This window comes from Acidaminobacter sp. QWL-03, from assembly GCF_058683855.1.
Genome location: NZ_CM178752.1, coordinates 173,014 through 230,684 on the forward strand (window position 1 = coordinate 173,014; position 57,671 = coordinate 230,684).

The 57,671-nt window shown below is 48.4% G+C and carries 52 protein-coding genes, 1 other RNA gene and 1 pseudogene (2 of these 54 only partly in view); 51 read left to right on the forward strand and 3 right to left on the reverse strand.

The features are described 5' to 3' along the window. The 37 genes and pseudogenes from trxB to AC4PHM_RS00910 all read left to right on the forward strand — a co-directional run. Positions 1–879, forward strand: the 3' portion of a protein-coding gene (gene trxB, locus AC4PHM_RS00730; RefSeq protein ID WP_492018991.1) for a thioredoxin-disulfide reductase. Its footprint begins 72 nt before the window's first position; only the last 879 of its 951 coding nucleotides appear in the window; its start codon lies off the left edge, out of view; the stop codon is at positions 877–879. A gap of 33 nt (positions 880–912) precedes the next feature. Further along, the gene (gene trxA / locus AC4PHM_RS00735; RefSeq protein WP_291402606.1) at positions 913–1,230 is read left to right on the forward strand and encodes a thioredoxin TrxA; all 318 of its coding nucleotides are present in this window, start codon (positions 913–915) and stop codon (positions 1,228–1,230) included. Positions 1,231–1,288: 58 nt separating this feature from the next. After that, positions 1,289–2,575, forward strand: coding sequence for a glycine/sarcosine/betaine reductase component B subunit (locus tag AC4PHM_RS00740; RefSeq protein ID WP_492018992.1), 1,287 nt, complete (start codon positions 1,289–1,291; stop codon positions 2,573–2,575). A gap of 49 nt (positions 2,576–2,624) precedes the next feature. After that, positions 2,625–3,101 carry a glycine/sarcosine/betaine reductase complex selenoprotein A gene (gene grdA / locus AC4PHM_RS00745; RefSeq protein ID WP_492018993.1) on the forward strand — a complete coding sequence of 159 codons (477 nt, stop codon included), beginning with the start codon at positions 2,625–2,627 and terminating at the stop codon, positions 3,099–3,101. Positions 3,102–3,353: 252 nt separating this feature from the next. After that, positions 3,354–4,673: a glycine reductase complex selenoprotein B gene (gene grdB, locus AC4PHM_RS00750; RefSeq protein ID WP_492018994.1), complete on the forward strand. Its 1,320-nt coding sequence runs from the start codon at positions 3,354–3,356 to the stop codon at positions 4,671–4,673. Between the two features lie 90 nt (positions 4,674–4,763). Further along, complete coding sequence (gene grdC / locus AC4PHM_RS00755) at positions 4,764–6,305, forward strand: glycine/sarcosine/betaine reductase complex component C subunit beta (protein WP_492018995.1); 1,542 nt, start codon at positions 4,764–4,766, stop codon at positions 6,303–6,305. A gap of 12 nt (positions 6,306–6,317) precedes the next feature. Beyond that, positions 6,318–7,508 (forward strand): glycine/sarcosine/betaine reductase complex component C subunit alpha, encoded by a 1,191-nt coding sequence (gene grdD, locus AC4PHM_RS00760; protein ID WP_492018996.1) that lies wholly within the window; start codon positions 6,318–6,320, stop codon positions 7,506–7,508. Between the two features lie 329 nt (positions 7,509–7,837). Beyond that, positions 7,838–8,839 carry a BMP family lipoprotein gene (locus AC4PHM_RS00765; RefSeq protein ID WP_492018997.1) on the forward strand — a complete coding sequence of 334 codons (1,002 nt, stop codon included), beginning with the start codon at positions 7,838–7,840 and terminating at the stop codon, positions 8,837–8,839. An 80-nt stretch (positions 8,840–8,919) separates the two neighbouring features. After that, on the forward strand, positions 8,920–10,473 hold the full coding sequence (locus AC4PHM_RS00770; protein WP_492018998.1) for an ABC transporter ATP-binding protein: 1,554 nt from the start codon (positions 8,920–8,922) through the stop codon (positions 10,471–10,473). Next, positions 10,457–11,578, forward strand: a complete 1,122-nt coding sequence (locus tag AC4PHM_RS00775; protein ID WP_492018999.1) for an ABC transporter permease — start codon at positions 10,457–10,459, stop codon at positions 11,576–11,578. Before AC4PHM_RS00770 ends, AC4PHM_RS00775 begins: the two co-directional genes overlap by 17 nt. Then, complete coding sequence (locus AC4PHM_RS00780) at positions 11,575–12,513, forward strand: ABC transporter permease (protein ID WP_492019000.1); 939 nt, start codon at positions 11,575–11,577, stop codon at positions 12,511–12,513. The genes AC4PHM_RS00775 and AC4PHM_RS00780 overlap by 4 nt, the downstream gene beginning before the upstream one ends. Positions 12,514–12,760: 247 nt before the next feature. Further along, the gene (locus AC4PHM_RS00785; RefSeq protein WP_492019001.1) at positions 12,761–13,561 is read left to right on the forward strand and encodes an XdhC family protein; all 801 of its coding nucleotides are present in this window, start codon (positions 12,761–12,763) and stop codon (positions 13,559–13,561) included. Further along, on the forward strand, positions 13,558–14,364 hold the full coding sequence (gene yqeB / locus AC4PHM_RS00790) for a selenium-dependent molybdenum cofactor biosynthesis protein YqeB (RefSeq protein WP_492019002.1): 807 nt from the start codon (positions 13,558–13,560) through the stop codon (positions 14,362–14,364). Before AC4PHM_RS00785 ends, yqeB begins: the two co-directional genes overlap by 4 nt. Positions 14,365–14,387: 23 nt before the next feature. Further along, positions 14,388–15,815 carry an RNA polymerase factor sigma-54 gene (gene rpoN, locus AC4PHM_RS00795; RefSeq protein ID WP_492019003.1) on the forward strand — a complete coding sequence of 476 codons (1,428 nt, stop codon included), beginning with the start codon at positions 14,388–14,390 and terminating at the stop codon, positions 15,813–15,815. A gap of 175 nt (positions 15,816–15,990) precedes the next feature. Then, a complete protein-coding gene (locus tag AC4PHM_RS00800; RefSeq protein WP_492019004.1) occupies positions 15,991–17,061 on the forward strand; it encodes a sugar-binding transcriptional regulator in 1,071 nt (356 codons plus the stop codon). Positions 17,062–17,083: 22 nt separating this feature from the next. Then, positions 17,084–18,100 carry a type I glyceraldehyde-3-phosphate dehydrogenase gene (gene gap / locus AC4PHM_RS00805; RefSeq protein ID WP_492019005.1) on the forward strand — a complete coding sequence of 339 codons (1,017 nt, stop codon included), beginning with the start codon at positions 17,084–17,086 and terminating at the stop codon, positions 18,098–18,100. A 192-nt stretch (positions 18,101–18,292) separates the two neighbouring features. Beyond that, positions 18,293–19,495, forward strand: a complete 1,203-nt coding sequence (locus AC4PHM_RS00810) for a phosphoglycerate kinase (protein ID WP_492019006.1) — start codon at positions 18,293–18,295, stop codon at positions 19,493–19,495. A 17-nt stretch (positions 19,496–19,512) separates the two neighbouring features. Continuing rightward, on the forward strand, positions 19,513–20,259 hold the full coding sequence (tpiA, locus tag AC4PHM_RS00815; RefSeq protein WP_492019007.1) for a triose-phosphate isomerase: 747 nt from the start codon (positions 19,513–19,515) through the stop codon (positions 20,257–20,259). Between the two features lie 11 nt (positions 20,260–20,270). Continuing rightward, positions 20,271–21,818, forward strand: a complete 1,548-nt coding sequence (gpmI, locus tag AC4PHM_RS00820; RefSeq protein ID WP_492019008.1) for a 2,3-bisphosphoglycerate-independent phosphoglycerate mutase — start codon at positions 20,271–20,273, stop codon at positions 21,816–21,818. A 16-nt stretch (positions 21,819–21,834) separates the two neighbouring features. Continuing rightward, a complete protein-coding gene (gene eno / locus AC4PHM_RS00825) occupies positions 21,835–23,124 on the forward strand; it encodes a phosphopyruvate hydratase (RefSeq protein ID WP_492019009.1) in 1,290 nt (429 codons plus the stop codon). Between the two features lie 266 nt (positions 23,125–23,390). After that, entirely contained in the window at positions 23,391–23,627 is a 237-nt protein-coding gene (gene secG, locus AC4PHM_RS00830) for a preprotein translocase subunit SecG (protein ID WP_291404894.1), read from the forward strand. 47 nt (positions 23,628–23,674) lie between these two features. Continuing rightward, positions 23,675–25,648: a sodium-translocating pyrophosphatase gene (locus AC4PHM_RS00835; protein WP_492020437.1), complete on the forward strand. Its 1,974-nt coding sequence runs from the start codon at positions 23,675–23,677 to the stop codon at positions 25,646–25,648. A gap of 169 nt (positions 25,649–25,817) precedes the next feature. After that, positions 25,818–27,956, forward strand: a complete 2,139-nt coding sequence (rnr, locus tag AC4PHM_RS00840; RefSeq protein ID WP_492019010.1) for a ribonuclease R — start codon at positions 25,818–25,820, stop codon at positions 27,954–27,956. 3 nt (positions 27,957–27,959) lie between these two features. Continuing rightward, positions 27,960–28,778: a Cof-type HAD-IIB family hydrolase gene (locus tag AC4PHM_RS00845; RefSeq protein ID WP_492019011.1), complete on the forward strand. Its 819-nt coding sequence runs from the start codon at positions 27,960–27,962 to the stop codon at positions 28,776–28,778. 187 nt (positions 28,779–28,965) lie between these two features. Then, positions 28,966–29,469 (forward strand): SsrA-binding protein SmpB, encoded by a 504-nt coding sequence (gene smpB / locus AC4PHM_RS00850; RefSeq protein ID WP_492019012.1) that lies wholly within the window; start codon positions 28,966–28,968, stop codon positions 29,467–29,469. A gap of 150 nt (positions 29,470–29,619) precedes the next feature. Next, positions 29,620–29,976, forward strand: a transfer-messenger RNA (tmRNA) gene (gene ssrA, locus AC4PHM_RS00855). A 1,059-nt stretch (positions 29,977–31,035) separates the two neighbouring features. After that, on the forward strand, positions 31,036–32,358 hold the full coding sequence (locus AC4PHM_RS00860; RefSeq protein ID WP_492019013.1) for a trypsin-like serine protease: 1,323 nt from the start codon (positions 31,036–31,038) through the stop codon (positions 32,356–32,358). A gap of 116 nt (positions 32,359–32,474) precedes the next feature. Continuing rightward, the gene (locus AC4PHM_RS00865; protein ID WP_492019014.1) at positions 32,475–32,975 is read left to right on the forward strand and encodes an immunoglobulin-like domain-containing protein; all 501 of its coding nucleotides are present in this window, start codon (positions 32,475–32,477) and stop codon (positions 32,973–32,975) included. Between the two features lie 422 nt (positions 32,976–33,397). Continuing rightward, positions 33,398–33,919, forward strand: coding sequence for a DUF805 domain-containing protein (locus AC4PHM_RS00870; RefSeq protein ID WP_492019015.1), 522 nt, complete (start codon positions 33,398–33,400; stop codon positions 33,917–33,919). Positions 33,920–34,442: 523 nt separating this feature from the next. Further along, positions 34,443–35,171: a 4Fe-4S binding protein gene (locus tag AC4PHM_RS00875; protein WP_492019016.1), complete on the forward strand. Its 729-nt coding sequence runs from the start codon at positions 34,443–34,445 to the stop codon at positions 35,169–35,171. A 405-nt stretch (positions 35,172–35,576) separates the two neighbouring features. Then, positions 35,577–37,592 (forward strand): FAD-dependent oxidoreductase, encoded by a 2,016-nt coding sequence (locus tag AC4PHM_RS00880; protein WP_492019017.1) that lies wholly within the window; start codon positions 35,577–35,579, stop codon positions 37,590–37,592. Positions 37,593–37,808: 216 nt separating this feature from the next. Continuing rightward, positions 37,809–38,474 (forward strand): hypothetical protein, encoded by a 666-nt coding sequence (locus tag AC4PHM_RS00885; protein WP_492019018.1) that lies wholly within the window; start codon positions 37,809–37,811, stop codon positions 38,472–38,474. 277 nt (positions 38,475–38,751) lie between these two features. Further along, entirely contained in the window at positions 38,752–39,819 is a 1,068-nt protein-coding gene (locus AC4PHM_RS00890) for a 4Fe-4S binding protein (RefSeq protein ID WP_492019019.1), read from the forward strand. A gap of 20 nt (positions 39,820–39,839) precedes the next feature. Continuing rightward, complete coding sequence (locus tag AC4PHM_RS00895; RefSeq protein ID WP_492019020.1) at positions 39,840–39,971, forward strand: hypothetical protein; 132 nt, start codon at positions 39,840–39,842, stop codon at positions 39,969–39,971. Positions 39,972–39,986: 15 nt separating this feature from the next. Beyond that, a pseudogene (locus AC4PHM_RS00900) lies at positions 39,987–40,307 on the forward strand (peroxiredoxin family protein); the annotation flags it as partial. A 9-nt stretch (positions 40,308–40,316) separates the two neighbouring features. Beyond that, on the forward strand, positions 40,317–40,667 hold the full coding sequence (locus AC4PHM_RS00905; RefSeq protein WP_492019021.1) for an antibiotic biosynthesis monooxygenase family protein: 351 nt from the start codon (positions 40,317–40,319) through the stop codon (positions 40,665–40,667). Between the two features lie 235 nt (positions 40,668–40,902). Beyond that, positions 40,903–41,523 (forward strand): hypothetical protein, encoded by a 621-nt coding sequence (locus AC4PHM_RS00910; RefSeq protein WP_492019022.1) that lies wholly within the window; start codon positions 40,903–40,905, stop codon positions 41,521–41,523. Positions 41,524–41,640: 117 nt separating this feature from the next. Here the strand turns inward: AC4PHM_RS00910 and AC4PHM_RS00915 are convergent, their stop codons facing one another. Then, complete coding sequence (locus tag AC4PHM_RS00915; RefSeq protein WP_492019023.1) at positions 41,641–42,204, reverse strand: carboxymuconolactone decarboxylase family protein; 564 nt, start codon at positions 42,202–42,204, stop codon at positions 41,641–41,643. A gap of 172 nt (positions 42,205–42,376) precedes the next feature. On the opposite strand from AC4PHM_RS00915, the gene AC4PHM_RS00920 reads away from it, so the two are divergent. Next, positions 42,377–43,159 (forward strand): PhzF family phenazine biosynthesis protein, encoded by a 783-nt coding sequence (locus AC4PHM_RS00920; RefSeq protein ID WP_492019024.1) that lies wholly within the window; start codon positions 42,377–42,379, stop codon positions 43,157–43,159. A 65-nt stretch (positions 43,160–43,224) separates the two neighbouring features. Here the strand turns inward: AC4PHM_RS00920 and AC4PHM_RS00925 are convergent, their stop codons facing one another. Further along, a complete protein-coding gene (locus tag AC4PHM_RS00925; RefSeq protein WP_492019025.1) occupies positions 43,225–43,815 on the reverse strand; it encodes a glycerol-3-phosphate acyltransferase in 591 nt (196 codons plus the stop codon). 201 nt (positions 43,816–44,016) lie between these two features. Between AC4PHM_RS00925 and AC4PHM_RS00930 the strand changes: the two genes are divergently transcribed. The 3 genes from AC4PHM_RS00930 (at position 44,017) to AC4PHM_RS00940 (ending at position 45,981) form a co-directional block, all read left to right on the forward strand. Then, complete coding sequence (locus AC4PHM_RS00930) at positions 44,017–44,739, forward strand: SDR family NAD(P)-dependent oxidoreductase (RefSeq protein ID WP_492019026.1); 723 nt, start codon at positions 44,017–44,019, stop codon at positions 44,737–44,739. A gap of 210 nt (positions 44,740–44,949) precedes the next feature. Further along, a complete protein-coding gene (locus tag AC4PHM_RS00935; RefSeq protein ID WP_492019027.1) occupies positions 44,950–45,522 on the forward strand; it encodes a TetR/AcrR family transcriptional regulator in 573 nt (190 codons plus the stop codon). Positions 45,523–45,615: 93 nt separating this feature from the next. Continuing rightward, positions 45,616–45,981 carry an HsmA family protein gene (locus tag AC4PHM_RS00940; protein ID WP_492019028.1) on the forward strand — a complete coding sequence of 122 codons (366 nt, stop codon included), beginning with the start codon at positions 45,616–45,618 and terminating at the stop codon, positions 45,979–45,981. Positions 45,982–46,192: 211 nt separating this feature from the next. Here AC4PHM_RS00940 and nhaC read toward each other — a convergent pair whose 3' ends face one another. Next, a complete protein-coding gene (gene nhaC / locus AC4PHM_RS00945) occupies positions 46,193–47,602 on the reverse strand; it encodes a Na+/H+ antiporter NhaC (RefSeq protein WP_492019029.1) in 1,410 nt (469 codons plus the stop codon). Positions 47,603–48,026: 424 nt separating this feature from the next. On the opposite strand from nhaC, the gene AC4PHM_RS00950 reads away from it, so the two are divergent. From AC4PHM_RS00950 to AC4PHM_RS00995, 10 genes are all read left to right on the forward strand, one after another. Further along, complete coding sequence (locus AC4PHM_RS00950; RefSeq protein ID WP_492019030.1) at positions 48,027–49,244, forward strand: L-lactate MFS transporter; 1,218 nt, start codon at positions 48,027–48,029, stop codon at positions 49,242–49,244. 110 nt (positions 49,245–49,354) lie between these two features. Beyond that, positions 49,355–50,122, forward strand: coding sequence for an IclR family transcriptional regulator (locus AC4PHM_RS00955; RefSeq protein ID WP_492019031.1), 768 nt, complete (start codon positions 49,355–49,357; stop codon positions 50,120–50,122). Positions 50,123–50,344: 222 nt separating this feature from the next. Further along, positions 50,345–51,406: a butyrate kinase gene (gene buk, locus AC4PHM_RS00960; RefSeq protein WP_492019032.1), complete on the forward strand. Its 1,062-nt coding sequence runs from the start codon at positions 50,345–50,347 to the stop codon at positions 51,404–51,406. A gap of 16 nt (positions 51,407–51,422) precedes the next feature. Continuing rightward, complete coding sequence (locus tag AC4PHM_RS00965; protein ID WP_492019033.1) at positions 51,423–52,337, forward strand: phosphate acyltransferase; 915 nt, start codon at positions 51,423–51,425, stop codon at positions 52,335–52,337. Positions 52,338–52,366: 29 nt separating this feature from the next. After that, on the forward strand, positions 52,367–53,545 hold the full coding sequence (locus AC4PHM_RS00970; protein ID WP_492019034.1) for an aminotransferase-like domain-containing protein: 1,179 nt from the start codon (positions 52,367–52,369) through the stop codon (positions 53,543–53,545). Positions 53,546–53,634: 89 nt separating this feature from the next. Beyond that, positions 53,635–53,841: a 4Fe-4S binding protein gene (locus AC4PHM_RS00975; RefSeq protein ID WP_492019035.1), complete on the forward strand. Its 207-nt coding sequence runs from the start codon at positions 53,635–53,637 to the stop codon at positions 53,839–53,841. Positions 53,842–53,887: 46 nt separating this feature from the next. Then, a complete protein-coding gene (locus tag AC4PHM_RS00980; protein ID WP_492019036.1) occupies positions 53,888–55,000 on the forward strand; it encodes a 3-methyl-2-oxobutanoate dehydrogenase subunit beta in 1,113 nt (370 codons plus the stop codon). Further along, a complete protein-coding gene (locus AC4PHM_RS00985) occupies positions 55,000–55,791 on the forward strand; it encodes a thiamine pyrophosphate-dependent enzyme (RefSeq protein WP_492019037.1) in 792 nt (263 codons plus the stop codon). The genes AC4PHM_RS00980 and AC4PHM_RS00985 overlap by 1 nt, the downstream gene beginning before the upstream one ends. Beyond that, positions 55,792–56,337 (forward strand): 2-oxoacid:ferredoxin oxidoreductase subunit gamma family protein, encoded by a 546-nt coding sequence (locus tag AC4PHM_RS00990; protein ID WP_492019038.1) that lies wholly within the window; start codon positions 55,792–55,794, stop codon positions 56,335–56,337. A gap of 497 nt (positions 56,338–56,834) precedes the next feature. Further along, positions 56,835–57,671: the 5' end (the start) of a sigma-54 interaction domain-containing protein gene (locus AC4PHM_RS00995; protein ID WP_492019039.1), read on the forward strand. The gene runs 1,221 nt beyond the window's last position; 837 of the gene's 2,058 nt are visible here — the first part of the coding sequence; it begins with the start codon at positions 56,835–56,837; its stop codon lies off the right edge, out of view.

A 57,671-nucleotide genomic window follows, 5' to 3' on the forward strand; every position in this document is an offset into this window, starting at 1 on the left:
CGCGCAAAGATGAAAACCGTGATTTTGGAAAAGGAAAAGCCAGGCGGCCAAATCGCTACTACGGACGAAGTCGCCAACTACCCGGGTTCAGTGGAGCACGCTACCGGCCCAAGTCTGGTAGAGCGCATGGTTGCTCAATGTGACGAGTTTGGCGCGGAGCGTGTGAAAGATGGCGTTAAGTCCATTGATTTTACCGGTGATCTTAAAGTAATTGAGACTGAGAGCGGCGATGTTTATAAAGCCAAAGCAGTCATCGTTGCCACCGGCGCATCCCCTAAAAAGATCGGATGCCCAGGTGAAGCGGAGCTCACGGGTAAAGGCGTCTCTTACTGCGCAACCTGCGACGCTGACTTTTTCACTGACCTTGAAGTTTTCTGCGTCGGCGGTGGTGACACTGCGGTCGAGGAAGCCATGTACTTGACCAAGTTCGCGCGAAAGGTCACGCTGGTCCACAGACGCGACGAGTTCAGAGCGGCGAAGTCCATCATCGAAAAAGTCAAGAAGAATGAAAAAGTCGAGTACCTCATGGATTCTGTCGTCGAAGAGATTTACGGTGATGGCATTCTCGAAGGCATCAAGGTTAAAAACGTCAAGACCGGCGAAGTGGTGGACATTCCTGCATCAGAAGATGACGGCACTATGGGCGTCTTCGTCTTCATAGGCTACGATCCGCTTACCGCTCTCTTCAAAGGCGTTCTCGACATGGATCAGACAGGCTACCTGATCACAGATGAGAATATGAACACCAATATCCCGGGCGTCTTTGCCGCAGGCGACGTTCGCCAGAAGGTGCTTCGCCAGGTGGTGACCGCAACTGCAGACGGCGCGATTGCAGCAGTTATGGCAGAGAAATATATAGAGGATAAATTCCACGCATAGTGGGTATTTATATAGAGGTTAGGGAGGAAAAACATGTTTATACTGGACAAAGATAATTTTGAACAGGAAGTGCTTGGTGCCGATGGTTTTGTACTCGTCGACTACTGGAGCGACGGCTGTGAGCCATGCAAGGCCCTCATGCCTGACGTGGAAGAACTCGCGGCGGAATATGAAGGCAAAGTCAAATTCTGCAAACTCAACACAACGAATGCCAGAAGACTGGCGATCTCTCAAAAAGTACTTGGCCTTCCAACAATCACCCTTTACAAGGGCGGTCAAAAAGTTGGCGAAGTCACTAAGGAAAAAGCTTCAAAAGCCGGCATCAAAGAAATGCTGGACGCTAATCTCTAAAGAAGAGCATTGTCTGTAACCGGAGGGTCCGGTTCAAATATACAAGGAGGTGAACCTTTTGCGTTTAGAACTTGGTGAAATTCTAATCAAAGACGTTCAGTTTGGCGACGTCAGTAAGGTCGAAAACGGTACACTGTTCATTAATCGTGATGAGATCGTTTCTCTTGTCATGGAAAATGAATATATCAAAAGCTGTAAGGTCGATCTTGCTAAGCCGGGTGAAGAAACCCGCATAACACCTGTAAAGGATGTTATTGAGCCTCGAGTTAAGGTCGAGGGTCCTGGCGGCATCTTCCCAGGTGTCATTAATAAGGTTGCTACAGTTGGTTCCGGCAGAACCCATGTACTTAAGGGCGCTGCAGTTGTCACTTGTGGTAAAATCGTAGGCTTCCAGGAGGGCATTATTGATATGTCCGGCCCGGGCGCTGACTTTACACCGTTCTCCAAAACAAACAACATCTGTCTCGTCATTGAGCCTGCTGACGGCATCAACCAGTACGACTACGAAGCAGCTGCACGTATGGCTGGTCTCAGAGTCGCAACTTTAATCGGTGAACTCGGCAGAACGGTTACTCCGGATGTCGTCCACACTTATGAGACTAAACCGATCTTTGAACAAGCAGCTCAGTACCCAGAGCTTCCTAAAGTCGGCTATGTCTACATGCTTCAAACTCAAGGTCTTCTCCACGACACTTATGTCTATGGCGTTGACGCGAAGAAGATTGTGCCTACAATCCTCTACCCGACTGAAGTCATGGATGGCGCAATCCTGAGCGGCAACTGCGTTTCAGCTTGCGACAAGAATACTTCTTACCACCACCTCAACAACCCAATCATCAAGCATCTCTACGCTGAGCATGGCAAGTCCATCAACTTCATGGGCGTCATTATCACGAACGAGAACGTTTACCTCGCTGACAAAGAGAGATCTTCCAACTGGACTGCGAAGTTCACGAAGTTCCTCGGCCTTGACGGCGCTATTGTTTCACAGGAAGGTTTCGGCAACCCGGATACTGACCTGATCATGAACTGCAAGAAAATCGAAGCGGAAGGCGTCAAGACTGTTATCGTTACAGACGAGTACGCTGGCCGTGACGGTTCCTCCCAGTCCCTCGCAGATGCGGATCCATCTGCAAACGCAGTGGTCACAGGCGGCAACGCAAATGAGACCATCGAACTCCCTCCAATGAAGAAAATCATTGGCATGCTGGATTACACGGATAAAATCGCTGGCGGATTTGACGGCTCCCTCAGACCGGATGGCAGCATTGTTGCTGAGATTCAGGTCATTACGGGCGCTACCAACGAGCTTGGCTTCAACAAGCTCACTGCAAGAATGTTCTAATACAAAGCAAGCTGATATAAAAGAATTTAAAATTGAAAGGATGTCGAGAATGAGCATTTTAGCTAATAAAAAAGTGATCATCATTGGCGACCGCGACGGTGTTCCGGGCCAAGCGATCGAAGAATGCGTCAAGACGAATAGCGCGGCAACAGTCGTCTATTCCGCAACAGAGTGTTTTGTCTGAACGGCTGCAGGGGCCATGGATTTGGAGAATCAGAACAGGGTTAAATCTTTAGCGGATGAGTACGGACATGAGAATGTCGTAGTGATCTTCGGCGCAGCAGAAGCAGAATCAGCTGGTCTTGCAGCTGAGACCGTCACCAACGGTGACCCAACGTTTGCAGGAAGCCTTGCAGGCGTAGCACTTGGACTTTCTGTCTACCACGCGGTAGAGCCTGAGTTCAAGGCTGACGTAGACGCAGACGTCTACGAAGATCAGATCGGCATGATGGAAATGGTCCTCAACGTGGACGACATCATTGCTGAGATGAGCAACATGAGAACTTCTTACTGCAAATATCTCTAAAATCGCGCCGATAATTTAGAGATAAAAAGTACCAAAACGCAACACCAAAACCCTGATTATCAACCCTGATAAAAACCCTGATTAACAACCAAATCCATGCAATGACACAGTTCGGTCGAACTGTACAAAACCTGATGGCAATACCGTTTTAAAGTAATATACCAGCGATCCTTTAAACCAGAAAAATGTGAAGGGAGGGATCCTCAATCTATTCCACCGCGTTAGTATTTGCGGAGGAGTGTGAGGCGGCTTATGAGCAAGATTAGAATTGTGCACTACATTAACCAATTCTTCGCGGGCATTGGCGGTGAAGAAAAAGCAGACGTGAAACCTGAGCTGAGAGAAGGCGTTGTCGGTCCCGGCATGGCACTGAACGCTGAATTCAAAAAGCTTGGAAAAGATATGGAAATCGTTGCTACAGTGATCTGCGGCGACTCTTATTTCAACGAAAATCTTGAGGAAGCAAAAGCGACAATCCTCGAGATGATCAAATCCCAAAACGCAGGCATGCTGATTGCAGGCCCGGCGTTCAACGCAGGCCGTTATGGCGCTGCATGCGGCACGATCTCCAAGTTCGTACAAGATGAGCTCGGTATTCCTGTTGTAACAGCAATGTATATTGAGAACCCAGGCGTCGATATGTACCGCAAGGACCTCTACATTATCGAGACTGGCAACTCAGCAGCTGCAATGCGTACGGCAGTTCCTGCAGTCGCTAACTTCGCTGTCAAGCTTGCTGAAGGTGCGACCATCGGCAGACCAGCTGAAGAAGGCTACATTGAGCGCGGCATTCGCAGAAACGTCTTCGTTGACAAGATTGGCGCACAACGTGCGGTTGAGATGCTTGTCAGCAAGCTGAATGACCAGCCTTTCGAGACAGAGTACCCTATGCCGGTATTTGATCACGTTGTCCCAGGCAACGCGATCAAGGATCTTTCCAAAGCGAAAATCGCTCTGGTTACTTCCGGCGGCGTTGTGCCTAAAGGCAACCCTGACCGCATCGAGTCATCTTCTGCTTCCAAGTATGGCAAATATGACATCGACAGCATTTCCGACCTGACGTTCGACACTTATGAGACTGCTCACGGCGGTTATGACCCGGTCTACTGCAATGACGACTCCGACCGCGTACTTCCTGTAGACGTCCTTCGTGACCTCGAGAAGGAAGGCAAGATTGGCGAACTCTACCGTTACTTCTACACAACGACAGGAAATGGTACTTCCGTTAAGAACTCCAACGAGTTTGCTGAGGAATTTACTAAAGACCTTATCGCTGATGGCGTTGACGCGGTTATCCTCACTTCGACGTGAGGCACCTGTACTCGTTGCGGTGCAACGATGGTTAAAGCTATTGAAAGATCCGGTATTCCTGTTGTCCACATTGCGACAGTAGTTCCAATTTCCCTGACTGTTGGCGCGAACAGAATCGTACCGGCAATCGCAATTCCGCATCCGCTCGGCAACCCGGCGCTCGATCCGGCTGAAGAGAAGAAGCTTCGCCGCCGTATCGTCGAAAAAGCGCTCCATGCTTTGACTGTAGAAGTCACTGAGCAGACGGTCTTTGATAAATAATATAATTTGACCTGAATAGGTTGAGGTGAAGGGTATGTTCAGTGCAGGCCTCTATCCTCAACCTATTTAAACATTATTCGGAGGTGTAAAATGTCCTACGCAGTATTGAAAGCGGCCGGCTATGTGCTCGTGCACACGCCGGACATGATTATGCATAATGGAACAACTCAAACCGTTGAGAAAGCTATGAACCCTGATTCAGAATACCTCAAGAAAGTGCCTGAGCATCTTCGTACATTCGAAGAAGTGGTCAACTACGCGCCTAACCAGACGTATGTTGGCAACCTGACGCCTGAAGCCCTTGGCGAACTCGAAAAGCCATGGGTCGGCGTTGACGTTCCGGGCAGCAGCCGCTTCGGCAAATTCGGCGAGATCATGCCGCAGGTCGAATTCATTGCCATGCTGAAGTTTTCTGACGTCTTTGACCTTGTCAAACTCGAGAAGTCCTTTACGGATCTTGCAAAAGCGGAATACGGAAAACATCCTCTGGCGACTCAGGAAGAGCTTGCCAAGCTTGGCGAAGGCGATTCCCTTGCCATGATCGAAGAGCTCGTGAACGTCCACCATGCGGAAGCGATTTACCATGACGGCAAGCTCGTCGGCTGCGTCAAGAAAGCCCACGATGTCGACGTCAACCTCAATGCCCACGTCATGTTCGAAAACCTCGTGGTTAAGGCGTCCGGCATCCTCGCGTTCAAACACCTGGTCGCGAAAAACAACATTGATCCGCTTTCCATTGATTATGTCATCGAGTGCTCTGAAGAAGCGTGCGGCGACATGAACCAGCGCGGCGGCGGCAACTTCGCAAAATCCATTGCTGAGATGGGCGGCGCGGTCAACGCGACGGGTTCCGACCTCAGAGGCTTCTGCGCGGCACCTACCCATGCTCTGATTACAGCGGCTTCCCTCGTTAAGGCCGGCACTTATAAGAATGTCGTCATCGTCGCAGGCGGCGCTACTGCCAAGCTTGGCATGAACGGCAAAGACCATGTCAAGAAAGGCCTCCCTATTCTTGAGGACGTGCTCGGCGGCTTCGCCCTTCTGATTTCTGAAAATGACGGTGTCAGCCCGGTTCTCAGAACGGATCTTGTCGGCAAGCACAACGTCGGCACAGGCTCTTCTCCGCAGGCGGTTATCACAGCGCTGATCTCCATGCCCCTTGACAAAGGCAACCTCAAAGTCACGGATATCGATAAGTACTCCGTAGAAATGCAGAACCCAGACATCACGAAGCCAGCCGGCGCCGGCGACGTTCCTGAAGCCAACTACAAAATGATCGCTGCCATTGGCGTCAAACGTGGTGAGCTCGATCGCACGCAGCTTGGCGAATTCGTTGAGAAGCACGGCATGAACGGCTGGGCGCCGACACAGGGTCACATTCCATCCGGCGTGCCGTATGCCGGCTTTGCCATTGATGATTTGACGACGGGCAGCCTCAACCGCGCGATGATCGTTGGCAAAGGCTCCCTGTTCCTCGGCCGTATGACAAACCTGTTTGACGGTGTCTCCATTGTCGTCGAGAGAAACAGTGGTGAGACTGCTTCAGAGGGTGCTTCCGTTTCCAGGGAAGAAATCAACAACATGATCGCAGAAGCCATGAGAGGTTTTGCCGCTCACTTGCTAAACGCGTAAGGAGGGGCTAATATGTCTGAGAACCTCGAAGTAAAAAAGATTCTGGGAAATGCGTTCCTCGAGATCGCGGATGCCATTCAAACGGGTAAGTTCGGGAGCCGCGTTCGCGTGGGCCTGACTACCCTTGGCAGCGAGCACGGCGTGGACAACCTCGTCAAAGGCGCGGAACTCGCGGCGCGCGACGCGGACTATGATATTGTCCTGATTGGACCAAAATGCGACACTTCCCTTGAAGTGATCGAAATCAATTCCGAAGACGAAATGCATGGGAAGATGGAAGAGCTTCTGGACAGCGGCTATATCCAGTCTTGTGTCACCATGCACTATACGTTCCCAATCGGCGTTTCAACGGTTGGCCGTGTGGTGACGCCGGGAATTGGCAAGGAAATGTTCATAGCGACGACGACGGGCACCTCTGCGACCAACCGAACGGAAGCGATGCTGAAAAACGCCATTTATGGCGTGATTGCGGCAAAAGCCATGGGCATCCAAAAACCTTCCGTGGGTATTTTGAATGTGGACAACGCGCGTACGGTTGAGCGCGGCCTCAAAGAGCTGATCGCTGCAGGCTATGACCTCAGCTTCGGCGAGTCCGGCCGTTCAGACGGCGGCAATGTCATGCGCGGCAACGACCTGCTCATGGGTTCTGTCGATGTCATGGTCACGGATACCCTGACGGGCAACATTCTGATGAAGATGTTCTCTTCCTTTACAACGGGCGGAAGCTATGAAGCCACTGGCTTTGGCTATGGTCCTGGCATAGGCTTTGACTATGAGCGCGCCATCCTGATCCTCTCCAGAGCCTCCGGCGTACCGGTTGTCGCGAACGCGATCCGTTATGGCGCTATGCTCGCCAAGGGCAATCTGAAAGAGGTCGCGAAAGCGGAATTCGACAAAGTTCGCGCAGCGGGCTTTGACGCCATTGTCAAGGGACTGACCAAGGATACAAAAAAATCAGCTGCAGCGGAAGAAGAGACAGAAGTGGCAGCGCCTGCGAAAGAAGTCGTCACCGGCTCCGTTTCAGGCATTGACATTATGGACCTAGAAGACGCGGTCAAAGCGCTTTGGAAGCAGGGCGTCTATGCGGAAAGCGGCATGGGCTGCACCGGACCTATTGTCATGGTGGCTGAAGAGAAGCTTGAGCTTGCAATCAAGCTGCTGGCGGAAGCGGGCTTCCTTGCTAAAGAAGCGGTGCCTTGCTAGACCTAAAAGAACTATAATCGAATGAAGAACTGAATTGCTGACCGGCATGTCACGGGTTCGAGTGACGTGCCGGTCTTTTTTTTTGTTCTTTGCTTGATACTTTAGGTCATTTTTGGATATAATTAGAGTGTGTTCAACAACATGAGGTGTAGCCTGTCCATTAGAGAGTGCAGGGAGAATCGCCAGTCAAGATTTTTAACAACATCGGAAAGTTTGAGGTGTGGGCTAAGCCCGCAGTACGAGGTGCTCTGAGTTGTAAGTCTTCTGGTGAATTTTTTTGCGATAGAAAAAGGACATTTGGCACAACCTTAAAAATGAGGAGGAACGGGATGATGAAGAAGTTATTTGCATTACTGCTCATCGTGGTACTTGCAGCCGGTGCGCTCGCAGGCTGCGGAGAGACAAAAGAAAGCGTTGTCGTAGGCATGATCACAGATACAGGCGGACTTGGAGACCAATCTTTCAACGATTCTGCATGGTATGGCCTTGAGCGTGCTGAAAAGGATTTTGGCATAGAGCGCAAGGTACTTGAATCTACAACTGCTGACGACTATCTGCCAAACCTGACTTCATTCTCTGAAGAAAATGTCCAGCTTATTATCGGCGTCGGCTTCCTCTTTAACGAAGCTATGATGCAGGCCGCTGAAAAATTCCCTGAGCAGAAGTTCGCGCTTGTCGACTCTGTAGTAGAAATGCCAAACGTTGCATCTATCACTTTTGCGGAGCATGAAGGGTCATTCCTCGTAGGTGTCATTGCCGGTCTCAAAACTGAAACGGATAAAATTGGTTTCATTGGCGGCATGAAATTCCCTCTGATCGAAAAATTTGAATACGGCTTCCGTGCCGGCGTCAAAGCAGTCAACCCTGATGCAGAAGTCTTCGTAAACTATGCGGATTCCTTTGATGACGCAGCAAAAGGCAAGGAAATCGCGATCGTTCAGCACCAAGCAGGCGCTGACGTCATCTTCCATGCCGCTGGAGGCGTAGGCGTTGGTCTGATTCAGGCTGCTGAAGAGCAAGGCTTCTGGGCAATTGGCGTTGACCAGGACCAATCAGCACTGTCTCCAACAAACGTCCTTTGCTCCATGATCAAACGTGTTGACGAGAGCGTTTACGCTGTCACCAAAGAAGTTGTGGATGGCACTTTCACAGGCACAATCCATACTTTTGATATCTCCAACAACGGTATTGGTTACTCTGACAATGCCGGCAACTTGACTGACGATCTTAAAGCTGAAGCAGACAAGTACATGGAAGCCATCAAAAATGGCGAATTCACAGTACCTCAAACCGAAGCTGAATTCACTGCCTTTACTGCACCTACACTCTAATAACCTGACAAGCAATCTTTCTGAGTCGGATGTTACGACATCCGACTCAATTTTTATCGAGCAGACTGGAGGGATCAATAGTGCCTCATGTTGTAGAAATGAAGAAAATCACAAAGAAATTCCCAAACGTCATAGCGAATGATGAAGTCGATTTCACTTTGGAACAGGGAGAAATCCATGTTCTGCTGGGAGAAAACGGCGCAGGGAAAACGACTTTGATGAACCAGCTCTACGGACTTTATACGCCAACTTCAGGCGAAATTTATATTCATGGCAAAAAAGTTGATATTAAAGATCCAAATGTCGCCATCAGCTACGGAATAGGCATGGTGCATCAGCACTTCATGCTGGTGGAGCCATTTACTGTTGCGGAAAATATCATCCTCGGCTCTGAACCCAAAAAAGGCATCAGACTTGATATTGAAAAGGCCAGAGCGGATGTTAGGGAAATATCCAATTTATATGGGTTGCAGGTGGATCCGGATGCTGTGATTCATGATATCACTGTAGGCATGCAGCAACGCGTCGAAATCCTGAAAGCGCTTTACAGAGGCGCTGAAATTCTGATTCTCGACGAGCCAACGGCAGTTTTGACACCTCAAGAGATCGAAGAGCTCGGTGTCATTATGCACAGACTGACGGATCAGGGAAAATCAATAATTCTGATTACCCACAAACTGAAGGAAGTTTTAGCGTTGAGCGACCGGGTCACTGTGATCAGGCGAGGAAAGAACATCGAGACTTTGGTCAATGAGAATACTTCCGTGGATCAATTGGCTGAGCTGATGGTTGGACGCAAAGTTCAGCTTGAAGTCGAAAAATCACCTCGCGAGCCGGGGGAGGTCCTTCTTCAGGTTGAGAATTTGCGTTGCCTGAACAATCGGAAAGTTCCTGTTCTTAAGGGCTGCAGCTTTGACGTTCGCGCAGGTGAGATCCTCGCCATTGCTGGCGTGGATGGCAATGGACAGACGGAACTGGTCGAGGTGTTAACCGGACTCCGAAAACCAGAATCAGGGAGTATCCGCTTTTCGGATAAGGACATTTATAAAGCCCATACCAAAGATATCATTGAAAAAGGCATCTCGCATATTCCGGAAGACCGGCAAAAGCGAGGGCTTGTCATGTCTCATACTCTGGCGGAAAACTCAATTCTGGGCAGCCACAAAAAAGAGCCTTTCAGTAAAAATGGCATCATGAATTATCCCAAAATTCACGACTACAGCCGTGGGCTGATCGCTGAATTTGACGTCAGAACGCCTAGTGAGAACGTTGCTGCAAGCGCTTTATCCGGCGGCAACCAGCAAAAACTGATCGTCGCCAGAGAGCTCATGCGTGATCCCGTGATGCTGATCGCGTCACAGCCGACTCGCGGCGTGGACGTTGGCGCCATTGAGTTCATTCATAAGCGGCTCGTCGAACAAAGGGACCATGGCAAAGCTGTTCTGCTCGTTTCTTTGGAACTGGATGAAGTTATGGCGCTTGCGGACAGGATCGCTGTCATCTATGACGGCGCAATTGTAGGTCTCGTTGAAGGCAGCAAAGCGACTGAGCGTGAACTTGGCATACTCATGGCAGGCGGTTCCCTGAATAAAACTGATAAAGATAAGGAGGGGGATCATGGAAAAAACAACTGAAAGCCGTTGGGCTCAGCTATGGGACAATTTTAAATTCCCATTGCTGTCCATTTTTCTCGCCTTTTTGATTGGCTCCATCTTTATAATTATGACCGGAAACAATCCTTTCGTGGCCTATTATGCACTGATCAGCGGCAGCATGTTCGGTATGAGTCGTATTGGTGAGACTTTATTGAAAACAACACCACTGATCTTTACAGGATTGTCCATTGCGTTTGCGTTTCGATGCGGACTCTTCAATATTGGCGCGGAAGGTCAGTTTGTCATGGGCACGCTATTTACTATAACCGCCGGTTATCTTTTTAGAGACCTACCAGCGCCAATACTGATCCCGGTAATCCTGACTGCGGGGGCTCTTGGCGGTGGCCTATGGGCAGCGATTCCGGGAGTTTTAAAGGCAAAGCTGGGTGTACATGAAGTCATTGTCACAATAATGCTCAATTACACTGCGCTCTTTTTAACGAACTTTTTTATTCGGACCTCTTTAAATCCATCCACCCTGCAAGGGGATGTCCAAAAGGCGCATTCGGTGATTCTTGGTGAGAACGCCCGGTTGTCGAATATGTCTGATTTGATGCCGATATTTGGAAACTCCAGTCTTCACACGGGCATTTTTATTGCCATAGCCGCGGCATTTGTAATGTGGTTTTTGCTTTACAAAACGACTATGGGCTACGAAATTCGTTCAGTCGGCTCTAATCCATTTGCCTCTGAATACGGCGGCATCTCAATTTCGAAAAACATCATCAAAGCTATGTTTATTTCAGGTATGCTTTCAGGTTTGGCCGGTGCGACACTGGTCTCCGGGTTGACTTTCAAGATCGACCAGGCGCCTGCTTCGGCAGGTTATGGCTTTACTGGCATTGCAGTCGCCCTGGTGGGTAAGAATCACCCGCTGGGTGTGCTTGCCAGCGCGCTTCTGTTCGGCATCCTGGCTAATGGCGAACGGAAAATGCAGATCGCAGGGATTCCAAAAGAAGTCGTTGGTATTATTCAAGGCATCATCATCATCTTCATCGCTGGTGAAGCGATTCTGCAGTACTTCCCGGATCTGAAGAAAAAATTCAGGCGGAAAGGTCCTAAAACGGAGGTGGCTGAGAAATGATGATTATTATTATGGCCATTCTCGCGTCGACTCTGCGTCTGGCGACACCGTTGATTTTCGCGTCCATCGGCGGGGTTTTCACTGAACGCTCCGGTGTGGTTAACATTGCACTGGAAGGGATCATGATCATGGGTGCGTTTTTTGCGATTTTGACATTCAGATACGTGCCTAATCCATGGGTCGCAATTCTAGTGGCCATGACTATGGGCATGCTGACATCGCTGATCCTCGGTGTTCTCGCGATTCATCTCAGGGCGAATCAGGTCGTCGCAGGTGTTGCCATCAACCTGTTGGCAGGAAGTCTTGCGGCATACCTTCTTGAGGTCATTTATGGCCGTTCGGGACAGACGGATCCAATTCGCGGCGGACTGTCCAGAAGTCCTGAAACGCTGCAATTTCTTAATGACATACCGGTTTTAGGCAGTTTTTTCAGCGGTCTCAATCCATTCGTCTATTTGGCGTTCATAGTGGTCATCATTGCCTACTTCGTGCTGTTTAAGACGCCGTTCGGATTACGGGTCAGAGCAGTAGGGGAGCATCCAAAAGCAGCGGATACTGTGGGCATCAACGTCTATAAAATTCGCTACATCTGCGTATTGATTTCCGGTGCGCTTGCTGGTCTGGCTGGTGCATCGCTGTCGATAGGTGCAGTCAACATGTTCCGTGAGGGCATGACCTCGGGCAAAGGCTTTATTGCCCTTGCCGCTATGATCTTTGGCAAGTGGCACCCAGTTGGAGCGTTGATGGCCTGCCTGTTCTTCGGATTCGCTGAAGCTATTGAAATTCAGGCGTCCACACTGGGAATCGGTTGGATTCCTTCAGAATTTCTTAGAATGCTTCCTTACGTCGCGACCATACTGGTTCTCGTCGGTGCTGTTGGAAAAGCCGTGGCGCCAAAAGCCAGCGGCCAGCCCTACGATAAAGCGCATCACTGATTTCCTGTTAAGAAGTGTCAAAATGGAGGTGGGGACCTTGGGGTCCTCGCCTCCATTTTTTTACATTGGCGTTTGAAACTTAACTTTGAAACGATAGTAAGATCGTCAATGTTAGACCATGGCTTCTTTTTACCTTCAATTTGAAGCAAAATAAGAGTATAATAAGAGTACTGCTGAAAATCATGCGGTGCCTGGATTAGAATCTGAATGGCACTTTATACGTGGTATTGAAGATAGGAGTGAGCGCATGCTTGATCTATACGAACGTGCATCAGAATTGGTGAAAGCCAATGTGCCGTTTGCCATGGCCACAATAATTGAATCCAAGGGTTCTACGCCACGCCACAGCGGAAAGATGATAGTTCTGGAAGAGGGCGGAATTATTGGTACCATAGGCGGCGGATTAGCTGAAAAAACAGTGATTGACCGCGCTCTGGAGGCTATTAAGTGCGGCAAGTCAGAAATGGTAGAGATGGTTCTGAATAGTGATGCGCCGGATGGACTGCCTATGCACTGCGGCGGCGGACTGAAGGTTTTTGTTGAAGTCCATGTGACACGCCCAAGCCTGGTATTGGCCGGTGGAGGTCATGTGAACATGAGTTTGTATAAATTTGCCCTTGAACTGGGCTATGACGTGGTCATAGTTGAGGACCGCGCATCATTTGGAAATCCTGTGCGCTTTCCTGAAGCCAGAGAGATTCATGTCCGTGATAACATGGCTGAAGCCATGAAGCTGGCACGAGTCGATTCGAACACGTATATAATCATTGCGACAAAAGATAGTGATGAAATGGCACTTAGAGAAGTCATCCGTTCAGATGCCGCCTATATTGGCGTCATAGGCAGCCGGCGCAAAGTTTCAATAATTCTTGACCATTTAAGACAGGAAAATGTGGATGAGGCACTTCTGGAGCGGGTTCACGCACCAATTGGACTTGACATAGGAGCTGAAACGCCGCCTGAAATTGCCATAAGTATTTTGGCCGAAGTGCTCATGGTTATGAAAGAGGCTTCAGGAAAATCCATGAAGGAGCTGAGACCCAGGTGAGACTTGGCGTTGAGGAATTGCGCATATTGGTAAGAGGCGCCGGAGACCTGGCGACCGGCGTCATTGCAAAGCTTCATGAATCTGGCTTCAAGGTCGTCGCAGTTGAAATTGCCCAGCCTACGGTGATCAGAAGAACGGTTTCCTTTGCTCAGGCGGTTTTTGACGGGGAAACCTTTGTAGAAGGTATACGCGCTGTGAGAGTTGAATGGCCGGATGTAGAATCCGTTTGGGCTGAGAATGCGGTGCCTGTTGTAGTAGACCCCAGATTGGAGGGCCTCAACCGAATGAGGTTTGATGTGGTTGTCGACGCGATCATTGCGAAGCGCAATCTTGGGACGACTATAGATATGGCACCAATTGTCATTGGACTGGGACCCGGTTTTGAAGCCGGAAAAGATGTCCATGCAGTTATAGAGACCATGCGCGGTCATTATCTGGGCCGCGTCTTATACAATGGCATACCTGAACCGGATACAGCTGTTCCCGGCTTGATTGGCGGCTTCGCTGGTGAGCGCGTCATTCGTGCGCCTAAGGATGGCATCTACAAACCTCTTGCCAAAATTGGCGAGCGTATTGAAGAAGGCCAGGCCGTTGCGGAAGTGGACGGAGAGCCGGCTATAGCAACAATATCCGGCGTATTACGGGGTCAGCTCAGCGATGGGCTTCGCGTGACGAAGGGCTTTAAAGTGGCTGACGTCGACCCTCGCGCCGAAGAAGATCATTGCCTGACAATCTCAGACAAAGCCAGAAGCATTGGCGGAGGCGTACTGGAAGCTATTCTGCACCTCGCCCGTGCTATCTGAATGAGGACTGGAGTTGCTTTAAAATGAAGATGAACATGAATCTCAATATGATCCAGACCCAAAAATTGATTATGACTGCCGAGCTGAAGCAAGCTATTGAAATTCTTCAGTATAATTCGGTTGAGCTTAAAGAGTTCATTCAGGAGGAGCTGATGACCAATCCGGTGCTTCAGCTGCAGTCCCAGGATGAGGCGCCTACGCCTGCCGTGAATGAAGTGCCGGCGCCGCTGAACGAGCCGGTTCAGGAACAAGCTCAAATCAATGGTCTGGACAACATAAACTGGAAAGAAGTTTCTCAGAGCATGAACCGAGAACGGGGTTCTAGTGTGTCATCCGAGGCCAGAGACGACGAGTTTTCCTATGAAAGTTTTCTGCCTGCCAAAGAAAGTCTTTACGACCATCTGGCCTTTCAGCTTTGTATGAGTGATCTGAAAGGGATGGATTATGACGTCGCGCAGTTTCTCCTTGAAAATATTGATAAGAACGGTTATCTCGATCTGCAGCTTAATGAAGTACTTGATAGGTTTCCAATTACAGTGGAGGACTATGAGCGAATTCTGGCAGTGATCCAAACCTTTGATCCCCCGGGCGTCGGCGCCAGAAATCTTGCTGAATGTCTTAAGATTCAATTGCTGGCGAATGGCAGCGATCTTCACCTTCTCGCCGCAGAAATCATTGAATTTCATCTTCAGGATCTCGCCAACAATAGGATTCAAAATATAGCGAAAGCTTTAAGTGCCACGCTTGAAAAGGTTCAGGATGCCTGTGACCTGGTAAGGGGGCTTGAGCCAAAACCAGGCCGTGCATTTTCCTCAGAAGACGAGACCAGATATGTGGTGCCGGATGTCGTGATTACTAAAAATGAGGGTGACTACGTGATCCTGGTCAGTGATTCAACGGCACCTAAGCTTTACATCAATGATTTTTACAGACGCATTTTGGAAAGTGATCAGCAAAATGCAGCCTCTGATTATATCAGTAAAAAACTCAGTTCGGCTATGAAACTGATCAAGAGCATCGAGCAGCGCCGCAACACCATTTATAGAGTGGTTGAATCCATATTGGAGGTTCAATCGGATTTTTTTGAGAAAGGCCCTATGTATTTGAAGACTTTGACGCTAAAAGACATAGCCGAGCGAATAGGCGTTCATGAATCCACGGTCAGTCGGGCAGTCAGTGGAAAGTACCTTCAGTGCCCTCATGGTCTTTTCGAGATCAAGTATTTCTTTCAGAGCGGCGTTTCCAGCGAAATGGGGGAGAGCGTGTCTTCGGAATCCATCAAAAAAATCATGAAAGAACTGGTAGATCGGGAAGATCCCAAAAAGCCCCTCAGTGACCAGCAACTCATGGAAGAACTGAACCAGATCGGCATCATAATTTCCAGGCGTACTGTTGCAAAATATAGGGATGAACTTCTGATTCCATCCTCTTCAAAGCGCAAGCGGTTTTAAATTTCATGTCACTTTGTTAAAAGTACATGAACTGAACATAATCACCAGAATATGGGTTGCATCATCCACTCAATGTGTTAAAATAAGTTGGGTGGATATTTTTTTTGCAACACAGGGACAAAAATGGGACATGAGGACTTTTTAAGTCCCGCGAAAATTGGAGCTGGAGGTGTCTATGTTTTCAAATCATGCTTCCGAAGATGAAATGATGCATTTATCAGAAGTCGCGGTCATGCTGAGAAGCGCTGCACCGGAACTGGTAGAAGCTTTAGCGTCACGTTACAGGATTCTGAGTCTCCTCCAAGATCATCAGCCTATCGGAAGGCGAAACTTGTCAACCCAGCTGGGGTTGACAGAACGTGTTGCCCGCAAAGAAGCCCTGATCTTGAAGGAACAAGGCTTGGTTGATTTTTCGCTTGAAGGTATGTATCTGACGAAAAAAGGCTATGAAGTCTATGAACTTCTGAAGAGGTACTTTCAGAATCGCTCTGGGCTTATTGAACTGGCACAGCTGCTGGAAAAGAAACTTGGCATTCGAAAAGTTATACTGGCGCCGGCACAGGATTCGCAAAATGAGGCAGCTGCACAAAAAGAGCTGGGAAAGGTGGCAGCGCACTATCTTAAAAAAGTGATTCAAAGCGACAGTGTCATTGGCATTACAGGAGGAACAACGGTTCAAAGCGTCATTGACAGCTTCCGTCATGACAAAGAGGTTTTTCCAAACGCCATGATTCTGCCAGCACGTGGCGGCGTCGGCAATCGCGCAGAGTATCAGGCGAATACACTCGTCGAGCGCTTCGCAAACAGCTTGGGCTGTCAGTACAAGCTTCTCTTCACACCGGATATATTGTCAAGAGATACGATCAGCAGCCTCAAGAATGAACCTGAGATCAGAGAACTGATGTTATTGATCGAAAAGATCACTGTCCTTCTTTTTGGCATTGGCGATGCTTTAACAATGGCAAATCGTCGTGGTTTAAATCAGGAGGAAATTGGTATCATTAAGAGTAGGGGCGCAGTTGCAGAAGCCTTTGGACACTATTTTAACCGCGAGGGCGAGATCGTGTATGAAATCAGCACCATCGGCATCACCCTTGAGCGGTTCAGAGCCATACAGAGCCCGGTGGCCGTAGCAGGCGGGCTGGGAAAAAAGGATGCCATTGTTTCAGTTTGCAAACTGCACTCGGGGCTAATTTTGGTCACGGATGAGGCAGTCGCAAGAGCGATACTAAATGACACAAATTAACTTACACTCAAGGAGGATAATCATGAGAAAAACAAGAGTAGCCATTAATGGATTTGGAAGAATTGGAAGAAATACATTTAGAATTTATGCAGGAATGAAAGATCCGAATTTTGAAATCGTTCTGATCAATGGACCAAAGGATGCGGCATCTCAGGCGCATCTGCTGAAGTACGACTCCCTGTTTGGAAAATTTGACGGTGAAGTTTATGCAGAGGGCAGCAGCCTATTCGTCAATGGCAAGGAAGTTAAAATTACATCCGAAAGAAAGCTGGAGAATATGCCTTGGGCGGAGCATGACATTGATGTTGTCATCGAAGCCTCAGGCGCTTTCAGAACTGGGGAAGAGCTTGCCAAGCACATTGAACGCGGCGCAAAGAAAGTCCTCCTGACAGCCCCAGGGAAAAAAGAGGACATCACTATTGTCATGGGTGTCAATGAAGGTCTGTATGATCCATCAAAGCATCACATTGTATCCAACGCTTCCTGCACGACGAACTGCCTCGCGCCGTTTGCCAAAGTGCTCCTTGAGAACTTCGGCATAGTCAAGGGTCTGATGACGACTATTCACTCTTACACAAATGATCAGCGCATCCTGGATGGTTCTCACAGTGATTTGCGACGTGCCCGCGCCGCGGCCGAAAACATTATTCCTACCTCTACAGGCGCCGCTCAGGCTGTTGCACTGGTCATTCCGGAACTCAAAGGAAAGTTCAATGGATTCTCACTTCGCGTACCTACACCTACGGTTTCAATTGTAGATATGGTCGTCGAGACCGAGAAGAAAGTTACAGCTGAAGAAGTGAACGCAGTATTGAAAGCGGCTTCTGAAGGCCCGCTCAAAGGGATTCTCGGATTTTCTGATGAACCGCTTGTCTCAATGGACTATAAAATGGATGAGAGATCTTCAATTATTGACGGTCTTTCAACAATGGTCATTGGCGACAACATGCTGAAAGTCGTTTCGTGGTATGACAATGAATGGGGCTATTCTGCACGCGTCGTCGACCTTGTTGCCTATATGGTTGGTAAAGGGATCTAAGCTTAAACGATTTGAATCGAACTCCGGACCGGAGAAGTGGTATTCGTGCGATGGCGCATTGGATCCTCAGCCGGTCCGGGTTTTTCATAATGTTCGGAGTTGTGGCAGATCATGTCACATTGAGCAAAATATGCCTTCGGTGACGGCATCAGGCTGATGGTGACAACATTTTTTTGAGAGGGAGGATGCTTAATGGTGTACAATAAGAAGAGTGTTGAGGATCTCGTTGTGAAAGACAAGCGTGTTCTGGTGCGGGTGGATTTTAACGTACCGTTAAAAGATGGCGTTATTACGGACGAAAGCAGAATCACCGGCGCTTTGCCAACGATTCGCTATTTAATGGAGAATGGCGCAAAAGTAATCCTGTGTTCACATCTTGGAAAGCCCAAAGGTGACAATCTGGCTGCCTTTTCACTGGCTCCTGTTGCTAAGCGTTTGTCAGAGATCTTAGGTATTCCGGTGGGATTCCCTGAGGAAATGGAAGTTGTCGGTCCTAAAGCTCGCGCAGCGGTTGAGCGCATGAAAGCAGGAGAAGTCATACTGCTCGAAAATACACGCTTCAGAAGTGAAGAGACCAAGAATGGCGAAGCCTTTTCCAAAGACTTGGCCTCAATTGCAGATTGTTATGTCAACGACGCCTTTGGATCTGCACACCGAGCGCATTCTTCCACAGTCGGTGTCACCGAATTTGTGGAAGCATCTGTTTGTGGTTATTTGATTGAAAAAGAGCTGAAGTACCTGGGCGCTGCGGTGACACAGCCTGAGAGACCGCTTGTCGCTATTTTAGGCGGCGCGAAGGTCTCAGATAAGATCGACGTCATCCGCAATCTTCTGGAAAAAGTCGACGCGCTGGTTATTGGCGGCGGTATGGCATTCACATTCTTGAAAGCACAAGGATATAATATCGGGACATCTTTGCTTGAAACTGATAAAATGGAGTATGCCCTCGAAATGATCGAGAAAGCAAAGGAAAAAGGCGTTGAGCTTCTCCTTCCTGTCGACCATGTCTACGCGGATGCATTTTCCGCTGACGCCGTACCTCAGGTTTCGAGCGACGCTGAAATTCCAGAGGGCTTTATGGGGCTTGATATTGGGCCTAAGACTGTCGAGAATTTCAAGCGCGTTATTAAAGGCGCGAAAACTGTGGTCTGGAATGGACCAATGGGCGTATTCGAATTCAAGTCTTTTGCGACGGGGACCTTTGAAGTGGCGAGTGCCTTGGCTGAGTCTGATGCCATCACTGTCATAGGCGGTGGGGACAGCGCGGCTGCTGTCAATCAGCTGGGCTTTGGCGATAAAATGACCCACATTTCCACCGGAGGTGGCGCTTCGCTGGAGTTCCTCGAAGGAAAAGAGCTGCCGGGTATTGCGGCACTTGATGACCGAAACGCTTAAAAATCAGGAGGACATTCATGCGAAAACCTATTATCGCAGGTAATTGGAAGATGCACATGAACATGACAAGCGGCAGTGAATTTATAAGAGAAGTTGCCGCGGGACTTGGCGAAACGGAAGTCGAAGTGGTCCTCTGTGTGCCGTTTACTTTAATTCAGCCTCTAAGTGTCTCGGCTGAGGGAACACCAATCAAAATTGCTGCTCAAAATATGCATTTTGAGGACTCAGGCGCTTTCACCGGAGAAATCTCAGCGGAGATGCTTAAAGAAGCTGGAGCAACTTATGTGGTCATAGGTCACTCAGAGCGGCGTCAATACTTTAATGAGTCAGACGAAACCGTCAATCTGAAACTCAAAAAGGCACATGCGGCAGGTCTTCTGCCTATTGTCTGCTGTGGCGAAACTCTGGAAGAACGTGAAGCGGGGAGCACTGAAGCGGTTGTCCGTCGTCAGCTAAATGCAGCCTTTGAGGGCGTTTCACCAGAACAAGCGGTTAAGACAATCATTGCCTATGAACCGGTGTGGGCGATTGGCACAGGCAGAACAGCGACGGCTGCCCAGGCTCAGGAGGTCATTGGTTTTATCAGAGGTCTGATTGAAGCGAAATATGGCGATGTGATATCAGAGGAAGTTCGGATCCAATATGGCGGCAGCGTTAAGCCAGACAACATTGAAGAGATCATGAATGAAATCGATATTGATGGTGCTTTGGTGGGCGGCGCAAGTCTCAAGCCGGACAGTTTTCTCTCTCTTGTCAACTTTTAAGGAGATGTGCCATGGAAACAATTAAATCACCTGTCATGTTGATTGTCCTCGACGGTTGGGGATACAATCAAAATTTAGAAGGCAATGCCATTGAAGCGGCGAAAACACCCGTTTTCAACCGTTTGATCAAGAGCAGACCCCACGTTCTCGTGGGCGCAAGCGGTATGGATGTCGGTCTGCCAGATGGGCAAATGGGCAATTCAGAGGTCGGGCACCTGAACATTGGCGCCGGACGCATCGTTTATCAGGAACTGACAAGAATCACCAAGTCCATCAGAGACGGCGACTTTTATGAGAATCCGGCTTTGGCAGGCGCGGTGGACAATGCGCTGAAAACCGGCGGCAAACTCCACTTATTGGGACTTGTATCTGACGGCGGCGTCCATAGTCATCTGGATCATCTGAAGGCACTGGTGGATCTCGCGTCAGGAAGAGGACTGGACCAAGTCTTTATCCATGCTTTTCTGGATGGCAGAGATACATCACCAACCAGCGGACTGCGATTTGTGGAAGAGCTTGAGGGCCATTTAGCGCCAGTACAAGGAAAAGTTAAAGGTAAAATCGCTACAGTCAGCGGCCGCTATTATGCGATGGATCGGGACAAGCGCTGGGAACGGGTAGAAAGAGCTTATAACGCCTTGGTCCATGGTGAAGGTCACAGTGCTGAAAGCGCACTGCAGGCAATAAAGGATTCTTATGCTAAAGAGGTACTGGATGAATTTGTCGAGCCGGTAGTCATACAGGAAGACGGCAAACCGGTCGCGCAGATTCAGGAAGGTGATTCTGTCATCTTCTTCAATTTCAGGCCGGATCGCGCAAGGGAAATGACCCGTGCGCTGGTGGATCCATCCTTTGACGGTTTCAACCATCACTATTTCCCACTTCACTATGTGTGTATGACGCAATACGACATCACAATGCCAAATGTCAGCGTAGCCTATGCGCCCCAGGACATTAACAATACACTGGGCGAGTATCTGAGTACCCTTGGCAAACGGCAGCTCAGAATTGCTGAAACTGAAAAATATGCCCACGTCACCTTTTTCTTTAATGGCGGGGTTGAGGCTCCAAATCCTGGGGAAGACCGCAAGTTGATTCCTTCGCCAAAAGTTGCGACTTATGATCTCAAACCTGAGATGAGTGCACCTGAGGTAACAGAGGGCGTTTTGGAGGCCCTGGACAGTCATCAGTATGATTTGATTGTTCTAAATTTTGCTAATCCCGACATGGTAGGTCACACCGGCGATTTCGATGCTGCCGTTAAGGCAGTTGAAACCGTGGATCAGTGTCTGGGCAGGATTCTTGAAAAGCTCGAGGCATTGAAAGGCAGTGCAATTGTCACGGCAGACCACGGAAACGCAGAAATGATGATTGATTACGAAACCCATGAAAACTTTACAGCGCATACGACTAATCCGGTACCGTGTATTTTGATTGCCCAAAGCGACAAAAAACTTCGCAGTGGCGGCAAACTTTGCGATTTGGCACCGACGCTTCTGGAACTGATGGGCCTTAGTAAGCCTGAAGAAATGACAGGCATAAGCCTGATAGAAAAATAATTGGAGGGATTATATTATGTCAACTATTTTGGACATTTATGCCAGAGAGATTCTCGATTCACGAGGCAATCCAACCATTGAGGTCGAAGTTTACCTCGAAGACGGCACTATGGAACGCGCAGGTATTCCATCAGGCGCATCCACAGGCGCTTTCGAAGCTGTTGAACTCCGCGACGGCGATAAATCCCGCTACCTTGGGAAAGGTGTTTTAACGGCCGTCAATAACGTCAATGAGATCATTGCACCTGAATTGATTGGCATGAGTGCCTTTGACCAAACTGAAATCGACCGCATCCTTCTTGAGCTGGATGGAACGCCTAATAAAGCCAAGCTCGGTGCCAATGCCATCCTGGGTGTCTCCATGGCAGTAGCCAGAGCCGCTGCGAAATCCCTTGGACTTCCACTTTATCAGTATCTTGGCGGCGTCAACGCTAAAACGCTTCCGGTTCCAATGATGAATATCCTCAATGGCGGTTCACATGCGGACAATAACGTGGATATTCAGGAATTTATGGTTATGCCGGTCAGCGCCAAGAGCTTTGTCGAAGCAGTGCGAATGGGCGCAGAAATCTATCATGCTCTGAAGTCCGTACTCAAGTCAAAAGGTCTGGCTACAGGAGTAGGTGATGAGGGTGGCTTTGCGCCTAACCTGGCATCTAACGAAGAAGCCATCAAAGTTATTTTGGAAGCCGTCGAAAAAGCTGGCTACAAGCCTGGTGAGGATATCCGTCTCGCTATAGACGCAGCAGCTTCGGAATTCTACAATAAAGAAAAGGGCAAGTATGAGCTGTCAGGTGAAGGCGTAGAAATGACTTCTGAAGAACTTGTCAATTATTATGCCGGCCTCGTCGAAAAATATCCTATCATCTCAATTGAAGACGGTTTTGATGAAGAGGATTGGGCGGGTTGGAAGCTGATGACTGATACGCTGGGCAGTAAAATTCAGATCGTTGGCGACGACCTCTTCGTTACAAATGTTGAGCGTCTCTCTCGCGGTATTGAAAGCAAAACTGCGAACAGCATTCTCGTCAAGCTGAATCAGATCGGGTCCATCACAGAAACACTGGACACTGTTGAAATGGCGAAACGTGCCGGCTATACGGCTGTCATTTCACACCGCTCCGGCGAGACTTCAGATTCGACTATTGCAGACGTCGCTGTCGCTCTCAACGCAGGTCAAATTAAAACCGGAGCGCCTGCAAGAATCGATCGTGTTGAGAAGTACAACCAATTAATCCGCATTGAAGAAATGCTTGGCGAGTCTGCAAAATATGCAGGACTCAGTGCCTTCTACAATCTTAAATAATTTAATCTTCTCAAAGTGCCTGAATCGGCAGAGGGGGGAATTTGGTGTTGAAGCGCCTGACGGCCATCAGCACCATTTTCCTTCCTTTTCTTTCGGTCGTGATTTTATAAAATGCAAGTCAATGAACAATACATTGCAATTTCAACAAATAGTTCAGTTTTGACCGAAAGTTTCTAAATATACAATATACAAATCCAGTTGATTTAACAAAATCACTATGTTAGAATAATCCATGGTAAACAACTCATTTGAGGAGGAAATAATTAATGGATACTTTTGTGATGATCATCGTCGTAATAGCATCACTTGTCCTGATCGCAAGCGTACTGCTGCATTCGGGAAAAAGCGCGGGACTTTCAGGTTCTATCGCCGGCGGCGCTGAGCAGTTGTTCGGAAAGCAAAAAGGCAGAGCTTATGACGATTTATTGGACAAAATCACCAAGATTGCGGCAATCGCATTTATTCTCTGTACCCTTCTGCTTGTGTATCTTCAGGGCAGATAATATAACAACAACACACTTTTAAGGAGGAGACAGATTTGAATTTCAGCATGATTTACGCAGCACCGGTTGCAGGACTCCTTGCTCTGGCGTTTGCATACTACCTTGTATCCGCAAAGATCAATTCGGTCAATGTGGGAACAGAGCGTATGAAGGAAATTTCCTCATACATTCATGATGGTGCCATGGCGTTCTTGAGAAGAGAGTACAAGACGCTGGTCATCTTCGCCGCGGTTTTATTCGTCATTATTTCAATTGGCATCAACTGGCAAACAGGTGTGTCCTTCCTTGTAGGCGCATTCTTTTCTGCACTTGCGGGTTTTATAGGCATGCAGGTCGCTACCAAGGCCAACGTTCGTACTGCGAATGCCGCTAAGGAGAGCGGCATGAACCGTGCATTATCCGTTGCGTTTTCCGGCGGCGCTGTCATGGGGATGTCCGTTGTCGGACTTGGTATTATTGGCGTCACAGTGCTTTATTTGATCTTCAGGGACGGCACCATCATTACAGGTTTTGGCCTGGGCGCTTCCTCTATTGCACTCTTCGGGCGTGTTGGCGGCGGTATTTATACCAAAGCAGCTGACGTCGGCGCTGACCTCGTCGGTAAAGTCGAAGCCGGCATTCCTGAGGATGATCCAAGAAACCCTGCGGTTATCGCTGACAACGTTGGTGACAACGTTGGCGACGTCGCTGGTATGGGCGCTGACCTCTTCGAGTCTTACGTTGGCTCCATTATTGCTGCTGTAACCCTTGGCTTTGTCCTTTACAGCGAACCAGGCATTCTTTACCCAATCGCGCTTTCAACAGTAGGCATAATTGCGTCAATCATCGCAACCTTCTTCGTTAAAGGCGACGAGAAGTCCAATCCTCATAAAGCCCTTAAAATGAGTACTTATGTCAGCTCAGGCATCGTTATCATAGCGGCATTTGTTCTCTCCAATATGGCGTTTGGCAACATGAACGCTGCTTTCGCTGTCGTCGCCGGTCTGATCGCAGGTACACTCATCGGTCAAGTCACTGAAATTTACACCTCCGGAGATTACAAGTCCGTTAAGAAAATTGCGGCGCAGTCCATGACGGGTCCTGCGACGACGATCATCAGCGGCCTTGCTGTCGGTATGTACTCCACTGCAGTGCCAATCATTCTGATTGCGCTCGCAACGTTGGTTTCCTACAAGTTCATGGGTCTTTACGGCATCGCGCTTGCGGCTGTCGGAATGCTGTCTACCACTGGTATTACGGTTGCGGTCGACGCCTACGGTCCTATTGCGGACAACGCTGGCGGTATCGCAGAAATGTGCGAATTGCCTAAAGAAGTTCGTAAGATCACAGATAAGCTTGACGCGGTGGGCAACACGACTGCAGCCATCGGCAAAGGCTTTGCCATTGGCTCTGCTGCGCTGACGGCACTCGCTCTCTTCGCTTCTTTTGCTACTGCGGCGCAGATCCAAAACATCGACATTCTCAACCCGAATGTCGTCGTAGGACTCTTTGTCGGCGGTATGCTGCCGTTCCTGTTCTCTGCAATGACTATGGAATCTGTTGGTAAGGCTGCCTATGAAATGATCGAGGAAGTTCGCCGCCAGTTCCGCGACATTCCGGGCATCATGGAAGGCAAAGCTGTGCCTGAGTACGCGAAGTGCGTTGACATCTCAACCGCTGCCGCGCTCAAGGAAATGATGGTTCCAGGCCTTATGGCGGTCATCTCCCCAATCGCAATGGGTCTGATCCTCGGCGTAGAGGCCCTCGGCGGCATGCTCGCCGGCGCCCTCGTCACAGGCGTTCTCATGGCGATTTTCATGGCCAATGCAGGCGGCGCGTGGGACAACGCGAAGAAATTCATTGAAGAAGGCCACCACGGCGGCAAAGGCAGCGAGCCACACAAGGCGGCTGTCGTTGGCGATACAGTAGGCGATCCATTCAAAGATACGTCCGGTCCTTCCATCAACATCCTGATCAAGCTGATGACAATTGTTGCGCTCGTCTTCGCGCCACTCTTCATTCAGATGGGATCACTGCTCTAATAGCTTGTGATTTAGACCCCTCCGGCACTTCACTGTGAAGTGTGCGGAGGGGTTTTTAGTTTCTTTTGCCGATGGTTAGGGTATATAAACAATGATTTATCGCTTCATGATTTGCATGAAATATCTGCTGTCAACGCCAACCCGACGATCCCTTAACAGGAGGTTTCCCATGAAAGACCGAATTCTAGACGCCATAGAAAACCACTATAAACAGCCTGTCTTTGATTATGTTCTGGAAGAGTACCTGGAAGTCAGCGCCCAGGACAAGGGCTTGTTTTACAGCGCCCTTGAAGAAATGGCGGCGGCGGGCACCATCGTGGCTACCAAGAAGAAAAAGTATGGAACACCTGAAATGTTTGACATGACCATAGGGAAGGTCGACATTGCCCAGCGCGGCTTTGGCTTCCTTATGGTGCCCGGAGAGAAGGGCAATGATATCTTCCTCCCTGAGCCTGAGCTGGAAGGCGTATTCCAGGGGGACACCCTCCTGGTTAAAATCGTAAAGCGCTCTGCCGATGGTCGCCGCCGCGAAGGCGCCGTGGTTAAAGTTCTCTCCAGGGGGGCCACGCAAGTGGTCGGCACCTTTAAGATGTACAAGAAGTATGGTCTGGTCGAGCCTCAGGATCCAAAGATCGGAACGAACTTCTACGTCCACCTCGCGAATACCAACCAAGCCATGGACGGTGACATGGTTGTTCTAAAAGTCACTGACTGGCCTAAAGGCTCCAAAATTCCAGGCGGCACCATAGTCGAAGTCCTGGGTAAGAAAGGCGATCCATACGTGGACATCCTTTCTGTCATTCGTAAGTTCAATTTGCCGGAGGCCTTTCCACCTTCAGTTGAGGAGGAAGCGGCATCCTTCCCGGAAGAGTTGGACCCATTGGAAATAGAACGGCGCACGGATCTCAGGGACGAGCTCGTTATCACCATAGATGGTGCGGATGCCAAAGACTTGGACGATGCGATCTCCATAGACACCCTTGAAAACGGCAACCTGGTTCTTGGTGTCCATATCGCAGACGTCACCCATTATGTCAAAGAAGGTTCAGAACTGGATCGGGACGCCTTTGACCGCGGGACCTCCGTCTACATGGTAGACAAGGTTGTGCCAATGCTGCCAAAGCGTCTTTCCAACGGCCTCTGCAGTCTGCACCCAGATGTGGACAGATTTACACTAAGCGTGGACATGGAAATTACACCATCCGGAGAAGTCGTCAAGCATGAGATTTACGAGTCTGTCATTCGTTCAAAATACCGCATGATTTACACGAATGTCTCAGATCTCCTGGAAGATAAAGCTGCCCCGGACATTGCAGAAAAATATAAGGACCTGCTGCCGGAACTGAAGCTCTATGAAGCCCTCGCAAAAATTCTTCGGAAACGGCGCATGGACCGGGGCGCTGTGGATTTCAACTTTGCCGAAGGCAAAGTCATTACAGATGAAAATGGCAAGGCCATTGATGTCATACTGGATGAGCGCCGCGTGGCCAACCGCATGATTGAGGAATTCATGCTGATTGCCAACGAAACGGTGGCGGAACACTACAACCGAATGGACTTTCCGTTTGTCTACCGAATCCACGAAGATCCTGATGAAGAGAAGATTGAGACTTTTATCAAATATCTCTATAATCTTGGTGTCAAAGTCAAGATTGGAAAAGACGGCATTGAACCGAAGACCGTTCAGCAGATCCTCGAGCAGATCGAGGGTCACAAGGAAGAGCACGTGGTCAACAAGCTGATGCTCAGATCCCTCAAGCAGGCCAAATATTCTCCGCTGAATGAAGGCCATTTTGGCCTGGCAGCGGAATACTACTGTCACTTTACGTCTCCAATCCGCCGTTATCCGGACCTCCAGATTCACCGGATCATCAAGGAATCTTTGAAGGGCAAGCTTTCAGAGCGCCGGATCGCCTCCCTCAGACGTATAGTTGAAGAAGCGGCCATTCAGTCCTCCGAGCGCGAGCGTGTGGCAGAACAGGCAGAGCGTGACGCAGATGACATGAAAAAAGCGGAATATATGGCTAACCATGTGGGTGAAACCTTCAGCGGACTCATTTCTTCCGTGCTTAGTTTTGGATTCTTCGTCGAAATGCCTAACACGGTGGAAGGCTTAGTTCATATGTCGAGTCTTGAAATCATGGACGACTTCGATTATGATGAGAAAAGTATGGCCTTGATCGGCATGAGAAGCAGAAAGCGTTTCAGCATAGGCGATCTGGTGGAGGTCAAGCTGATCCGCGTGGATGTGGACCAGCGTCAGGTAGATTTTCAATATCTCCAACATCTTGAAGCAAAGGAAAAGTAGACAATGTATAAATTGATTGTAACGGATATGGATGGTACACTTTTAAATTCTGATAAACAGGTGTCGCCCGAGACGGTTCGGGCGCTGCAGACGTTGATGAAAACCGGTGCCAAGTTCACCCTGGCGACGGGACGGATTTATCGCGCCGCCAAGCGATACGCGGATGAGATTGGCATCACGACACCGCTGATCTGCTGCAATGGCGCTGTCATTGTGGATCCCGTCACGGATGAGCTGTTGTATGGGGTGCCAATTCCTGTGACCATCGGCAGACAGGTCCTGAAGATCGCACGGCGCTATGACGTCTATTTCCACCTCTATGACAAGGAAACGATTTACAGTGAGCGCATGGAGAAGCTGATCGCGTATTTTCAGCGGATCTCGAAGGACCATCCGCCTGAGCACCGGGTACGGACCGAGGTGGTTCCGGACGCGCTGGCGCTCTTTGATCAGAAGGATATTTACAAAATTGGCTTTCACTATGACAACTCGGAGCGCTCGGCTGAGATGCGCCGGGAAATTGAAGCTATAGAAGGGATCACGGGTTATAAATCCCTGGATACCATTTATGATGTCCTGCTGACGGGGGTCAACAAGGGGACGGCGCTGGCGCGGCTGTGCGGGATTTTGGGCGTCAGTCGCGAAGAGGTCATGGCCTTCGGGGACAACGAAAATGACCTGGAGATGTTGGAATACGCCGGCATGGGCGTGGCTATGGCTAATGCCGAGGCGTTTGTCCATGATGTGGCGGATCACGTCACGTCGTCGAATGACGAGGAAGGTGTTCTTAGGGCCCTCGAAGCGGTGTTTAAGTGGGCGTAAGTTTTGTCAGGGTGAATGACCATGTCCAAAGGCATTTGCCGATGGTCATGGTCATTCATCCTGAAAAGGTCATAGACCATTGTTGTTGGCGTTTCTACCGGATAGGAACAAGGTGTTGCGAGCCACTTGACGAGAACGTTTGTTCGTGATATTATTAGAAGGATGAAAAGGTAAGAAGGTGAAAAGCATGGCGGAACGACAAAAAAACTCAGGGTCACAGAAAACAGAGCGTCCTGAAAAGACGGTCGCGCAAAATCGAAAGGCCAGACATGAATACTTCATAGAGGAGACTTTTGAGGCAGGTGTGGTGCTGACCGGCACTGAGGTCAAGTCAATCCGCATGGGACGCGCCAGTATGAGCGACGCATACGCTGAGGTCAAGAACGGCGAAGTCTTCGTGAACAACCTTCACATCAGTCCTTACGAAATGGGCAATGTCTTCAATGTGGATCCGCTTCGGTCCAGAAAACTGCTTCTGAACAAGAAGGAAATTGCGAGACTGACCGGCTACATTCAGCAAAAGGGCTATACCCTAATTCCGCTGCGGCTGTATCTCAGCAGCAAAAATCTGGTCAAGCTTGAACTCGCTGTTGCCAAAGGAAAAAAGCTGTATGACAAGCGGGATTCCATTGCGAAGCGGGATTCCGAGCGCAACATTCAGAAAGAGCTGAGGGAACGGCAGAAGTACTAGGGTTTTGAGTTGTCTTCAGGGATGAGACTGAAGGAAATTTTGAAGGCATTTTTAAGGCATTTGAGAGCGACTCCCTCAAATGCGGCCTGAAACACGTTGATCCTGCAGAGTTTGCGTTTTGTGCGCGAAGTGCTGCTGATCTCATATCATGGGGGCGTATTGGTTTCGACAGGGGTTTAGAGTCATTGGAAGCGAGCCGTGTTTCCTGACCTGGGGTACACGTTAAAGAACTGGGTCACCTTAAATTAAACGCAAACAAAAATTACGCTTTAGCAGCTTAGTCTGCTCGTCAGCCCGAGGTAGCCTACGCCCCCGGGGTCTGACGTCATATCGTGGGGAACAGCTCTTAAGGACGCTTCGACTCTAGAGCGGTATAATTGAAGATCGCCTGACCTCAATCCGGTCACCAGGAGTGAGAGATGGCTAAATTTAAATAGGTGACTGCGCTCGGAGAAACTGATGGCAAAGGGCTTTTGGACAGGGGTTCGACTCCCCTCGCCTCCACCAAAAAATAGAAAAAACACCCAATTGAGGGTGTTTTTTCTATTTTTTGGTGGAGGCTTGCCCATAGCAAACGCTTCGCGTTTGCGAGCCCTGAGCGCGAAGGCGCGAAGGGTCCACCAAAAAACATGTTTTTTGGTGGAATTGAAGGTGGGGAGTCGAAGGTGCAAGCCTTGCCTACCGGCACAGCTTGCTGGTGGGGACCCGGTTCGGGTCGTATGTTTTATGGCGCAGCCAAGTACTTTATACAAAAGATGGGATGAGAGGGTTCATACAGGCGCTTGCTATGACAATATTTTTGACATTGTGTAACAAAGATAATTAGAACGAGAGATCGATATGCCGGTGGCATTTCGCCCCGCCCCGGCGTGAAAGTGAATGCCATGCTAAAGGCACGGCATGATGGTGGGGACCCGGTTCAGCAGTGGGTTATTGGCGAAGCCAGGACAATTAGTTGAGAGATGGAATAAGATGGTTCACGCAAGCGTTAGCGTGACAAAGGTTAGTATACAGCATTTCGATGAAGTTTAGAACAATATAGTGCGTAGCGACTCCCCTCGCCGGGTTGCGAGGGTGTATCGGAGGCGCGAGGGGAGTCGAAGTTGCAAGCCAGGCCTACCGACACGGATTTCAAGCGGGAACCTAGTTCCTCCGATGGTTCTCATTCCTCACTCTCACCAATATATTTCAAATATGGAAGTGTAGTCTCTTTTCTAACACTAACCCATAATTAACTTTTAATGGGTTAGAATTATAAAACAATTTCACTAACTTCTCAATTTACACCTGGTTAAGTCAGTGAAGATGTTGAAGTTGTTTTTGTTGAAATTAGGTGATTGAAAACTTTTCAATTTAGTTAAACGTTGTTTATACGATTTTGGTGACAGGTACGGGGGGAGTCTGGGAAATATAGATAGGTTGTTTCCCGATTATTTACAGTAACATTTTACAATCGGGAAACTATTTGTGGACATGATGGATAAAAATTAAATTTGTGGGTATTGATGTAAATAGTGTGAATGAAATGTAAAATTTGATGTGTCACAAAATGAGGAGGCTTATAAAATGAAAAAAAGTTTAGCATTTATTTTATCACTAGTTATATGCATTGGCTTTTCTTTTTCATTTTCTAATTTGGCACCTGACAATGACCTTCGTACAAACTATTTCACATCAACTGTTTTTGATACTGACAAAATGACTATGGAAGAGTTAGAATTTTATAAAAAATCAATCGCACAATATGATGCAGTAATAGTCTATGATGAGTTAATCGGATCCTTTATTGACCAATATGGTAAAAAAGACGGACTACCTGCAAATTATCCTGAAAATTATGCAGGAGCATACATAAATGATCATGGTAAATTGGTTATCCAAATATCAAGCACAAATAACCAAAGCATTACCTATGCGAAGTTATTAAATGAATATTCTAGTCATATTGACCTAAATGAAATAAAGGAACGAGATGCGACATTTGTAGCCGAGAGTATTGAGAATGTAGTTGAATTTGAGCAAGTAGTTTATTCTTTAAATGAGTTGAATGTCATGATGACCGATACTATTAATTATTTAAACAATCGATTTTCGACGTTAGGTTATTATGTAAACACATTAAACAATTCAATAACCATAATTATAAATAAAGATGAAATTGAAAAAGCAATCAACACTTTAGAAATTGATAATGACTTTAAATCTGTCGTGGGGTATAAGATTCCATTGGTATTTGAATCAGGTGAAATTTCAGAGCCGAGTTTAAACCACATGGGAGGTCAAGGATATTATAATCATGGTTCAGCAGGTGGCTTAACTCTTGGCTTTACTGGCTGGTACAACGGTATTCGCGCCTATTTGACTTGTGGACACACCTCAGCTTTCAATGCTGGTGATACAGCTAAGTACAATAGTACTACGATTGGCACAGTAACTATTAAGCAATGGGCAAATAATGGTAGTGGTGATTGGGCAATAATAAATTTAAATAGTGGTGAGACAATATCCGGGCTAGTTAAACAAAACTATTCAGGGACAATAGTTGGAAAGATAAAAGCTCGTGTAAATTCTGTACCGATAAATACAATTGTGTATAGATTTGGGAATGCTTCTCAAGTTTGGTCTACATTGAAAGTCAATGCTGTTGGTGTTTCAAAAGCATGGTTTGACACACCATCTAATTCAAATTACACAATAAACGGGCTTGTAAGATGTACGTTGCAAATAGGATCCGCAATACAAAATGGAGACAGCGGAGGGCCTTTTGTCATATCAAATGGGAATGATTATTCTGCTGTTGGTACAACTACTGGTGAGGCTAGTAGTAATGCCTATTATAGCCCATTGAGTCATGTGCCAACTAATTTTGCAGTCGAAATTGGTTATTGATTTATAACAATATTTTTTAAAAGCCATTTAATTGCAATCAAGTAAGCAGAATCAGAATATAGACAAATGAAAATGTAAATTATAAATGCAACTTTGAGCTTCAAATGGAGGAAATAATGAAGAAAATTACTCATTTAACTCTTATCTTTTTGATGTTAATTGTCCTATTAATAGTTATCTCGAGAGATGTTAGGGTGGAAACAGTCATGAATAACATTAAATATTCAGTAAAAGATTTGGAACCAACCAAATTTTCGACAGAACAACTAAATAATCTTCCAGGAGTCTCAATTAATTATTTGCAATTCAATAATAGCTCAAATATAATAGAATATGAATTAATAAATAGTACTAATGATACTATTTACTATGGAGACGGAGTAATACTTGAAAAAAATATTAGAGAGAAATGGTATAAGATACCTTATTCTGGAGATGTTGGTTTTCTTGCAATATTGAATTACTTATCACCTTTTGATTCAACAGAAATTAGACTTCCTATGGGTGCGTGGAAATCAGTTACTTCTGGTGATTATAGAATCATACAAGAAGTTTCAAAAAAAGATGGGTCAAATATTCTGTACCCAATAAGCGCTAATTTTACGATTAACAAATAATGCAATTAAGCTCGGACTTGACATTTAAATATTAGTATGGCCAATGAAATGTTTAAATATAAAATGCTAATATGTATCAATAATGGCGTTCTTAGACAAAAACTAGAAAAAACACCCAATTGAGGGTGTTTTTTCTAGTTTTTGGTGGAGGCTTGCCCATAGCAAACGCTCTGCGTTTGCGAGCCCTGAGTGCGAAGCTCGAAGGGTCCACCAAAACGTAAATACAATGAGATGAATATTTGTAAAACCGACCCCGGAAGGTGCAAGCCATGCCAACCGGCACGGCTTGCAGGCGGGGACCCGGTTATTTATCCCAAAATAGGACCATTTGCGGCTAATTGACGTCTTACTGTCGTGGACATCAAAAGGTAATTCATCTATATTTAGTTTATAATCACATAAAAATGAGGTTGAGAGAAAATATGAAAATTGATTTGCATAAGGTTAAAGCTTTAAGGCTAAGTCATGGTTGGTCGCAAGAACAACTTAGTGAGGAAAGTGGGTTAAGTCTTCGAACTATACAACGCGCTGAAAATGGAAGCAAGATCTCTATGGAGTCTCTTAAAGTGCTTGCTAAGGCTTTGGGGGCTGAACCTGATGCGTTGATGACCCATGAAAAGCAACATGCTGCGACGCCAATTGAAGCAGTTAAAATGAGTTTTATTGAATACGCCAACTTTTCAGGAACAGCAACCCGTTATGAATATTGGTGGTTTCTTCTTTTTATGGTCCTGGTAATGGCTGTAGCTGCCCTCATTCACGAAAAACTTAATCAAATTGTTTCAGTTTTTTTCTTAGTGCCATTTCTAGCAGTGGGAGCCCGGAGATTGAATGAGACCGGACGCAGTGTGTGGTGGCAATTATTTTTATTTGTACCATTTGGACAGATTATCGTATTATTTTTGATGGCTGAAAAAGCAAAAAAATCAGAGAATGAGCAGTAACTGCAGTAGGTTGTTGGCTAAGCACTATTATTCATAAGTTGCCATAAGAGGGTACGCGCTTACGTTGAGATGGCAAAAATGCGAAGAATGTGTCAGACACCATTTTCCTTCCTGCAATTGTCATTAAAGGGTATAATGAAATCAATACGTCCTGTAAGAGGTGCACGCCAATTTCAATGACAAAAACAAATAACCGAGATTTTACCCTTCTTAAAGCGCTTCTTTGGATATATATTATTTTATATTTCATTCTCGCAGGCTTAAACTACGGTTATGTCAAGACTGCGCCTGAACCTGTCGGGAAAGCCATTACCTGGTTCTGGCACTTCTATGAAAATTGGATCAAGACAGGGTTTATAATCATCGCCAGTTTTCTTACCTTAAGAATCATAAAGAGCTCCGGACGATCCTCAATGCGAAAAAGGAATTTGACGGGCTTCATCCTGGCAGCTTTAGTGGTTCATATTTTGGCGCCGCTGCTTTTACATAATAACGAACTTTACTTTTTCGCCATGCCTCTGCCGTGGACGACACACCGCTCCAATTATTAATTGAGAATTCATCGTTTTATACCTCAAGATTTCCTCTCTGGGGTGCAGCCGGCATATCAGCGGCTCTGATCTTTTATCTCGTTATCAGCCTGGTTGTGTTCGCTGGCACCATATTGTTCGGCAGGCGCTGGCAGTGCTCGACACTGTGTCTCTTCAACGGCTTTGCTTCTGAAGTCTTCGCTCCAGCGTTTCCTTTGATCGGGAAAAGTAAAAAACCTCAGGTTAAAACAGTCAGATTCCTTATGTTCATGAAGTGGATCATGTTAGTTCTCGCGTTATGTCTTACGGCTTATTGGATCTTGCTGGTGGGTGGGATGCCAATAATTGAAAACTTTAACCTGATTGGGAAACTCGAAATCTACAAGTATTTGAGTGCTGAGCTCCTGATGATGATGTTTTTCTGGATTGTTTTTGTTGGAAGAGGATATTGCTATTATTGTCCGTTAGGGACGGTACTCGGCTTCATCAGCAGGGTTTCGGGACAAAAAATAATCACAACTCTGACAAAATGCATCAATTGCGGCAAGTGCAATCTGGCTTGTCCAATGGCCATAGACCTTCAAAGCAAAGCCCTTAACGGAGAACCGGTTACCTCTCTCAGATGTGTGGGATGCGGTCACTGTGTGGACGCCTGTGCGACGAAAACTCTATCGTACACGACGTCTTTTCTAAGCGCAAGATCAAAAAAACAGTCCCGGTAACAGTACCTGGCAACATCTTGGATGTTGCGGAAGAAGATTCTAATAGAAATCTGAATGAACTATTGCGACCATCGGCAAATTGCTCTTTTAGCTTTTTTGTGAAGCTTAAAGAATGCTGCCGATGGTTTTTCATTTACCAATCAGCCCCATCACTGCTAATCCGGATCAAATAGACGCCGCCTCTTTTTTAATAGGCAATTCTGCTTGAAATGTAATTTCCATATTGAAAGAGTATTGACAAGAAAGAAAAAAGATCTTATTATATACCCATAGGGGGTAAGGGTACTGCCTCGAATATGAAAATTACATGATGACAAAACTTGAATTTGAAAAATCCAGTTCAGACGAAAAGTCTCATTCACTTAATAATGAACCACAATGACACTAATTACGGAGGGAAAGAAAATGGAGAAAATAGTTATTATCGGCGGCGTAGCAGCAGGTGCGACAGCGGCAGCAAAAGCAAGACGACTTTCAGCGGAGGCTGAAATTACAATTCTTGAATCCGGACCGGATATTTCTTTCGCGAATTGTGGGCTTCCCTATTATATAGGCGGCGACATAAAGAGCAGATCTAAGCTGATCCTTCAAAGTCCGGAAAGCTTTAATGAGCAATATCAGACAGCGGTTCATATAAATACGACAGCTGCAGAGATCGACAGAGAAAACAAAGTCGTTCATACGGTCGATTCACGCACAGGTGATAAGAAGTCCTTTGACTACACAAAGCTGATTCTGGCTCAGGGTGGGAAACCCATCGCGCCCCCAATCCCCGGCGCCGATCAGGACCATGTGTTCCAGCTCTGGACCCTCGAGGACATGGACAAGATCCACACCTTCATTGAAACTAAGAGTCCTAAGACAGCGGTTGTCGTAGGTGGCGGATTCATTGGCCTGGAAATGGCCGAAGCCCTTGTCAAGAGAGGACTCAAGGTCTCTGTCGTTGAAATGATGCCTCATGTCATGGCCATTATGGAAGCAGAAATCGCAGGATTTATCCAGCAGGAAATGATGTCCTATGGCGTCGATGTTCTGACCAACAAGGCGGTTGATGCTATTGGAAGAAACCATGTGACACTGAAGGATGGCGCCAGCGTGGACGCGGATCTGGTTCTGCTCTCCATTGGGGTTCGCCCGACCTTAAAGCTGGCTGCAGATGCAGGCCTTGCCATAGGTGAAGCCGGTGGACTGCTGGTGGACGCGACTTTGAAGACCAGTGACGACAATATCTATGCGGCAGGGGATATGGTTGAGCTTGAACACCGGGTGCACGGCAAGAAGGTGCGTATACCTCTTTCGGGACCAGCCAACCGCCAGGGAAGAATTGCCGCTGAGAATGCTTTTGGCAAAGGTCATGAATATAAAGGCTCCATAGGGACATCTATTGTCAGAGTTTTTGAAGCCGTCGCGGGGACCACAGGACTCTCTTTGAAGGCAGCCAGAGCTGCAGGACTTAACGCAGATGCCATTGTGATTCATAAGGAGCATCATACGTCTTATTATCCAGGCGCGGTGCAAGTGACAGTCCTTGTCGTCTATGACAGAGAAACCGGCGTCGTGCTGGGGGGACAAACCGCAGGTTACGCTGGCGCTGACAGAAGGCTGGACGTCCTTGCAGCAGCGGCCGCAGCAAAGCTGACGGTGTCTGATCTCGCGGATATGGATTTCGCCTATGCGCCACCCCTTGGAACGGCCAATGATGCCATAAATATGGCGGCCTATGTGGCTGAGAACAGAATGTCCGGTTACTCGCCAGCCCTGACAGTTTCTGAGCTGGATGCCATTGCAGACAGTCAGAAAGCGATTTGGCTGGACGTCAGGGATGTGTTTGCGTTTAACAAATCCCATGTTGAAGGCGCAATCAATATTCCGCTTGAAATTCTTCCCTCAAAGCTCAATTTACTCCCTAAGAATAGACTGTTCTACGTTTATGACCAAACCGGCAAAAAAGGGCATCAGGCGCTTCGTACGCTTATTGGCGCGGGATTTACCAATGTTTTTAATGTCAGCGGCGGATTTTCGAGCCTTGCCGGCTATGTCAGGGCAGTAACGCCATCAAGCTTCCAATTGGATCTCCCTGCTCCGGAACCAAAGAAAATTGGAGAAGACATTGAAGTTGAAGTCAAGGCTGCGCCAAAAGCGGAAGTGAAAAAAGATGAATCCAGCGAACCGCTGATTGTGGATGTGCGCACGAGTGATGAATTTGCCTATGGCGCGGTTCCCGGCGCGATCAATATTCCTTTGGATGAAATTCAGAATAGAATTGAAGAATTCGGAAAGAAGGATAAAAAAATAATCCTTTACTGCGCTACGGGCGCGCGAAGTGCTTACGCCAAGCAGATTCTCAACTATTATGGGTATACGAATCTTGAAAATGGCGGCGGCATCACAAGAATGATGGCGCAATCCAGAACGAGTTAACAACGTGAAAATGCAATCTGAATGAAGAACCGAGACCATCGGCAAAACGCGCCTTAAGATTTTTAAAGCCAAAAGCGCCATGCCGATGGTTTCGTCATTTTCTTCTCACCCTATTTTGAAATTGGTATCATATCACAAGTTTGTTTTTTCTTTTTACGTGCCCTCGTGACTTCTTTGTGCTACATTATATTAATGAGGAATTATACATAGGAGGTAATGATGTTGAAAAAAGGTGATTTGATCTGGGGGCTTGTATTAGCGGCAGTCGTGGCGTTTATCTCTGTCCCGGCAACACATGAAGTGTTTATGAATTTCACAGCGGCACATCCGTACATATCCGGATTCATCAAGTTCGCGATCCTGGCGACCATGGGCGAGCTGCTGGCAGTCAGAATTACCACGAAGGGCTGGGACCGTCTGCCAAAAGGCATTATTTACAGGGCGCTCATTTGGGGTCTCCTCGGAATGTTGATTGTGCTGGTTTTCGAAATTTATGGCAGCGGTGTTAAAGGTGCGCAGGCCAAAGGCCTGCTGATTGAAGGCGGCGGCATTATTTTCGCGCTTCAGGTCAGCATTCTGCTGAACACGACTTTTGCGCCTGTGCTGATGGGTACCCACAAAATGACGGATACTTATATTGATCTGAAGTATCAAAATCCCAAAGAAAAGATCACGATTGGCAGGATCGTGAGGACGATTGATTGGGAGAGCTTTTTTTCCTTTGTCATTTTCAAAACGCTGCCGTTCTTCTGGATTCCGGCCCACACGATTACATTCATGCTTCCTCCGGAATACAAAGTGTTGTTTGCCGCGTCCCTTTCCCTGGCACTTGGTTTGATTCTGGCCGTTGCCAAGGTCAAAGCTCAGGCGAAGAAGGCATAGCAGTCAATTCGAGTGTTTGAGTGAGTACATTTTAAATTGAATATGGAATGGAAACTTGAGACCATCGGCAAAAACGCTTTAAGGCTTGTGTGAAAAAAGCCAGAGCACACTGCCGATGGTCTTTGCATTATCAGAAAGACGGTACCAGGCTGAAAAGAAACTCGGTGTCAGACACCCAGTTTGTGGTGGGTGAACGGAGGCAAACACCATTTTCCTGCCTTTTATTTTCTTTAAAGGGTATAATATTATCATTACAGTATGATTGAGGTGTACCCCTATGACAACAACAAGAACCCGCGAACTGACTCTCCTTAAAGCGCTTCTTTGGATCTACATAATTTTTTGTTTTATTCTCGCGGGCCTAAACTATGGCTATGTCAAGACTGCGCCCGAATCCGTTGGGAAAGCCATCACGTGGTTTTGGCATTTCTATGAAAACTGGATTAAAACCGCATTTATCATCGTGGCCAGCATTCTAACCATAAGAATCACGAATAAATCCAAACGCACGACCATGAGAAAAAAGAATTTGAAGGGATTCATAATTGCAGCCCTCTTTGTACATATCCTGTCGCCCTTACTCTTAAATAATAACGAACTCTATTTCTTTGCCATGCCGCTGCCCTGGACAACGACCCCATTGCAAATATTAGCTGAGGGTTCCACCTTTTACGCCAGTCGTTTTCCGCTTTGGGGTGCAGCGGGAATAACCTCGGCTTTGATCTTTTATATCGTGATCAGCGTTATTGTGTTATTAGGCACCTTACTTTTCGGGAGGCGCTGGCAGTGTTCAACTATCTGCCTCTTCAACGGTTTTGCCTCTGAAGTCTTTGCGCCAGCGTTCCCTTTAATTGGGAAAAAGAAAAATATTCATCCCAAAACCGTTAAGCTGCTCATGATCCTAAAGTGGGTCATGTTCGCCCTTGCCTTATTTTTTACTGGTTATTGGATTTTATTGCTGAGTGGCACTCAGACTCTCGAAAACTATAATCTGATAGGCAAGGTAGAAATCTACAAATATCTGAGCGCGGAACTGCTCATGATGATGTTCTTCTGGATCGTATTCGTAGGAAGAGGGTATTGTTACTATTGTCCTCTGGGCACGATGCTGGGCTTCATAAGTAAACTTTCCGGGCAGAAAATAATTACAAACCTCACAACGTGTATAAATTGTGGTCAATGCAATTCAGCGTGTCCTATGGCGATAGAGCTTCAAAGCAAAGCCTTAAAAGGCGAACCAGTGACCTCGTTAAGATGTGTGGGCTGCGGTCACTGTGTGGACGCATGTATAACGAAAAATCTTTCTTACACGACAACCTTTCTGACCAAGATTTCAAACAAATAGTACGATAAGGAGTTGATACCATGGCAAGCGTTGAATTGAACAAAGAAGCGCCGGATTTCGAAATCGAAGACTACAAAGGTGATCTTTTTAGGCTTTCCGAGCTCAAGGGTAAGAGCAATGTCCTGATCGTGCTGAATAGAGGCTTTGTCTGAGCGTTCTGCCAAAAGCATATGATGCAGTTGCGTCAAAACCTAAATGAGTTTGAAAAAAGGAACACCAAAATTGTCGTGATAGGCCCCGAAAACGCCAAGGCATTTAAGAATTACTGGGAGGAACATGATCTGAAGTTTATTGGTATTCCTGATGATAAGCTCTCCGTTCTGAAATTATTTGGCCAGAAGGTCAATTTGTTCAAACTTGGGAGAATGCCTGCACAGATGCTGGTAGATCAAGCCGGGATCCTTAGATATGTCCATTACGGACACTCTATGAGCGATATCCCAGAGACCGCTGAAATGCTTGAGCTCATTGATCAAATAAATCGATGAGGTGAAGTTATGATGGATCAAATACTTATGTTGAACACAGATCACGCTTATCTCTATATATGGAGATTTAAGGTAGTTCTGGACAAAGAAACGGAATTTCAAAGAATTTATGGGCCGGAAGGGGAATGGGTCCAACTATTTAAGCGGGCGACAGGCTACCATCGGACCCTTCTGCTTAGGGATTTGGATGCGGCGGGTGCCTATACCACTGTCGATGTGTGGGAATCGGAAGCTGCTTATAATACCTTCAAAAAAGAGTTTGCGGCAGAAATTAAAGCATTGGACAAATACTGTGAGAACCTCACTGAGAGGGAAGTGCTGGTTGGTCGGTTTCATTTCTGTACCTGTCACCGTGATTGAAGTTGATGAAGAAGATTATTCTTGAAACCTGAAATAGCAACCTTGTCAAATTATTTATACGTCGGCGTTCCGAAAAACGTACCAGGTACGGACAATGAAGTTGGAACCAGGTTATGTTGTTGCAAATTATACTCAAAAGGTGTAAAATTACACTATAGAAAAGTAAAAGAAATCAAACTCAATTTCAAGGGCTCAACCAAAGCGCATCACTTCTTTCGTAAGGGAGGTCGACATCATGTCTGAAGTTAGGTTAGTCAAAGGGCGTTACATACTCTGGACAACATTTCTGGGGCTGATCACCTTTCTGATCAGCGGGCTTTTATCGAGTCTATTTATTTTGAGTTCAGATAATTATATTATGGGGATGATGATTTCCGGAGGCGTAGGCGCGTTGCTGCTCGGTTTGTCTTTGCGCCTGAGGAATAAAATCCTATGGATGACTGTGGCTGGGGCCTTTGCTTTGCCGCTGGGTCTTTTAATCGCGTTTGGCGTGTTTGAGGGCATTGGTTCACTGCTGCCAGATTCCATAAGCTCTGGTTTAGGAACTACAGGCATTGCAGATACCCTGGCCATCATGCTGATGGCTGCCATCTTTGGGGCAGCCGTCGGTGCTTCGATCTTTGGAAAAAAAGCGATGGGTCTGTTTTTTGTGGTTGGCGCGATTGCGGCTATTCCATTTGGAATGTTGGTCGTGGCCTTCAATACCGGCGCTGAAATCAAGGACGATTTTCAACTGCTCTTATCCGCATTAGGCAGCATTGATCTGAATAATTTGGCGATCACTATGGCCCACGGTGTTGGGACCGGATTGAGCATTGGGATCTACAGGAAATTTAAGATTGACAATGCAGCATAGAAGAAGTGAAGCGTTTGGATGAAGACAAGAAACCATCGGCTGAGTTTTAAAATTTTTAGCCGATGGTTTTTTTATGGGTAAAAGCTGTCGCCCGCAGATTGTTTTAGCATTTTCAGTTTACTCCGGCAGCTTGCAAGACCCTGAAAATCCAGCCGGGGGTACCCCTAAGCCATGAATTAATCTGGCCCAGTAATTGACTTGCGCCGCTGTAGTGGCGATAATGACGGTTTCACGCTCGTCAAAATTTTGCTTGAGCGACTCAATAAATTCAGCCGGGAAAGACAGCGGCGTGGCGGAGATGAGTCTCGCGTAGTCCAGCGCCAATTTCTCCCGAGTCGAAAAGGACTGTGTGGTTGAAATGAGCGTGTGGTCTTGGAGTGCGGCTAATTCCTCAGGTGTGATGCCTGATTGTGCATACTCGGCTGAATTCATGTCAATGCAAAACGGGCAGTAAGCCGTAAAAGAGGCTTGAATTCGGACGAGCTTCAGCATCCGTTCCGAAATGGTCCGGTCCTTATGGGCGACCAGGGATTCCAGCACAGCGGAACCAATAGCTGCTTTTGGGTACCACGACAATAGTTTCGGGACTTCCAAATCCTTGCCGGTGATCTTTTTGGCAATCCAAATGCCGGGTCTCAGTAGGAGAGGAATAGGTTTTGGGGGACGAATAAAAGCGGCCATGAGGACCTCCTTTTTGCCAAGATGGGCTTTTCTTCAATTCCATAATCAGTTAATGTTTACTGATGGTCGCGTTGACAACAAGATCTCATTATATAATTGAGGTGACTGCTGAATTAAGTATAATTTAATCAGGAATATAATATCATGGAAACGATGAAAGGAGCCCTCAGGTATGAAACAATATGTCGTTGACGCCTTCGCGGATCATGTCTTCGAAGGTAATCCAGCGGCGGTCTGTGTTATGGATACATGGCTGCCTGACGAAATCATGCTTAAAATAACCAAAGAAAACAATCTTTCTGAGACAGCCTTCGCGGTCAATCCCGGCAAGGCATCACACTATCAGCTCAGGTGGTTTACACCTGGAGGCGAGATTGATCTGTGCGGGCATGCGACCTTAGCCACCGCTTATGTCATCACCAGGTTTGTCGAACCTGACGCGAAAGAACTCCGGTTTGAAACCCTCAGCGGTGAGCTGGTGGTTCAGAAGAAAGGCGAGCTTTTTGAGATGGATTTTCCTTCTTATGTCTTGAAACAAGTCGAAGTCACAGAAGACGTGGAACGCGCCATTGGGGTCAGACCTGTGGAAGCCTACTTGGGGAGAGATCTGCTTTGTATTCTGGAAACGGAAAATGAAGTCCGACAAGCCGTGCCTGATATGGAAAAAGTGCGTGAAATGGAAGGCTTGCTGCTGCATATATCGTCTCGCGGCAGGGATCATGACTGTGTTTCCAGATCCTTTGCGCCCAAACTCAATGTGCCGGAGGATCCGGTGTGTGGCTCCGGGCACTGTCACATCATACCATTCTGGGCAGGCAGGCTTGGCAAAGATGAATTGGTGGCCTATCAAGCTTCACCGCGAGGCGGCACGCTATACTGCAAGTACCTTGGCGAGAGAGTGAAGCTCAGTGGGAGAGCGGCGCTTTATTCGGTTGCGGAACTATATTTTGAGTAGGGATGACCATCGGCAAAAAGTACTTGAGCTTTTAATAGCTTCAAGGACTTTGCCGATGGTCATTTTCATTCCACCTTTTCTCTTGGCTGCTTCAATGCCCTTCTTAGATTATCGCGATTAGCGAAAATAACTATCAGGTTGATCAGCGCTATAGCTCCAATTTCCCGTGGCGGATAACGATACAACGCCATGAACACCGGAAGCAGTAATAGCACAATCAAAGCGGCTGGGGTCTTCTTTTTTAGAATGACAAAAAAAATGCCAAACAGCAGTAGGACCACCAACATTAGAAGTGGATTGTAGGCGAGCAGTGACCCGGCTAATGTCGCAATGCCCTTACCACCCTTGAAGCCAAGCTGTACAGGGAAAATGTGGCCAAGGACCACGGCCATCAGGCTCCCCAACGCGGCAAGGTCGCTGATCTGAAGAACATATTTTCCTAAAGCCACGGCGAAAGCGCCTTTTAGGATGTCGCCACCTGCTGTAATTAAAAAACCCTTTTTGCCGGCAGTACGTCCGACGTTTGTGGCGCCAGTCGCTCGTGACCCGGAATCGCGGATGTCTGTTCTGTGTTTCCATTTAATGTAATAGTAGCCCGTATTGAAACAACCAATACCATACGAGACCAAGATCCAGATTAAGTCTTCAGCGTTCAAGGCAGGACCTCCTTTCAGCGGGGCCGCTATTTCGGGATAGTTGTGAAGGTGAGGGTGAGTGCGTTACTTGAATTATTGCTTTGATACCACAATAGCGATTGTTGTAACACTTTTCATGGACCTAAGCACCGGATGCCGCGTTTTGGGGTATAAATTGCAAGAATAACCTATCACAATGTGAACAGACAGGGGGTATGGAGAGTGAGCGGGAAAGTACTGATTTATGGCGGCAGCGGCGCGGTAGGATCAGCGAGTGCCAGGCTTTTAAAGGAAATGGGCTACGAGCTGCACCTGGTAGGATCAAGTGACGAAAAACTAAAAAAAATAGCAGAGGAACTCGACGCCGGTATGAGTGTCGCGGACCTTCGAGACCCGGCATCGTTTAAGCTGGTTACAGAGGAAGCGGGCAAGGAACTGGCCGGATTGGTGTACGCGGTGGGTACCATCAATCTCAAGTCTTTAAGGCGACTTGAAGAGGAGGACTTTATAGAGGACTTCAGACTCAATGCACTGGGAGCTGTCATGGCAGTTCAGGCGGCGGCGACCGCACTTAAAAAACATCAGAGCGCGTCTGTGGTGCTATATTCCAGCGTTGCGGTTCAGCAGGGCATGGCTATGCATGCTTCCCTTAGCATGTGCAAAGGCGCGGTGGAAGGACTAGTGAGGTCGCTGGCGGCTGAATTGGCGCCTCAGATTCGTGTCAACGGCATTGCACCTTCGCTGCTGCAAGACAGCGATCTGTCCTCCGCCATCATAAAAAGCCCAGAGGCTATTGAAGCATTGGCTAAAACCCACGCCCTGAAGCGGCTGGGGAGGGCTCGGGATATTGCGAGCCTCACCGCATTCCTGATTTCTGACCAGTCGGACTGGATGACGGGTCAGATTATTGGCGTGGATGGCGGGAGATCTGTCATTCAAGTTTAAACGTTAAAGTGTTTTCGAGTTAAAGTATCGATACAATAATCGATCTTCTATTGAATATTACAGTTCTGTTACCGTCCGCGTCCCTAATTTCATGTTGGGGACGCGGACGGTAATATTTTTGCAACATTGACAAACCAATTCTTATAAGTTAATATGAACGTAGTTCAAATGAACAGCGTTCATATTAAATCCACAAAAGGTAGTGAAATCATGGCGAAGATCATAGAAAATCCAAGACAACTCATCCTGACCCATGCCAGGGAGATCTTAAGCGAAAAGGGCTACAACCAGCTGACAATGCGGGGCGTTGCGAGCGCTTGCGGCATTGCCCTTGGCACCATTTACAATTACTTTCCCAACAAAGACGACTTGATGGTGGAGATGATGACAGACTACTGGAAGACCTTTCAGTCCGAGGTGGATTCAATTTTGGCAAGCGCCGGATCGTTTTCTGAAAAACTTCAAGGCATCTACTACAGTCTTGATAGTTTTGTCGCCATATTTCGGACCGAATGGCTGAAGCCTGAGCTCTATCAAGCTGAAGAGGTCATAGGGAGCAGCCGGGGGAGAAAATTTCAAGCTATTGAGATGCTGGCAGCACGGCTTGCGAAATGGATGGAGGCCGACGAGATCCGCTTCAAAGCCTTGTCCAGTCAGGAAGCCGCAGCCTTTGTAGTGATGAACTTTCTTGCGATGATCCAGACCCCGCTGGTAGACTTTACGGTTCTGGAAAAAGTGATTTTGTCACTGCTGGAGGACCGGGGACACGGGGTGGAAAACTAATCCGAGGTTCAAATTGTCGCATTTTCACTGCGGTTCAACTTATTGAGCGTTAAATGTTAATTGATTTGCCAAAATGTGGAGGTTGAGAGTTTTATGTTATTTTATGCCATTGTATCGATTACTGCAGCTTTACTGTTTTATACCATTGGTGTCTGGTCGGAAAAATTGTCAGGGACCCTCAAGCCTTGGCATGTCCTCATCTTTTGGTGCGGGCTGGTGTTTGACACCCTTGGCACGACGCTGATGAACCGAATCGCGACGGGTGCGGGTGATGGGTTGCACGGGCTGACCGGCCTTGTGGCCATTTTGTTAATGCTGGTTCACGTGATTTGGGCGACCGTCGTCCTATATCAGAATAGCCCAAAGACCAAGAAGAAGTTTCACCGGTTCAGCGCTGCAGTTTGGCTGATTTGGTTAGTTCCCTTTGCGTCGGGGATGGTTGTAGGGATGTCGGCTTAGACTAGAGGGTTATGCAGAACAGGAAGTGAATGATTTGTCATAGGGCAGTTATTGTGGTAATAAGCAAGATTTTGAATAACTAAGTATAAATGAATGACCATCGGCAGAGTCTATAAAGCCTTAAATGCTTTATAGGACTTTTGCCGATGGTCATTTTTATGAGCTCTTTGTCCAGACAGAGGTTATGTAGATTTAAAAATGATGTGATGTTCTATGCTGCATTTGCGACTTCTGCTTCAGGAAGCTTCTCCATGGTAATTCCTGTGAAGCCATAGAAAATTGAAACAAGCGGGTTGATCAAGTTCAGGAAAGCGAAAGGGAGATAAGCAAGCGTTGCGACGCCCAGCGTGCTTGACATGAACAGACCGCAAGTGTTCCATGGCACCAGTGGCGAGGTCAGCGTACCTGCGTCTTCCAGGATGCGGGAGAGATTTTTAGGATGGAGGCCGCGCTCTTGATAGATTTGTTTATACATGCGGCCCGGAATGACTATAGAGAGGTATTGGTCGCCTGCCATCAAGTTCATGGCAATAATGGTGATGATTGTTGCAAGCACAAGGCTCCCTGTGCCGTGAGCTAGTTTCAGAATTGAACGGGCGATGGCTTCGAGCATGCCGGACTTTTCCATAACGCCGCCGAAACTCATGGCGCAGAGAATCAGAGAAAGGGTCCACATCATGCTGTCGAGACCGCCACGGGAAAGAAGATCATCAATGACGGTAATCCCGGTCTCAGAAGCATAGCCATAGTGCATAGCTTCGATGATGGAGGACATATCCGCCCCTTGAAAAACAAATGCAAACAGTCCACCAAGTAGAGCGCCGCCCAGCAGCCCAGGAATTGCAGGCGCTTTAAAGACAACCATCAAAATAACAAGCAAAGGCGCAGCGAAGAGAACCAAGGAAATATTGAAGTTTGCTTCCATGCCTGTGAGGATTTCATTGATCGCAGATGTGTCGAGGTCATTGTTGGCAAATTTCATTCCAATAATCCCGTAGAGGATCAGCGCAATAATTAAAGAAGGTCCTGTGGTATAGGTCATATGCCGGATGTGTTCAAAGAGTGTTGAGCCAGCCATGGCAGGCGCTAGATTGGTGGTGTCGGAAAGTGGGGACATCTTATCGCCAAAGTAGGCGCCGGAGATAATGGCACCAGCCACCAAGCCGGGATTCATGCCGAGACCAATGCCAACACCGACCAGCGCTATGCCGACAGTACCTGCGGTTGTCCAGGAACTGCCTGTCGCAAGGGATACAACACAACAAAGCAAAACAGTCGCGACGAGGAAAATGCTTGGAGAGAGGAGCTTTAAACCATAGTAGATCATAGTAGGGACGATCCCGCCCAGAATCCACGTGCCAATGATCATGCCAATAATCATAACGATCAGAAGTGCTTGGGTCGACATTTTTATGGTTTCGACTATCCCATCCTCAAGTTCTTTCCAAGTAAACCCGAGACCAAAGACAGCGACAAGTGCCGCGACTGCTGCTGCCATGAGGATTGGGATGTGGGGGTCACCACCCCAAAACTGCATGGTAAAGATCAGCGCTGCGATGATAAAAAACATAGGAATAAGTGCGTGACCCAAGGTAGCTTGTTTTTTCATCTTTGTGACCATTAAAGATGTCCTCCTTTACGATTTTTGGATATCATTTTTCGGAACGACGTTCTGATAAAATGGCATGACCTTAGATTAAACTGAAAATTGCAAAAAATCAAGCGTTAAATTTCAGATTATCCCATGAAAAGTGAAGGGCGTATCGTTTCTTTGGGGTACAAAAAAATTTAGAAAGACGCGGATGTCAGATTCAGTGTGGTTTTTATGCCGACAGGTACTGCCCTTCTTAAGAAGCAACTGGAAAAAAGAGATAATCATAATTGATTTGATTTTTATATAGGTTGAACTCTGATTCTTATAATGCTATAGTGATTCACTGAAACCATATCGGAACGCAAGACCGAAAAAAACGGTTGAATTAAGGTGTAAAATCATTTAAAATCGCTGTTAACGTCAATACGAAACTGAAAAGGAGGAGTAGTTTATGAAAAGCGCAACACAAAAAAAGGCTTATGCCGTGCTTGGTGCTGCCGCCGGGATCAACCTCGTGTCAGGGATGCTTTATATTTGGGGTATAGTCAGCCGTTCACTGATTGACCAGCTCGGCTGGACCAGCAAGCAGGCATCGCTGCCGTATACCATGGCTACGGTAACTTTCGTCATAGCCATGGTGTTCTTTGGAAAACTGCAGGATCAAAAGGGACCCAGATGGACGGCGACTATTGGCGTCATACTGATGGGCACCGGTGCTATCTTGTCCGGGCTCAAGACAGAGCCCCTGTTTGTGGCCGTAGCCTTTGGTCTGATTGCGGGCAGCGGGATTGGGATTCTGAATGTGTCAACCACCCCGCCGGCCGTTAAATGGTTTCCAAAAGAGAAGAAAGGCATGGTTACCGGTGTGGTCGTCGGCGGCGTCAGCGTGTCGTCCATGATCTATTCACCGCTGGCCAACTGGCTCAATCAAACCTATGGTGTCGCTGCCGTGTTCCTGGTTGTCGGCACGATCAGTTTGGTCTTCGGTATGATCCTCGCGCAAATCCTTAAGAATCCGCCTGAAACAGAAGCTTCGAAACGGACAGTTATTGAAAAGGCTCAAGCCCTGAACGACCATACCTGGCAGGAAATGCTCCGGTCGCCAAAATTCTGGATGATCTGGATGATGCTCGCCATGTCCTCTTCAGCAGGACTGATGGTCATTGGTCACGTCGTATCCATTGCCAAAGTTCAGGCAAGCTGGGCTGGCGGATTTCTGCTCGTCATGCTGCTGGCGCTGTTCAATACTATAGGCAGATTCGGGGGCGGAAGTCTTTCGGATAAGCTCGGACGCCTCAACCTGATTCGCGGCATCTTCATCCTCCAGGCCATGAATATGCTGGCGTTCACCACCCTGCGATCTGTGCCGACCCTGGCGATTGGTGTTGCGGTGGCCGGCATGTGCTACGGCGCGATCTTTTCAGTTTTCCCTGCGACAATTACTGACTTATATGGGCTCAAGAATTTTGGCGTCAATTTTGGCCTCATGTTCACGGGCTGGGGTGTGGGCGGCATTATTGGACCAATGACGGGCGCCTGGATCTATGATCTGACCGGGCAATTTACGACCGCGTATATGGTATCTGCCGGGCTCCTGATTGTTGCGCTAGGCTTGTCCTTTGTATTTTCCAGATTGAAGGCTCCGAACCGTACTTCGAGTGCTGCTTAAAAAAATTGTATTAAAGCCTTTTCCGATGGATTGACAACGGACATCCACTCATTGTAGAATGAAGTCGGAACGGTGTTGTTAAAAATCGGAACAGGAAAGGGAGTCACATTATGACCGAAAGAATTGTCGCTGTCGATCGCGCGCTGGACATCCTGCTGGCGCTGTATCATAATAACGGCGAAATGGGCGTCTCGGAGCTTGCGAGAGATCTGGACCTCTATAAGAGCACCATTCACAGGTCGCTGGCATCCCTTGAATATAAAGGCTTTGTCCAGAAGAATCCAGAAAACGGCAAGTACTGGCTGGGAATGAAGGTCTATGCTATGGGACTCTTGGTCGGGGAGAAGTTTTCTCTCGCGGATGTGGTTCGACCCTATGCCAAAGAGTTGTTTGAGGCTTATGGCGAAGTGGTCAACGTGTCGGTGCTCGACCGTGACCCGGAAGTGGGCTACAAGAGTGTGATCATTCTGAAGGAATTCAGCAAGAGCAAAGTGCTGTCGGTGAATCCGGGTGTCGGATCGAGCAGTGATTTGCATATATCGTCCATCGGCAAAAGTCTTCTGGCTTTTTCCAAGGACATCGACCTCATGTCCTATGCGGAGCAGCCGCTAAAGCGCTATACCGAGAATACCATTGTCAGCTGGGAAGGCATGATGGCGGAGCTTAAGAAGATCAGGCAGCAGGGTTACGCCATTGACAATGAGGAGCAGGAGATTGGGCTGTACTGCATTGGTGCGCCAATCCTGGACAAGCGGGGGAACGCCATTGCGGCGATCAGTATCTCAGGGCCTACGGTCAGGATGAAGCGGGAGGATCTGGACGAGAAGATTCAGAAGGTGGTCGAGATCAGCCGAAGGATTACGCAGGAGGTGCTGTAGCAAAGGGCTGCGGATGATGGTGTTGACTTTAACGCTGACGTTGGAGTTGATGTTGACGCTGAAGTTGATTTCGATGTCGAAAAATAAACTATTTTGAAAAAAGATAAGTCGATTATCTTTTTTCTTAGCTCAATTATTCGGAACGGCGTTCTGAAAAAATGGTTTGATAGGTGATTAACGCGCTGAAAGTAAAAATGTTGATGAAATGGGAGGCCAATACCTATGAGAATTTTGACCATCAATCCTGGCGGCACCTCGACGAAAGTGGCGATTTATGACAATGAGCGTGAAGTTTTTAAGAAAACCATCGACCATACTCAGGCGGAGCTTCAGGGATTCAAGACGTTGTTTGATCAGTATGACTACAGAAAGAGTCACATACTTAAAATTCTGGAGGAACAGAGTGAGCCGCTGGATGGTCTTAGCGCCGTAGCGGGGCGAGGCGGACTGATGAAGGCGATTGAAGGCGGCGTTTACACGGTCAATGAGGCTATGATCTCAGATATGAAAAATGCCATTCAAGGGGAGCACGCTTCCAATCTTGGGGCGGTGCTGGCTAGGCAGATCGCGGATGAGGCTGGGGTTGAAGCTTATGTGGTGGATCCGGTGTCTGTGGATGAGTTTATGCCAATCTCTAGACTCACGGGGCTGTCCGACATTGAGAAGGCCAGCTGGCTGCATGCGCTGAATCACAAGGCGGTCTGCAGAAAGACGGCCGCTAAGCTGGGAGGGCGTTATGAGGCCTTCAACTTCATAGTGGCGCACCTGGGCTCCGGAATCTCCATTGCGCCCCATGCCCATGGCAGAATGATCGATGGCAGCGGCGGACGGTCGGACGGGCCGTTTTCACCGGAGCGCAGCGGCGGGATCATAACCTATCCGCTGGTCAAGCTGTGTTATTCAGGCAAGTATACCTATGGTGAAATGGTGGACAAGATCAGTAATACCGGCGGTATGTATGATTACCTTGGAACAAAAGATATGAGGGACATTGAGAACCGTTGCCTGAGCGGCGATGAAAAGGCGCAGCTGGTCATGGACGCTTTTATATATCAGGTGTCCAAGGAAATTGCCATGTATGGGGCGTCCCTTTACGGGAAGGTGGACCGCATCATTCTCACAGGCGGCATAGCTTATTCGGCTTACGTGTGCCAGGAAATTGAGAAGCGTGTGAGTTATTTGGCGGAGGTTGAAATTGTTCCGGGGGAAATGGAAATGGAAGCGCTGGCCCTTGGGGCGCTCCGAGTGCTCAGCGGTGAAGAAGCGCCAAAGACGTATCGTTAGAATGGGAGAGTTGAGTATGGGGTCAGAAATGCTGAGGAACTTTGGAGACTTGATTGAGGCGGCGAAATCCGCGCCTCGCTCTGTGATCAGTGTCGCCGGGGCAGAGGACAGAGCAGTGCTCGAGGCGGTGAAGCTGGCTGAGGATCTGGGATTTGTCCGCTCGATCCTGGTTGGGCGTCGGGCGGGGATTGAGAGCTTGGCAAGAGAGGTTGGTCTGACGGCCTATGAAATTGTGGAGGCGGAAAGTCCTGAGGCGGCGGTTGAGACGGCGGTTCAAGAGGTTAGAGAGGGCAGGGCAAGAATCCTGATGAAGGGGTTCGTCAATACCAGCGTCTATATGAGGGGAATTTTGAGCCGTGACCGCGGCCTCAGGACGGGGCGGTTGCTCTCGCTCCTGGCGGTTTATGAGGTGCCCGGGTATCACAAGCTGATCTACGCCTCGGACAGTGGGGTCAACGTCAGTCCGGATTTGGCGCAGAAAAAGGATATTTTGGCGAATTCGGTGCTGGCACTGAAGACCATCGGCATACCGGAACCTAAGGTGGCAGCGCTGACGGCGAATGAAATGGTGGATCCAAAGGTGGGCGCCACCGTGGACGCTGCGGCACTGGTGGAAGCGGTGCGGACGGGCGAGCTGCCGTCCTGTGTGATTGAGGGGCCCATTGCCTTTGACGTGGCTTTTGACGCTGAGGCGGCGCGGCACAAGGGGGTCGAGAGCCGGATTGCGGGGGATGTGGATCTGCTGATTTTCCCTAATATCGAGACCGGGAATGTGCTGGGGAAGTCGTGGCTGCATTTTAATAAGGCGAAGTGGGCCGGGATCATTTTGGGGGCGAGTCATCCGGTGGTGCTGGGGTCGCGGTCGGATACAGCGGAGATTAAGCTGAATTCCATTGCGCTGGCGCATCTGGCGGCGAATCTTCAGCTATAGAATTTTGGGAATATGGGGAGGATAAGGACATGAATGTTGCGAATCGAATGAATGCGCTGAAGCCGTCGGATATTCGGGAGGTCATGAAGATGATTGCGGCCAACCCGGGGACGATTTCCTTTGCAGGCGGGCTGCCGGATCCGAAGCTGTTTCCGGGGGAGGCCATGCGGAAGGCGACGGACAAGGTGCTGCGGGAGCAGGCGGAGGTGGCTCTGCAATATGGGCTGACGCTGGGATACGTGCCGCTTCGGCAGAAAATTGCTTCTTTGATGGCTCGGGAGTGCGTGGTGACTGGGGTTGACAACATTGCCATCACGACCGGCTCTCAGCAAGCGATCAGCCTGAGCGCGCTGTTGTTTCTAAATGCCGGGGAAGTGGTCCTGACGGAGAATCCGAGTTATCTTGGGGCGCTGACGGCGTTTAAGACTTTTGAGACGGATTACATAAGCGTGGACAGCGATGAGTCAGGCATGAAGCCGGAGGATCTGGAGTCGAAGCTCGTGGCGCATCCTGAGGCCAAGCTGATTTACGTCATTCCGAATTTCCAGAACCCGACGGGGCGGACCTGGTCCCTGGAGCGCCGGCAGGCACTGGTAGCGCTGGCGGTTAAATATGACAGGGTTATCCTGGAGGACAATGCTTATGGTGAGGTACGGTTTGATGGCACGCGTCTGCCTTCTGTCAAGTCGCTGGATCCTGGGAAGCATGTGGTGCACATGGGCTCATTTTCCAAGGTGCTGTCGCCTGGGCTCAGGGTGGGCTGGATCTGCGCCCACGAGGAATTCATCAAGAAATATGAACTTGTGAAATATGGCTGCGATCTTCAGCCGGCGGAGCTGGCGCAGATGCAGGTCAACGCGTTCCTTGAGGAACATGATTTTGACGCGCATCTCGAGACGATCAAAGGGGTGTATAAGCGCAGGCGGGATTTGATGCTGGAGACTATGGGGGCGGAGTTTCCTTTGGAGGCCCGGTACGACCGGCCGGAAGGCGGCATGTTTATCTGGGTGGAGCTCCCCGCACATGTCGATACGAAAGCGATGCTGCCGGAAGCTATCAAGCGCGGCGTGGCCTACATTCCGGGGGAATCTTTTTATCCCCTGGCGGACCGGAAGAACGCCATTAGGCTGAACTTCTCGACTATGGAGGACGACAAGATTGTGGAAGGCATCAAGCGCCTTGGGGCATTGATTAAAGAAAGGCTGTAATTGCAAGGGATGGCGAGTTGGGGACGCGGACAGGTTTTGAGTTGGTGACGCGGACGGTCATATTTCTGTAACATTAGGGAGGATGCAAAATGAGCAAGGTATTGACGAAACCGCAGCGGTGCAAGCAATGTGGGCTGTGTGTCGCGGCTTGTCCTAAAAAAGCGATCTCATTCAGTGCGGAGATCAATAAAGCGGGATATTTGTTTACAGTGATTGATGATGAGGCGTGCATCGCCTGCGGCATTTGCTACACCACATGTCCGGACGGGGTCTACGAAATCCCTGGTACTAATTGATAAAACCGCAGCTCTGAAGCATATGAGAAATGAAGGAGGCAGCAGCATGTTAACCGTAAAAGGTGAAATGATAAAAGGCAATGAAGCAATCGCTGAGGCGGCGATTCGGGCAGGGGCGAGATTCTATGCAGGGTATCCCATCACGCCGTCCTCAGAAATCATGGAGTATATGTCCTGGCGGCTGAAGGAGGTCGGCGGGGCCTTCGTTCAGGCGGAGTCAGAGATTGCGGGCATCAACATGATCATAGGCAGCGCCGCCTGCGGTGTCAGGTCCATCACGGCATCCTCGGGCCCCGGCATCAGCCTCAAGCAGGAGGGCATGACCACATTGTCTGACGAGGAACTTCCAGCCATCGTCGTCAACGTTGTACGCTACGGCAACGGCATAGGAACACTCCTCTCCGCCCAGTGTGACTACCACAGAGAGACCCGGGGCGGCGGCAACGGGGACTACAGATGTATTGTCCTTTGCCCCTCCAGCGTTCAGGAAGCGGCGGATCTCACAGTCGAAGCCTTCGACCTTGCGGAAAAATACAGAATGGTCTCGGTGCTCATGACCGAAGGCGCCCTGGGTCAGATGATGGAGCCATGCGTACTTCCAGAAATGCAGGTGCCAAAGCGCTTCGAATGGGGCTTCGACGGCAAATACACCAACAAGAAGATTGGTATCTTCGACCGTGACAGCATGAAAGAAGCTGTCGCCCTCAACGAAAAGTACTACAAAGTGAAAGAAACCGAGCAGCGCTGGGAAGCGGAGCACCTGGAAGACGCGGATTACGTGTTTGTAGCGTATGGGATGCCGGGTCGGGCGACTATAGGCGCTGTGGAGCAGCTCCGGGCTCAAGGCCACAAGGTAGGATACATCCGGCCTATTACAGCGTGGCCGTTCCCCGAGAAGGCCTTTGAGCAGGTCAACACGGAGGTGAAGGGATACATTTCCATTGAGGCCAACGCCACAGGACAATTAGTGGACGACATTGCGCTGACGGTGATGCGCCAGGGAAAGAAAAAGGGCAGCGACAGCGCAAGTGGCAACAAGAGCACCGGCAGCCCTGCACCAGTCTTCTGCAATCCTCACGTCTATGGCGTGCCATCCACCAAGGCAATTATGGAGGATTACGCCAAAGTCCTCAGCGGTGAATTGAAGGAGGTTTACTAATGGCTGCGAACACCAACACCAACACCAAGGTGAACATAAAACCGAGAAAAGTACCCGCTCTGATCGACAGGCCAATGAGCTTTTGCCCTGGCTGCGGTCACGGGATCATCATACGTTTGATCGCAGAATGTCTTGAGGAGCTGGGCCAGGACGACAATGTGATCTTTGGCATAGGCGTCGGCTGCTCCAGCCTGCTTGGCGGCGCCCTTGAAACCGACCGCCTCCACTGCTCCCACGGCCGGGCGGGCGCGGTCTGCACGGCCATAAAGCGCGTGAACCCGGACAACGTGGTCATTTCCTATCAAGGGGACGGGGACGCCTACAGCATCGGCATAGGCGAGACCACCAGCGCCGCCTACCGCAACGAGCGCTTCACCACCTTTGTCGTCAACAACACGAACTACGGCATGACCGGCGGCCAGATGAGCAACACCACTATGCCGGGCCAAAAAACCACAACCTCCCCCGATGGTCGCGACTGCGCCACCACCGGCATGCCCCTGCGCTTTCCTGAACTCGTTGCCTCACAGTTCGACGCGGCCGCCTACGTGGCGCGAGGCAGCGTCAGCACACCCGCGAACATCAACAAAACCAAGACCTACATCAAAAAGGCCCTTGAGGCCCAGCTCAGCGGCGAAGGCTACAGCGTCGTCGAAATCCTATCCTCCTGCCCGACCAACTGGGGCATGACGGCCCCGGACGCCATGAAGCACCTGGACCAAGTCGTCACGCCGCATTTTCCCCTCGGCGAATTCAAAGTCAGGACAAAAGAGCAAAAGGAGGTCAAATAGATGGCTGCTTATAAAGAAATCATCTTCGCCGGTTCCGGCGGCCAGGGCGTTCTCACCGTAGGCCTGCTCATGGCCGAGATGGCCCTGTTCAAAGGCCTCCACGCCACATGGATCCCCCAGTACGGCTCCGCCATGCGGGGCGGCACCGCCAACTGCACCGTCAAATTCAGCGACAGCTACATCTACAACCCATCCCAGGAAGAGGCGGATCTCTTACTCGCCATGAATGAGCCCTCCTTCCAGAAATTTTTGCCGATGGTCAAGTCCGGCGGCACCATAGTCATAAACAGCGATCTGGTGGATCCGGCAAAATGCTCGCGCACGGACGTCAAACTCATTGCGGTTCCTTGCTCGAGCATGGCCAAGGAGCTGGGGCACATGCTGGGGGCCAACATCATCATGGCGGGTGTCGTGGTGAAGGCTACCGGAGAGTTTACAGAGGAAGAGGCATTAAATGGGATGAATCAGGTTTTCAGGAAGAAGGGCAAGGAGAAGTACGAGGCGCTGAATTCCAGTGCGCTGAGGGCTGGGTATGGGTTTGTGTAAGAAAGAAACTCGGTGTCTGACACCAAGTTTCAACACTAAGTTTCAACCGCTTTCATCCCTATCCACGCAGCGCACAAATCTTATCTATTCCACCACATACCGTTTCACCGGCCGGCTAGCGCCTGTACTGGTTTCGTTACCCCATATTCACCGTAATCCTCGCTGTTGATGAGGGAAAGGAGACCATCGGCAGTTAACCGGCTGAGAATGCGGTTCGCGTTGCGAGCAGAGATTGGGTAGATAAATCTCTGGTTGAAAAGGACTTTGAAATTATTGACGACGTTTACAGACGATAATAAATCCCGAACGGCCACCTTCCCCTGGGCTGTTCGGGATTTTTGTTTTCCTTATGCAGATCATCATCTACTCACCGCATGATTTTAAAATCTGATATAATGGAGCCAGATTTGCCTGATAGGCGCCGTACCTCAATACGCCTTTCAGGCCATTATCCTTTCTTTTTTTGTCTCTACACCGATTGATTGGAGGTGATCCCTTTGACTTCTAAACTCAAAGTCTTTGTATTTGTGATCTATGAGGAGTCCATGGATTATTATCCCGCTATCCTCAGAAGGATCTTCGAGGACCATATAGACCTGGAAGTCAGACTGTATTCCGATCTCAGGCCTGTAGAAACCTTCAACGCGGACTTGGTACTGTATACCTTGGGATTTCTCAAGCCTGTACTGATGGAAAAATGCTTGAATCCAGCCGCTGAATTCATACATATGGGTAATACGCTCCACGGTTCCTGCCTCGACAGCATCAAACAGCTGGAAAGAGGCACTGATGTTCTTTTAGTCAGTGAAGGCAGCATATTTCTCTGGGATACACTTCTGACGCTTAAAGCCTATGGCATGGAGCATGTCAATTTTGTGCCCTACTATGGCCAGCGTCTGGATACCAGCGCTTACAAGTATGCCATCTATCTCGGCATTAGATCTTATGAGCTTCCTGAGGTCGAGCATACCATTGATTTAGGATGGCGCGTGCTGCACCCCTATGTCCTTCGAAGAATCGGCAAAGCAGCAGGTCTTGCGGAAAGCTTTCTCGAAGAAAAAATCTCATCTTATATCGTGGACGAAACCGCATTGTTGCATTACAACGATTGTGTGGAGATCTCCTACCTCAGTGAATTTACTCAGGAGCGCCTGGCCATCATGAACCTGTTGGATACCCCATCGCTGCTGCTGAACGATCAGGACGTGGTCATGGGCTTCAACGAGCGTCTCAGAACTGAATTTCATAAGGATTTTGACCGAATGATTGGACAAAAGGTTTCAAGAGATCAATTTTTAGACCAGCTCAGAAGCGCCTGCGAAGATCGCGGTGGG

Coding starts and splice junctions, on each gene's coding strand:
- AC4PHM_RS00905 (WP_492019021.1), top strand. CDS start 40,317: ATGATGGATCAAATACTTATGTTGAACACAGATCACGCTTATCTCTAT.
- AC4PHM_RS00955 (WP_492019031.1), top strand. CDS start 49,355: ATGACCGAAAGAATTGTCGCTGTCGATCGCGCGCTGGACATCCTGCTG.
- AC4PHM_RS00980 (WP_492019036.1), top strand. CDS start 53,888: ATGTTAACCGTAAAAGGTGAAATGATAAAAGGCAATGAAGCAATCGCT.
- AC4PHM_RS00950 (WP_492019030.1), top strand. CDS start 48,027: ATGAAAAGCGCAACACAAAAAAAGGCTTATGCCGTGCTTGGTGCTGCC.
- nhaC (WP_492019029.1), bottom strand. CDS start 47,602: ATGGTCACAAAGATGAAAAAACAAGCTACCTTGGGTCACGCACTTATT.
- AC4PHM_RS00835 (WP_492020437.1), top strand. CDS start 23,675: ATGATTTACGCAGCACCGGTTGCAGGACTCCTTGCTCTGGCGTTTGCA.
- AC4PHM_RS00845 (WP_492019011.1), top strand. CDS start 27,960: ATGTATAAATTGATTGTAACGGATATGGATGGTACACTTTTAAATTCT.
- AC4PHM_RS00970 (WP_492019034.1), top strand. CDS start 52,367: ATGAATGTTGCGAATCGAATGAATGCGCTGAAGCCGTCGGATATTCGG.
- AC4PHM_RS00765 (WP_492018997.1), top strand. CDS start 7,838: ATGATGAAGAAGTTATTTGCATTACTGCTCATCGTGGTACTTGCAGCC.
- grdD (WP_492018996.1), top strand. CDS start 6,318: ATGTCTGAGAACCTCGAAGTAAAAAAGATTCTGGGAAATGCGTTCCTC.
- buk (WP_492019032.1), top strand. CDS start 50,345: ATGAGAATTTTGACCATCAATCCTGGCGGCACCTCGACGAAAGTGGCG.
- AC4PHM_RS00935 (WP_492019027.1), top strand. CDS start 44,950: ATGGCGAAGATCATAGAAAATCCAAGACAACTCATCCTGACCCATGCC.
- AC4PHM_RS00885 (WP_492019018.1), top strand. CDS start 37,809: ATGATGTTGAAAAAAGGTGATTTGATCTGGGGGCTTGTATTAGCGGCA.
- AC4PHM_RS00895 (WP_492019020.1), top strand. CDS start 39,840: ATGGCAAGCGTTGAATTGAACAAAGAAGCGCCGGATTTCGAAATCGAA.
- AC4PHM_RS00880 (WP_492019017.1), top strand. CDS start 35,577: ATGGAGAAAATAGTTATTATCGGCGGCGTAGCAGCAGGTGCGACAGCG.
- AC4PHM_RS00780 (WP_492019000.1), top strand. CDS start 11,575: ATGATGATTATTATTATGGCCATTCTCGCGTCGACTCTGCGTCTGGCG.
- AC4PHM_RS00870 (WP_492019015.1), top strand. CDS start 33,398: ATGAAAATTGATTTGCATAAGGTTAAAGCTTTAAGGCTAAGTCATGGT.
- AC4PHM_RS00920 (WP_492019024.1), top strand. CDS start 42,377: ATGAAACAATATGTCGTTGACGCCTTCGCGGATCATGTCTTCGAAGGT.
- AC4PHM_RS00890 (WP_492019019.1), top strand. CDS start 38,752: ATGACAACAACAAGAACCCGCGAACTGACTCTCCTTAAAGCGCTTCTT.
- secG (WP_291404894.1), top strand. CDS start 23,391: ATGGATACTTTTGTGATGATCATCGTCGTAATAGCATCACTTGTCCTG.
- trxA (WP_291402606.1), top strand. CDS start 913: ATGTTTATACTGGACAAAGATAATTTTGAACAGGAAGTGCTTGGTGCC.
- AC4PHM_RS00915 (WP_492019023.1), bottom strand. CDS start 42,204: ATGGCCGCTTTTATTCGTCCCCCAAAACCTATTCCTCTCCTACTGAGA.
- AC4PHM_RS00985 (WP_492019037.1), top strand. CDS start 55,000: ATGGCTGCGAACACCAACACCAACACCAAGGTGAACATAAAACCGAGA.
- AC4PHM_RS00785 (WP_492019001.1), top strand. CDS start 12,761: ATGCTTGATCTATACGAACGTGCATCAGAATTGGTGAAAGCCAATGTG.
- AC4PHM_RS00940 (WP_492019028.1), top strand. CDS start 45,616: ATGTTATTTTATGCCATTGTATCGATTACTGCAGCTTTACTGTTTTAT.
- rnr (WP_492019010.1), top strand. CDS start 25,818: ATGAAAGACCGAATTCTAGACGCCATAGAAAACCACTATAAACAGCCT.
- AC4PHM_RS00865 (WP_492019014.1), top strand. CDS start 32,475: ATGAAGAAAATTACTCATTTAACTCTTATCTTTTTGATGTTAATTGTC.
- AC4PHM_RS00800 (WP_492019004.1), top strand. CDS start 15,991: ATGTTTTCAAATCATGCTTCCGAAGATGAAATGATGCATTTATCAGAA.
- eno (WP_492019009.1), top strand. CDS start 21,835: ATGTCAACTATTTTGGACATTTATGCCAGAGAGATTCTCGATTCACGA.
- AC4PHM_RS00810 (WP_492019006.1), top strand. CDS start 18,293: ATGGTGTACAATAAGAAGAGTGTTGAGGATCTCGTTGTGAAAGACAAG.
- grdC (WP_492018995.1), top strand. CDS start 4,764: ATGTCCTACGCAGTATTGAAAGCGGCCGGCTATGTGCTCGTGCACACG.
- gap (WP_492019005.1), top strand. CDS start 17,084: ATGAGAAAAACAAGAGTAGCCATTAATGGATTTGGAAGAATTGGAAGA.
- rpoN (WP_492019003.1), top strand. CDS start 14,388: ATGAAGATGAACATGAATCTCAATATGATCCAGACCCAAAAATTGATT.
- AC4PHM_RS00965 (WP_492019033.1), top strand. CDS start 51,423: ATGGGGTCAGAAATGCTGAGGAACTTTGGAGACTTGATTGAGGCGGCG.
- smpB (WP_492019012.1), top strand. CDS start 28,966: ATGGCGGAACGACAAAAAAACTCAGGGTCACAGAAAACAGAGCGTCCT.
- AC4PHM_RS00860 (WP_492019013.1), top strand. CDS start 31,036: ATGAAAAAAAGTTTAGCATTTATTTTATCACTAGTTATATGCATTGGC.
- AC4PHM_RS00775 (WP_492018999.1), top strand. CDS start 10,457: ATGGAAAAAACAACTGAAAGCCGTTGGGCTCAGCTATGGGACAATTTT.
- AC4PHM_RS00990 (WP_492019038.1), top strand. CDS start 55,792: ATGGCTGCTTATAAAGAAATCATCTTCGCCGGTTCCGGCGGCCAGGGC.
- AC4PHM_RS00975 (WP_492019035.1), top strand. CDS start 53,635: ATGAGCAAGGTATTGACGAAACCGCAGCGGTGCAAGCAATGTGGGCTG.
- gpmI (WP_492019008.1), top strand. CDS start 20,271: ATGGAAACAATTAAATCACCTGTCATGTTGATTGTCCTCGACGGTTGG.
- tpiA (WP_492019007.1), top strand. CDS start 19,513: ATGCGAAAACCTATTATCGCAGGTAATTGGAAGATGCACATGAACATG.
- AC4PHM_RS00910 (WP_492019022.1), top strand. CDS start 40,903: ATGTCTGAAGTTAGGTTAGTCAAAGGGCGTTACATACTCTGGACAACA.